Source organism: Micromonospora sp. NPDC049171 (assembly GCF_040648275.1).
GTDB lineage: Bacteria > Actinomycetota > Actinomycetes > Mycobacteriales > Micromonosporaceae > Micromonospora.
The window spans coordinates 1-43,214 of the sequence record NZ_JBEZDJ010000045.1; the positions used below are offsets into that span (position 1 = coordinate 1).

The window sequence follows — 43,214 nt, forward strand, 5'->3', positions numbered from 1 at the left end:
GGCCCGTCCGGGTCGAAGCGCCCGGCCCGGATGGCGCGCAGCAGGTAGGACTCCTCCAACTCGCCGACGTCGGGTGGGGGTGGGGGGGAATCGGGTCGCGCGGTGGTGGGGTTTGGGGTGATGATCTCGCGGTGCGGATGCATGCCGACCAGGTGGACGTGAGCGCGGACGTGGTTGCCGCGCTGGTGGCCGAGCAGTTTCCGCGTTGGCGCGGCCTGCCGATCCGGCCGCTTCCCTCGGCTGGCACGGTGAACGCCCTGTTCCGGCTCGGTACGGAGTTCGTGCTGCGGTTTCCGCTGCGGCCCTCCGCCGATCCTGACCTGGGCGCCGCGCTGCGGCGGGAGCAGGAGCACGCCGTACTGCTCGCCGCGCACCTGCCGGTCGCGGTGCCCGAGCCACTCGGCCTCGGTGCGCCGGGCGACGGGTACCCCGGGCCGTGGACGGCGTACCGGTTCATCCCCGGGGAGACGGCGCGGCCGGACCGGATCGGCAACGCCGACGTCTTCGCCCGTGACCTGGCCGCTGTCGTGGTCGCCCTGCACGGCATCGACAGCGGCGGACGATCGTGGTCCGGGGCTGGTCGGGGCGGGCCACTGGCCGACCAGGATGCCGGCGTACGGGCTGCCCTCGCCGTCAGCGGCGACCTCACCGACACCGCCGCGCTCGCCCGGGTGTGGGACCGGTGCCGGCAGGCGGGTCGGGCCGACCCGGCCGACGGGTGGATCCACGCCGATCTGATGCCGGGCAATCTGCTGGTCCGCGATGGTCGCCTGGTCGCGGTCATCGACCTGGAGTCGGTCAAGGTCGGCGACCCGGCGGTGGACCTGATGCCGGCGTGGAACATGTTCGACCCCGGGCCGCGGGAAACGTACCGGCGGGCGTTGGGCGTGGACGACGCCACCTGGGAGCGGGGGCGCGGTTGGGCGCTGGAACAGGCGATCAACGCACTGCCGTACTACGTGGAGACGAACCCGGTGATGGCCGGCATCGCCCAGCACACCCTGCTGGCCGTACTCGACTGAGTCGGGTCGCGTACCGTCGGCTCGTGGGTGAGGGCGACGGCCGTGAGTGGCGGGAGCGGCAGCGGCAGGCGGTGCGGGCGCACGCCGACGCGGACGCTCGGCGGCGGGCCGCCGAGCAGTCGCAGGCGGCGGAGTTGGTGGCCTGGTTCGTGGCGGAGGCGACCTTGCGAGGGCTGCCCACCACCCGGCTGGTGGCCCGGGGGTACGACGGGCGCGGGCGCTACCGGACGAGGCTGACCGGCTGGTACGTCGACCGGGCCGGGACCCGGGCGGTGGACGTGGACGGTCGGTTCCACCTGTTGACGGTGCCCGGGGGCGTGCGGGCCCGGCTGTTCGGGGTCGACCCGCAGCCCAGCCCGGCGCCGTTGGTGATCGGGGCGGGAGGCCGCGACGGCGAGTCGATCCCGTTGCGGACGCTGCTCACCCGGCTGCTGGACGGCGGGACCGGCGGGCCAGGTTCCACCACCAGACCTGCTGCACCACGAGGGTGAGCAGCCCGGCCAGAACGATCGCGCACAGGTTGATCACCAGTTGGAGCGCCGAGCCGCCCGCCTCGTCCCACACCCCGTAGGCGGCGGCCACCGCGACGTTCGCCGCGGCCGGCACCGTGGTCACCGAGATCAGCACCCCGACGAGGCTGCCGGACTTCTTGGACGTCAATGACAGCATGCCGGCCACACCGGCGAGCAGGCCGACCACCCAGGACAATGCGTCCGGCCGCCAGATGAAGTCGGTGAGCGGACGGTCGGCGAGCAGCATCTCCCGACTGACCAGGCCAGCGGCGGTCAGTGCCCAGGTGCTCAGCACGGTCGCCATCATGGCCGCCAGGAAGCCGACCGAGAGCGCCTGCACCGAGCGGCCGATCACCCCGAGCCGCCGGCGCAGCAGCGCCACGCAGAGCGCGGCCAGGGGGCCGAACTCCGGGCCGACCACCATCGCCCCGACGATGAGGATCGGCTGGTCCAGCAGCACGCCGATGCCAGCGATCATGGTGGCCACCACGATCAGTACGAGGTAGGTGCCGGACAGCTCGGTCTGCTCGCCGGTCTTCGCGGCGATCTCGTCCCAGACCACCGCGTCCGCGCCGCTGCCGGGGGCCCGCCGGGCGGCCCGGTCGGCCGCGCTCGAGAGGGTCAGCTCCACGTCGTCGGCCGCGATGCCACCGCTGGTGTCCACGCCGATCCGCTGCAAACCCTGCAACACCTTGTCGGCGCTTTCCCGCACCACGTCGCAGAGGATGAGGTCACCCTTCGGCTGCCGGGCGGCACCGGGCAGCACGGCCAGGTGCGTCACCCCCGCATCGGCGGCGAGCAGGTCGACGACCTCGGACGACCGGTCGGCCGGGGCAATCACCCTCAGGTGCAGCACTCGTTCTCCCTGGTGTGGACGTATCGCCAGCGCGGCCGGCAGCACTCTACCGGCCGAGTCTGTTGGCCAGCCGAACGCGAAGACCGATCGGGTGGATTCGCCGCGCAATCGGCAAAACCACTCACCGAATCCCATACCGGCTGATACAACCATTTGGGTCTTCCCTATCGTTCGATCGGAGGCGCCGTCCGTGGATCTGATCCACCACCGTCCGCCCGTGGCGCGCAGCGGCGGACCAGGCGTGGCCGACCCGGTCTTCCTCTCCCCACCCGACGTCGGCGAGTTGGAGGAGTCCTACCTGCTGCGCGCCATCCGGGCCGGGCGCTTCGACCCGGACGGGCCGGAGTTGGGCGCGTTCGAGCAGGAGCTCGCCGCGCGGGTCGGCGTGGGCCACGCGCTCGGGCTCTCCTCCGGCACCGCCGCTCTGCACCTGGCACTGCTCGCCGTCGGCGCGGGGCCGGAGACCGTGGTGGTGGTGCCCACGCTCACGTTCGCCGCCACCGCCAACGCGGTCACCTACACCGGTGCCGAACCGGTCTTCGTGGACTGTGACGCGTCCACCGGCAATCTCGACGTCGACCTGCTCTCCGACCTGCTCGGTCGTCTCGTCGACGCGGGCCGACGCGTCGCCGCCGTGTTGAGCGTGGACATCAACGGCCGGTGCGCCGACTACGACAGGCTGCTGCCGCTCTGCGCGGCCATCGGCGTCCCGGTGGTGGAGGACGCGGCGCAGGCCCTCGGCTCGACCTACCGGGGGCGATGTGCCGGCACGTTCGGCCGGGTCGGGATCTACTCGTTCAGCCACAACAAGGTGATGACCACCACGGGTGGCGGGATGCTGGTCTCCGACGACCCCGCGCTTGTCGCCCGGGCCCGCCACCTCGCCACCCAGGCCCGCGAGCCGGTGTCGCACTACGAGCACCGCGACGTGGGTTACAACTACCGGCTCAGCACGTTGCTCGCCGCGCTCGGCCGCGCCCAGCTCACCCGTCTGGACAGCATGATCGCCCGGCGGCGGGCCCTGCGCGACAGGTACGCGCGGCTCTTCGGCGGCGTCACCGGCACCCGGATCCTCGGCGCCGGTGACCCCGGCTCGAACTGCTGGCTGACCTCCGTGGTGGTCGAACCGGAGCGGACCGGCTGGCAGCCCGCCCACCTCGCCGAGCACCTGGCCCGCCACGGGGTGGAGTGCCGCCCGATGTGGAAACCGATGCACCGCCAACCGGTGTACGCCGACCGGGAGGTCGCCCGCACCGGTGTCGCCGACCGCCTCTTCGCCACCAGCCTGTCCCTGCCCAGCGGCTCCGCCCTCACCGACGACCAGGTGGAGCGCGTGTTCGCCGCGATCACCGACTTTCTGGACGGACACCGATGAACCGGCCCTACGACATCGTCAAACGAGTGCTGGACGTGGTCCTGGCCGCCACCGGCCTGCTGCTGGCGTCGCCGGTGCTCGCCGCGGTGGCGCTGGCCGTCCTGGTGACCATGGGTCGGCCCGTGCTGTTCCGGCAGGCCCGCCCGGGTCGGCACGGCCAGCTGTTCCACCTGGTGAAGTTCCGTTCGATGACCGTCGGCGGCGAGGATCAGGCGCCGGCCAACGACGCCGCCCGGCTCACCACCTTCGGCCGGTGGCTGCGGACGACAAGCCTCGACGAGCTGCCGCAGTTGTGGAACGTGCTGCGCGGCGAGATGAGCCTGGTCGGGCCGCGTCCCCTGCTGCCGGCGTACCTGAGCCGCTACAGCCCGGAGCAGCTCCGCCGGCACGACGTCCGCCCCGGCATCACCGGCCTCCAACAGGTGTACGGGCGCAACGCGCTGAGCTGGGACGACCGCTTCGCCCTCGACGTGCGCTACGTGCGGCAGCGCTCACTCGCCCTGGACCTGCGGATCCTGCTGCGCACGGTACGCACGGTCGTGCGCCGGGAGGGGATCACCGCGGCCGGTGCGGCCACCGCCCACGAGTTCCTCGGCCCGGCCGAGCCGGCCACCGTGCACGGGGTGCCCGGCCCGGCAAAGCCGGCCACCGTGCACGGGTTCCCCGGCCCGGCCGAACTGGCCGGCGCCGGCGGTCCTGGGCCGGCGGAGGGCCGCCGGTGAGCCTGGACATCGTCGTCGTCGGCTGCGGCGGGCACGGCCGGGAGGTGCTCGGCGTCGTCCGGGCCGTCAACGCCGCCGCCCGCGGCGGCCCGGTGTGGCGGGTACGCGGCTTCGTCGACGACGAGCCCAGCGAGGTCAACCTGAAGCGGGTGCAGCGGCTGGAGGTGCCCTACCTCGGCGGCACCGCCCGCCTGGGCAAGCAGCCCGCCGGCACCCACCTGGCGCTGGGCATCGGGGATCCGACCGCCCGGCGGTCGGTGGACCAGCGGCTGGCCGCGTACCGGCTGCCGGCGGCGGTGCTGGTGCACCCGGACGCCACCGTCGGCCCGGACACCGTCTACGGCGAGGGTCTGATCGTGTTTCCCGGCGCCCGGGTCACCACGAACGTCACACTCGGTCGGCACGTGCACCTCAACCAGAACAGCGCGGTGGCGCACGACTGCGAGGTGGGCGACCACGTGTCGGTCAACCCGTTGGCGGCGGTTTCTGGTGACTGCCACCTGGGCGACGGTGTGCTGATCGGGGCCGGTGCCGTGGTGTTGCAGACGCTGCGGGTCGGCACCGGCGCCACCGTCGGTGCCGGGGCCTGCGTGGTCCGCGACGTACCCGCCGGCACGGTGGTCAAGGGAGTCCCGGCCCGGTGAGCGTCGGCCCCCGCGCGAACCGTCCGCTCGGTGTCCGCCAGCTACGGATCGCGGTGGTGGTCAAGACCAACACCGGCGGACTGTGGCTGCTGCCGCAGGTGGAGGAGTTGCGGCACCGGGGGCACGAGGTGACGGTCGTGCTGCCGCGGGGCGCCGGCCGGCTCACCGACGAGTTGGCGCACCGCGGTGTCGAGGTGCTCAGCTCCCCGTACGACTTCACCATGGGCCGGTACGCGCCCATCGGGCTGCTGCTGTTGCGCGCGCTGCTGCGCCGGCTGCGCCCGGACGTGGTGCAGTACCACCTGATCGCGTCGGCGTACGCGGTGCGGCTGGCCACGCTGGGCCTGCCGGTGCGCCGGGTGCACATGGTGGCCAACCCGGCGTACCTGGAATCCCGGTTGGTCCGGTCGGTGGAGCGGTTGCTGTGGCGGCTGGACGACGTGCTGGTCTGCGGCTGCCGGTACGCCTCGGCCCGGTACGGCGAGTTGGGGTGTCCGCCGCACCGCCGCCCGGTCGCGGTGTACGGGGTGGACACCGACGCGTTCAGCCCGGACGCCACCGGCCCGGATCAGCGGGCCAAGCTGCGCGCCGAGTTGGGCATCGACCACGGCGTGTTCCTGGCGGTGATGGTCGCGCACGTCTACCCGCCCAAGTGGTTGATCCACTCGGGTCGGGGGGTGAAGGGGCACGAGGTGCTGCTGGCCGCGTGGCGGACATTTCGCCGTCGACACCCGGACGCGCACCTGCTGCTGGTCGGTGGCGGCTGGACGGCCGCCGGTGAGACCTACCGGCGGCAACTCGGCGAACGCTTCGGCATCGCCGGCGATCCGGGGATCACCTGGGTGGAGTCGATCCCGGACGTGCGGCCCTGTTACGCCGCGGCGGATGTCAGCGTCTCCCCGTCGCTCGGTGACGGCCCTGGTGCGGCGGTGCAGGCTGGCGCGATGGGTGTGCCGAGCATCGTCAGCGCCGCCGGTGGCCTGCCCGAGGCGGTGACCGATCGCTGCGGCTGGGTCGTTCCGCCTGGTGATCCGGCGGCGTTGGTGGAGGCGCTCGACTCGGCGTACCAGGGTTGGGTCGCCGGCACGCTCAGCCTGTGCGGCCGGTTGGCCCGCCGCCACGTCCTGACGTCCTTCGACGACCTGCGGGCGGCGGCCGAGGTGGCGGACATCGTGGAGGACGTGGCGGCCGGGCGGCGGTGAGCACGACAACGGGCGGCCGGTGGTCGGTCCCGCCGGACCACCGACCGCCCGCCGCGGTGTCTCAGTGCCGGATGCCGGCCCAGTCGTGGTGCCGACGCACGGTGGAGAGGATGAAGTCGACAACCCGCCGGGAGGTGTCCGGCACCTGGTAGTCGACCGGGCAGGGCACGCCCTGCGCGGCGACCTGCGCCACCGTCACCTCGACCGCCTCGACCACGCCCTGCGGGTCGAGACCGGTCATGATGATCCCGCCGGCGTCGAGCGCCTCGGGACGTTCGATGGACTCGCGCAGGGTGACCGCGGGGAAGCCGAGGATGGCGGCCTCCTCACTGATCGTCCCGCTGTCGGACAGGGTGCAGAACGCCTTGGTCTGCAGGTGCACGTAGTCGAGCAGACCGAACGGATCGTGGAAGGCGATGCCGTCCAGCGCGCTGGCGTCCGGGGCGAGTGCCTCCAGCCGTTTGCGGGTGCGCGGGTGGGTGGAGACCAGCACCGGGTAGCCCCATCGGTCGCGGACCGCGACCAGGCAGTCCAGCAGCCGCCGCAGCCGGTCGGGCCGGTCCACGTTCTCCTCCCGGTGCGCGCTGACCAGGAAGTACCTGCCGCGTTCCAGCTCCAGTTGGCTGAGGATGGTGGAGCTGGCGATCGGTGCCCGGTAGTGCTCCAGCACCTCCCGCATCGGCGAGCCGGTGTGCAGGATCCGGCGCGGGTGCAGGCCCTCGGCGAGCAGGTTGCGCCGGGCGTGTTCGGTGTAGACCAGGTTGAAGTCGGCCACGTGGTCGACGAGTCGCCGGTTCGTCTCCTCCGGCACGTTGAGGTCGAAGCAGCGGTTGCCGGCCTCCATGTGGTAGACCGGCACCCGCATCCGACGGGCCATCAGGGCCGCGATGCAGCTGTTGGTGTCGCCGAGCACGAGCAGCGCGTCGGGCCGCAGCTCGGTGATCGCCGCCTCCATGCCGACCAGCACTCCGCCGAGCACCCGGCCCAACGACGCGGTGTCGACGCGCAGGAACCGGTCCGGTTCGCGCAGCCGCAGCTCCTTGAAGAACACGTCGGAGAGGGTGCTGTCCCAGTTCTGCCCGGTGTGCACCAGCACGTGGTCGACGGTCTCGTCCAGCCGGCTGAGCACCCGGGACAGTCGGATGATCTCGGGACGGGTGCCGACGACTGTCATCACGCGGGTCATGTGGTCTCCCTCCGCAGGTCAGTCACCGGACGCCCGCCGGCACCCGGTGCTCGTCACCGACCGGCTCCGGCCACGTGTCGGGCCGTTCCGGGTCGAACAGCTCGTTGGTCCAGAAGAGGGTGAGCAGCTCGTCCGGGCCGGTGTTGGTGATGTTGTGCGCCCACATGGTCGGCATGTCGATGACCACGGGTTGCTCGCCGCTGACCGGGAACCGGAGAACGTCGGTGTCGCCGACCCGGCGCAGGCTGATCTCGGCGGTGCCGCGCAGCACCACGAACCGCTCCACCTTGGCCAGGTGGAAGTGCTCGCCCCGGGTGATCCCCGCTCGGGTGGTGGAGCAGAAGGTCTGCCCCGCTCCGCCGTGCGCCTTGACCGTCTCGACGAGTGCGCCCCGGGCGTCGGCCCGGGTGGGCAGGGCCAGCGGGTAGTGCGCCGGGAAGCAGTGCGACCGGTAGGTGTTGAACAGCCGTACGTCGTGCCGGTCGCGCAGCGGCGGGATCTCGCCGGTGCGGTAGGTGTCGGCGTACGAGGTGAGCTGGGCGGCGACCTCACGGACCCCGATCCGCAGCGCCGGCATGGCCGGGTCCCAGGAGCCGCCCGCGGTGACGCCGGCCAGCCGGGCGGCAGCGTCGGTGACGTGCACCAGGTCCAACTGTCGGTCGGCGTGCACCTCCGGCTGATGGCCGTCGGCGAGGACCCGGCAGAACGTGGCGACGGCCGAGTTGTACCAGGGTCGGCCGTGCTCGCCGTACAGGTTGGGCAGCAGCACGTCGTCCAGGGGCACACCGGTCTCGGCGAGGATGCCGGCGGCGGTGGCCTTGGCGTCGCCGTACGGGGTGCCGTTGCCGGCCTGCGTGGAGTTGGCGAAGACCACCCGGTCGGGCGGGTCCGGGCAGGCCCGCAGGCCGTTGGCGAGCTGGGCGGCGAGCTGGACGTTGCCAGCGGCCACCTCGGCGGGCTCACCCCGGTTGACCCCGGCCAGGTGCAGCACCCGGTCCGTCCCCGCGATCTTGCGGGCGACCACCGCCGGGTCGACCAGGTCGGTACGGGTCAACACGGTCGGCTCGGGCCAGCCGAGCGCGCGCAGCAGGACCCGCAGGTGCCAGCCGAGGAAACCGCCGGCGCCGGTGACGGCGAGGCTCAGCACGCCAGCACCGGGTCGCGCAGCGCCAGCTCCGCCCGGACCTCCGGCAGCGACCTCAGCAGGCGCACCACATCGGGTACGCCGAGTCGGGTGGCGTTCGCCGAGTTGAAGTCCTCCCCGGGCCGTTCGCCCAGCTCGCCCTCGGAGACGTAGAGCGCGTAGTTGAGGTCCCGTGCGTCCAACGGCACCCGGTAGAAGTCGCCGAAGTCGTCGGCCTGCGCCAACTCCTCCCGGCTCGCCAGGGTCTCGTGCGACTTCTCGCTGTGCCGTACGCCGATGATGTCCAGCTTGAACGGCACGTCGAAGAGCTGGCAGACCGCCTCGGCGAGATCGCTGATCGTGCAGGCGGCCGCCTTGCGGATGAACACGTCGCCGGGGCGGGCGTGGTGGAAGGCATGCTCGACCAGGTCGACCGAGTCGGCCAGCGACATCAGGAAGCGGGTCATGGCCGGGTCGGTGACGGTGGGCGCGCGGCCCGCCTTGATCTGCTCGATGAAGAGCGGGATCACCGAGCCACGCGAGTACATCACGTTGCCGTACCGGACACAGGACACGGTGGTGGCGCTGTTCGGGTTGTTGCGGGCGTACGCCTGGGCGACCTTCTCCATCAGCGCCTTGCTCATGCCCATCGCGTTCACTGGGTAGACGGCCTTGTCGGTGCTGAGCACGACGACCGAGCTGACGCCGTTCTGCGCGGCGGCCTCGACCACGTTGCCGCTGCCGAGGATGTTGGTGCGTACCGCCTCCAGGGGGAAGAACTCGCAGGACGGCACCTGCTTGAGCGCCGCCGCGTGGAAGACGAAGTCGACGCCCCGCGTGGCCCGCAGCACCGTGTCGATGTCCCGGACGTCACCGACGTGGTAGCGCACCCGCCCGTCACCGATTGATCGCCGCATGGCGTCCTGCTTGGCCTCGTCCCGGCTGAGGATCCGCACCTCGGCGACGTCCCGGTCGAGCAGTCGTCGGGCCATGGTCTGTCCAAAGGATCCGGTCCCGCCGGTGATCAGCACCCGGCGGCCCGCGGTCATCACGCTCATTGGTTCTCCCGTTCGTCACCCGACGGGCGGTTCTCACCCGTCGACCCGGCGCGGCACAGCGCTGCGCGCCGTGGCGGGGGCGCCGGTCTCCGGCGGTCAGGTGGAAGCCCCGCCGGATGCGGCACACGGGTCAACGAGGGGCCCCAGCAGCAGATACGTGCTTGAGCCGCAAACGGGCCAAACGAGCCATAGGGCACTCAGAAAACATGTCGGTCTATGCACGGATTTGGCCACTTCGTACTGTCGCACCTGGTAGAAACGGTTCGGTGCCCCCGCGCCGGGCGACGGCCGGTGACGGCGGACCACTCCCGGGCCAGTCAGGACACGAGCGATCACCGGACCGACCCCCCCCCCCCCCGAAGGGACTCCCATGCCGCGCGGCCACTCGTCCGGCCCGGTTCGTCGCGGGTCGGCCGTGGTCGCCGCGCCGCGCCGGAACGCCCGGACGCCGCGACGCGGTCTGGGCCGGGCCGACGCGGGGTGCACGCGGTGACCGACGCGCCACCGCGACACGGTCCGACCCACGCTGCGCGGCACCACCAGGCCGGCGGTGCCCGGTTGGCGCCCGCCCCGCTGACCCCTGTCGAACGGCGACCCGCGGCGCACACCGGCCCCGGCCCCGCGCCGGTCGCGCCCACCGGCAGCCTGCCCGCCGTGCTGGTCCTCTGCGTGGCCACCTACCTGGTGGCCCGGCCACCGTGGTGGTCGTTCAACTACGTGGCGATCCTCGCCGTGGTGGCCGTCGTGCTGACCGGCCGGCTGCCCCGGCTGCGGTCGGTCGACACCGTCGCGCTGCTCACCGCCGGTTGGGCCGCCGCCAGCCTGCTCTGGACGAGCCACCCCGACCTCACCGGGCCCGCCGCCTACCGGTACATCTCGGTCTGCGTGCTCTTCGTGGCCTGCCGGCACGTCGTACGGGGACGACGGGACCTGCTGCTGGTCGGCTGGACCTTCCTGCTCGGCTGCGTGGTGGTCGCCGTCGAGGTGGTCACCGGCGCCCGGTCCCAGGGGCAGGTGCTGCTCTTCGCCGAGCGCTACGGCATCGACGGCAGGGAGGTGAACGGCACGGCGTACACCCTGGCCGCCGGGGTGGTGCTGGCCCTGGTGCTCGCCGCCGCCGGCGCGCACCGGCCGGTGCTGCGCCTCGCGCCGCTGGCCCTGGCCGTGCCGCTCGGGTACGGCGTGCTGCTCACCGGCTCGCGCGGTGCGGCGATCGGCATCGTGTTCGGTCTGGTCGCCGCGCTGGCCACCCGCGTGGCGCCCCGACTGACCGGGATCACCGTCGCTGGGCTCGCCACCGCGCTCGTCGTCCTGGTGCCGTTCGGGCTGACACCGAAGGCCGAGCTGCTCTGGCTCGACGCGCTGTACGGGCGACCCACCGGCGACATCTCCGGACGCCTCTCGATCTGGCCGTACGCGCTGTCCACCTGGTCGGAGTCACCACTGAACGGATCCGGCGCGGGGGTGTTCATCAGCACCAACCCGTTCGACATCGGGCCGCACAACCTGCTGCTCACGGTCGGCAACGACCTGGGGCTGGTCGGTGTGCTGCTCTACTTCGGCGCGCTGGCCGCGGCGCTCGTCACCGCGGCCCGCACCGGTCGGGCCGGGCTGCTGCTGGCCTGCGCGTTCACCGGTGTCATGTTGCCGATCTGGCTGACCGGCCAGTGGGAGACGTCGCTCGCCTTCTGGTTGGTCCTGGCGCTGGTCACCGTGCTGCCGGGAATCTGGGGGCCGCCGCGTCCGCCCGTGGCACCGCGGCACTCGGCCGCCCGCCCGCCTCCCGCAGCACCTCGGCGAAGCGGGCCGCCACCTGATCCGTACGGTGGTGCCGCACCGCGTACGCCAGGCCACGCCGGCCGAGCCGAGCCCGAAGCCCGGCGTCGACGCAGAGCGGGGTGAGCGCGTCGACGAGGGCCCCGGGGTCGTCGCTGCCGACGACCGGGCCGGCGTCGGCCGCCGCCAGGTGCGCCATCGAGGCCAGTTCGGCCGGGCCGAACCCGAAAACGGGACGGCCGGACGCCAGGTACTGCGGGATCTTGGTGGACAGCGAGTAGCGGGTGTAGCGGCGGTGCTCGGCGGCGAACGACTCGACGTGCACCAACACGTCGGACCGGCGCAGCACACCGGCGACCTCGTCGCTGGTCAACGAGCGGCCCAGGTGCACCGCGGGCAGCCCGGTGAACGCGCCCGCGTACCGCGCGAGGTCGGTCGCCGGGGCGTGCACGGTCAGCCGGGCCGGCGTGCCCTGGGCCACCAGCCGGGCGACGGCCTCGCCGACCCGGCGCAGCGACCGCCACCGGTCCAGGTGCAGCCCACCCACGTAGACCAACTCGACCGGGGCCCCGGCCGGGCTCTCCGGCGCACACCTGTCGGGATCGGCGAAGTCCGCGGCGTCCACGCAGTTGCCGAAGGCGGCGAAGGGCAACCGGTAGCGGCGTTCGAACTCCCGGGCCATCGCCACGCTGATCCCCATTCCGTACGAGGAGTGCCGCAGGACGTCACGGAAGCCGGCACGGACGGCGAGCCGGGGCAGCCCCAGCACCTGACCGTCGGTGTAGAGGGTGGTGGGCCAGTCGTCCATGAAGTGCGGCACCAGGGGCACCCGGCACTCCTGCGCGGCGGCGACGGCGAGGCGCATCATCCGGATGCTGCCCAGCGTCGTGTAGATGACGTCCGGCCGCTGCGCGCGCAGCCACCGGCGGACGTCGTCGGGGATCCGGACCGGGCTGAGGTCGACGAAGGCGCGCAGTTGGGTGCGCAGCCGGGCACGCACCGGGCCGGGCCCCGGATCCCGCGCCGGACCGGCCGCGCTGCCCGAGCCGGCTGAGCCGGCCGCGCTGCCGGGGCCGGCCGAGCCCTTCACCAGGGCCCGGACGGGTCCGCGGACGCGTTCCCACTGCCGGAACAGGTGGTACTCCACCGGCGCGTTGCGCGGCGCGAACCGGGCGAACCTGCCCACGGCGTCCGGGCCCGGGGCGCGGTCCTCGGCGTAGAGCTGGGCGAGGCGGTCCCCCGGCCAGCCGGTGAACAGGTTCGACAGGGTGATGCCGGTGCCGGTGGAGCGGTCGAACACGGCCGCGCTCACCACCAGCACACGGGGATACTCGTCAGCGCGCACTGTCCTGCACCAATCTCTGCTCGGTGACCGGGCCGCGGTGCAGCCGCAGCGTCCGGCGATATCCGTACAGCGCCGCCGGCACGACGGTCAGCGCGTAACCGGCCGCGCCGACCCAGGGCACGGCGGCGACGGCGATCCGGTCGGCGGCGTACCACTTGCCGAGCACCGACACCACCAGGAACGCCCCCCAGCCGACCAACTGCGGGACGAGGACGCCACCGGCGTTCTGCACCATGAACCGGGGCGAGAGCGCCGACTGCAGCAGCCACCAGACGCCCAACCCGGCCAGCAGCCACCGGTCGCCGCCCATCGGCACCGGCAGCCAGGCCGCGAAGAGCCACTCACCGAAGGCGACGAGTACGGCGGCCGGCAGGCCGGCGGCGAGCACGGACACCACTGTCATCCGGCGGGTGGTCCGGCGTACCCAGTCCACCTGGCCCTGGGCCAACGCCTCGCCGTTGGCCGGCCAGAGTGGCACGTTGACCAGGACGACGAGCTGACCGAGTTGGGACAGCAGCTTGGCGGGCACCACGTAGCCGGCGACGGCGGACAGACCGAGCGCGTGCGCGATGATCAGCGTGTCGGCGTTGGTGGCGAACGAAATGACCACGGTCAGCAGGAAGAACAGCCCGCTGAGCCGGGTCAGTTCCACGGCGGCGTGGGCCTGCACGGCCCTCGGCGTGGGCCGAATCCCCGGCTCCTGCCGGCCGAAGAACCAGAGCGTGTTGAGCAGGTTGACAAGCAACGGCGCGGCGACCGACAGGGCGACCACCAGCAGCGGCGACCAGTCGGCCCAGACCACGCCGAGCACCGCGCCGAGCGCGGCCAGACTGCCCGCGGTCTGCCAGACGTTGCTCCGGCCGACCTGCTGGTAGGCGTACTGGACGCGGGCGATCAGGCTGAGCGGCACGTTGAGCACGAACGCGGTGAGACAGATCAACGCGATCATCCGGGTCTGCTCCGGGCCGACCTGACCTGTCACGTTGAACAGCGCCGACCAGGGCACGGCACCGGCGAAGATCCAGAGCAGGCCGGTGAGGGTGAGCGCGAGCCCCGACAGGGTCAGGTACGCGCTGGAGACGTAGCGCCGGGCCTGGACGGTGTCGCCGTGCGCGTAGCAGGGGGCGAGCTTCGTCATCAGCCCGCTGCCCAGCCCCAGGTCGGCGAAGGCCGCCATGCCGGCCAGCGCGGCCACCGCCATCCACAGTCCGTACAGGTCGTTGCCGAAGTAGGGCAACGTGACAGGCACCAGCACGATCGGCACAACGAGCCCCGCCAGCCGACTGAGCAGCGCGGTCGCGACCCCGGAGACGAGCCGGCGACCACGGTCGGGGCGGCGACGGTGCGCGCCCGGTGGGCGGGCGCGCCGGGCCCGCTCGACGACCCCGGACGACATCGACGCCCCTACTGGCTGGCGAGCACGTGATCGGCCATCCAGGACACCGTGCGCTCCAGGCCGGTACGCAGCGGCACCGGCCGCAGACCGGGAAACAGCTCCCGCAGGCGGGTGCAGTCGGCCTGCGAGTCCCGCACGTCGCCCGCGCGCGGCGCCTCGTGCACCACGGGCAGCGGCCGGCCCAGCACGTCCTCCAGCTCGGCGACCAGGTCGAGCAGGGAGATCCGCGCGCCGAAGGCCAGGTTCACCACGTCGGTGGTGGACACCCGACGGACGATGGCGTCGACGATCACCGAGGTGACGCTGCCGACGAAGGTGAAGTCGCGGGTCTGCCGACCGTCGCCGTGCACGCGCAGCGGCTCACCGGCGAGCGCGGCGGTGACGAAGCGGGGCAGCACCGCCGCGTACGGGTGGTGTGCCGCCTGTCGTGGGCCGTAGACGTTGAAGAAGCGGAACGGCAACACGCCCAGGTCGTAGCAGGCGGCGTAGGCCACCGCGTACGCCTCGGCGGCCAGCTTGGAGACCGCGTACGGGGAGACCGGGATCGGGCGCAGCCCTTCCTGGCGGGGCAGCACCGGGTTCGCGCCGTAGACCGACGACGAGGACGAGAGGATCACCTGCTGGACGTGGTGCCGGCGAGCGGCCTCCAGCACCATCAGCGTCCCGGTGGCGTTGGCGTGGTGGCTGGGCAGCGGCCGCTCGATGGAGCGCGGCACGGAGCCGAGCGCACCCAGGTGCACCACGCTGGCCGCGCCGGCGAACGTCTCGTCCAGCAGGTCCGGGTCGAGCACGGTGCCCCGGTGCAGCCGGACGGGCTGACCGTCCAGGTTGTCCAACCGGCCGGTGGAGAGGTCGTCGACGACCACGACCTCGGTCACCTGGGGTGCCTCGTCGAGGGCCCGTACCAGGTTGGCGCCGATGAACCCGGCACCACCGGTCACGACTACCTTCAACGCGTCCCCCGTTCGGCTCGGCCCCGGGTGGCCGGCGCTGCGGTGTCCGCCCGGTGGGCGCGTGGCAGCGGTCGCCGGCGGCCACTAGTGTGACAACGAGCGCTCTTCTCGCAAGTCACGCGAAACGGGCGCCACCCCGCGTGTCCTCCGTTCCCTTCCGTCAGTTGTCTGCCCTGGTGGGCGAGTTGACGTCGACGGGAGTGCCGGGCACATGCGAATCGGACTGATCAGTCAGTGGTACCCGCCGGAGAGCGCCTTCGTGCCGGGTCAACTGGCCACGGAGTTGGCCCGTCGCGGCCACGAGGTGCGGGTGCTGACCACGTTTCCGAGCCTGCCGCTCGGGCGGACCTACCCGGGTTGGCAGCAGCGCTGGAACCACCGGGCCACCGATCGCGGGGTGGCCGTTCGCCGGGTGCCCGCGTACCCGAGTCACGACCGTTCCGGCCTGCGCCGGGCGGCGAGCTATCTCTCCTTCGCCACCACCAGCACCCTGGCCGCCCCGCGTCACCTACGCGGTGTCGACGCGCTCTACGTCTACCACCCGCCGCCCACCGCGTACGCCGCCGCCGGTCTGCTGCGGATGCTGCGCGGCGTCCCGGCGGTGCTGCACGTGCAGGATCTGTGGCCGGAGTCGGTGACGGCGTCCGGGATGGCCCCGCCGGGGCTGGCGGGGCGGGCGATGGACCGGGTCCTGACCGCCACGATGCGGCGGATCTACCGCGCCTGCGCCGGCATCGCGGTGATCGCGCCGGCGATGGCCGAACAGGTGGTCGAGCGGGGTGTCGACCCGGGCGCGGTGCGTACCGTGTTCAACTGGACCGACGAGGCGCTGTTCCGGCCGGTGCCCGGCACCGACTCGGCCCGGGAGACGATCGGGCACCGGGGGCGGACCACCGTGATGTTCGCCGGCAACCTGGGCTTGTTGCAGGGCGTCGACGTCGCCATCCGAGCGGCCGCGGCGGCACCGGACGCGGTGGACCTGGTCTTCGTCGGCACCGGGCTGGGCGCGGAACAGGCCCGGCGGCTCGCCGACGAGTTGGGCGCGGCGAACGTGCGGTTCGTCGGTCGCCGTCCGGCCGCCGAGATGGCCGAGTTGTACGCCGCCGCCGACTACCAGTTGGTCATGCTGCGCGACCTGCCGTGGTTGCGCGGGACGGTGCCGTCGAAGTTGCAGGCCGCGCTGGCCTGTGGCAGTCCGGTGTTGATGTCGGCCGACGGCGACGCCGCCCGGTTGGTCAGCGCGGGCGGGGCCGGGCTGGTCTGCCCGCCGGACGACTGGCGGGCGTTGGCCGACCAGTTCGTCGCCGCCGCCCGGGTGCCGGCCGAGCAGCGGATCGAGATGGGCCGTCGGGGCCGCCAGCTCTATCAGGACCGGATGTCGTTGCGGGTCGGCGTCGACCAGATCGAGGACCTGCTCAGCAAGGCCGCCGCGAGCGGTCGGGGCTGAGCGCCGCGCTGGTCGGGCAGCCCGGCCAGGCCAGCGAGGAAGTCACGCACCCGGCGACCCTGCACGGCCGGGTTACGCGTCTCCCGCACGAAGCGGGCCCCACCCGCCCCGCGCGCCCGGGCCTCGTCCGCCGGCAGTTCCAACACCCGGCCGACGGCTGCGCGAAGCCCGTCGGCGGTGTCCGGCTCGGCGAAGGACAGCCACGGCGCGTACTCCGCCGGAATGCCGGGCAGGCGGGTGCTCACCACCGGCACCCCGGCGGCGAGGTACTCGATGATCTTCGACGGGAAGGACCAGCGGACGAAGTCCTGGTCCACCGGACGCGGGTTCACCAACACGGCCGCCCGGGCCAGCCGGGGCAACAGCTCCGACCGGGGCAGCAACGCGGGGGGCACGATGCGCCGGTCCACGGCGGCCTGGTCACGCAGCCAACCCGCCAGCTCGCCCCGGCCGTACACGCACAGCCGCAGGTCGTCCCCGGCCAGCCCGCGGAACGCCTCGACCAGCCGGTCCACGCCGTAGGCGCGGCTCAGGCCCCCCGCGTACACGATGTCCCTGGTCGCACCGCGCGGCACGGGCGGGCCCGGCGGCGGCACCACCCGGGCGCCCTCGCGCAGCTCCGGCGGCGGCACCACCCGGGCGCCCTCGCGCAGGTCCGGCGGGTCGGCGGCCCAGATGCCCTCCAGCACCAGCCGGGGCCGGCCGGGCGCGAAGTCCTCGGCGAGCGCGGGGGTCAGCGCGATCACCCCCGAGCAGCGGGCCAGGGCGGCCCGGACCAAGGCTACGTCGAGCCCGCGCAGCAGCCGGACCAGCCGGCCGTCGGTGGGCAGCGCGACACCCGGCGGGTCGGTGAGCACCGGCACCACCCGGACGCCCCGACGGCGGGCCCGCAGCACACCGAACCAGAGGAACGGCGAGTGCACGCCGTGCACCAGCAGCACGTCGGTGTCCCGCTCGCGCAGCGCCCGAGCGCCGGTGCGCCAGGCGGCCACGAACCGGGTGAGGTGCTTGAGGCCGAGCAGGTTCACGAACGCCAGCAGCTGACCGTCCACGTCGTCCTGCCGGAACCGCCCCGCCCGGAACCGGATCTGCCCGTTGCCGGGCCAGGTGGACACCGGCGCCGCGGAGAGCAGGTGCACCGGACAGTCGGCGGCCCGCAGGCTGCGCACCAGGCTCCAGGCGAAGGTGTGCGTCTGGGTGGGCATGATGGTGTCCCGGGCGATGATCTCGGCGAGCAGGTCGTCCGGGACCGTGAAGCCCAGCAGGGTGACGCGGGGGCTGCGGGGCCGCGTCACCGTCACTCCCCGAGGATCTGCTGGTAGACCCGGTCGAGGCGACCGAGCATGACGTCGAGGCTGTAGTCCTCGGCCACCACCTTGCGACCCAACTCCCCCACGTGACGCCGCTCGGCGGGGTCGTCGAGCAGCGGCGTCAACGCCGCGGCCAGGGCGTCCGGGTCGCCGGCCGGCACCAGCCGGCCGCCGCCGGAGCGCAGCACCTCGACGTTGCCACCCACCGCCGACGCGACCACCGGCAGCCCGTACGCCATCGCCTCCAGCAGCGCGTTGGAGAGGTTCTCGTGCAGGGTCGGGAAGACGAAGAGGTCCGCCGCGGCGAGCAGGTCCGGTACGTCGAGACGGTTGCCGAGCAGGCGTACCTCCACGTGGCCGGACTCGGCCAGCGCGGCGGCGATCCCGTCCCGGTCGAGCCCGTCACCGGCGACCAGCAACACCCGGCGGGTCGCCGACGGCGGCAGTCGGCGCGCCGCGTCGGCGAGGACTGCGTAACCCTTCTCCCAGGTCAGCCGGGACACCGCGATCATCGCCACGTCGTCGGGGCGCAGGCCCAGCTCGGCCCGGGCCCGGTCCCGCTCGGCGTGTGGACGGGCCGGCAGCGGCACCCCGTTGGGGACCACCCCGACGAACTTCCCGCCCAGGTCGGACAGGAAGTCCCGGCCGGCGGCGTACGCGCAGACGGTGCCGACGTGGGTGGCCAGCCGCAGCGTCGCGGGCTCGGCACCGTGCACGAGCAGTCGGCGCCGCCAGGCGCGACCCGGTTGGCGCAGGTCACGGACGGTGCCGTGCACGGTGACCAGGATCCGCGGGCAGCCGGCGAGGCGGGCGGCGAGGACGCCGTGGAAGCCCTCGTTCTGCAGGCCCCGCACGTGCACCAGATCCGGGCGGACTTGTCGCAGCAGCCGCACCCACTCCCGCAGCAGCGGCACGTTCAGGCTGCCGTTGCCGGCGTGTTGGTGCATCCGGACGAACTCGTACCGGTCGGCCAGGGGCGAGGCGAGCACCCGCCGCACGGCGGTCAGCGGGCCGTTGGCACCAGCGGTGCCCGCCGAGTGCTGCACCACCACCGGTCGGCTCACCGCGGGGCTCCGGCCGACGCCCGCCGGGTGTCGCGCACGGCTGCACGCTGCATGTCTCCTCATTCCGACGGCCGTCTAGACTAAGCAGTCATAATGGCACGAATCACCTAATTTCCCCGAGGGGTAGACCGTGGGCGAGCCCACCACCAGCCCGGACCTGATCTCCGCCCTGCGGCCCACCGCGACGCCAACGGTGCTGGCGCTGGCCGCGTACCGGTTTCCGCATGGTGACGCGATGTCCAACCGGCTTCTGCAACTGGCCCGGTCGGCCACCCCGCCGGGGGGAGTGACACTGGTGGTCAACGACTGGCCCGACGACGGGTCGCGTCCACCGAGCACGGTGGACCTACCCGCCGACGTCCGCCTGATCACGCTGCCCCGACGCCGCCTGGGTGGCGGGGTGCTGGGCCGCCTGTCGCACCGGCGCCTCCGGCCGCTGCGGGTGCTGGCCGCGCTGCGCCGCGCGGGCGTCCGTCCGGGCGAGTTGGCCGGCGTACACCTGCCGCTCGGGTTGTGGGACCTGGCGACCTGGGCGGTGCTGCGCGTGGCGGTGCGGTGCCCGGTGACGGTGGACGTGCTGGAGCAGCATGACCGGGCCCAGTTTCCCCGGGGCTGGCTGACGCCGTACTTCCTCCGACACCGCTGGGCGTCCTTCTGGGCCGGACGACTCGCCGACCAGCTCATCGTCATCTCCGAGCTGCTGGAGCGGCGCTTCGTGCGCCAGGGCCGGCGGACCCTGGTGGTGCCGCCGCAGGTCGACAGCGCCGACTACGCCGACCCCGCACCAGCCTCGCTCGGCGACGGCCTCCGACTGCTCTACGCCGGGTCGGCAGGCGTGAAGGACCAGTTGGCCGTGGTGCTGGAGGGCATCCGTCTGCTCCCGCCCGCCGATCGGGCCAGGGTGCACCTGGTGATCGCCGGGATCAGCCGGGAGCAGGCCAGCAGTCTCTCCGACCTCGGGGAGGCCGGGCCGACCGACCTCGACGACCAGGTGAGCTTCCTCGGCCGGGTGCCCCGCGAGCGGGTGCTCGCCGAGTTGCGCCGGGCGCACTTCTCCGTGCTGGTCCGCCCGCGGGCCGGGTACGCGCAGGCGGGCTTCCCCTCCAAGGTGCCGGAGAGCCTGGCCGCCGGTTGCCCGGTGCTGCTCAACCTCACCAGCGATCTGCGGCGCTACCTCGTGGACGGTCGGGAGGGCATCCTGCTCGACGGCTCGGCAGCCGAGGATGTCCGGCGCGGCATCGCGCGGGCGCTGCGTCTCGACGACGCGGCCTGGCGGGCGATGAGCCGCGCGGCCCGGGAGCGGGCCGACTGTTTCGACTATCGCGGCTGGACGCCGGTGGTCAGCGACTTCGTCACGGGAGTCGGGCGCGGCTCGGGCACCGGCAGCTCGGCGAGGCCGGCCAGCTCGGCGGCGGTCAGCCGCCGGTCGGCCGGGTAGAGCTGCCGCTCGTGGGCCCGGATGGTCTCCACCGGCCACCGCAGGCGGATCACCCGGGCCGGGTTGCCGGCGGTCACCGCGTACGGCGGCACCGACCGGGTGACCACCGCGCCGGCGCCGATCACCGCGCCCCGGCCGATCGTCACCCCGTGCAGGATCACCGCCCGGGTACCCACCCACACGTCGTCGCCGATGGTGACGCCCCGGTCGTGGGTGTCGTCGCCGGCCTCCTTGTCGACCGCGATCATCGGTACGCCGACCTGCTCGATGCGGTGGTTGCCACCCCGGATCGTCACCTCGGGGCCGAACATCACGTTGTCACCGATGCGGATCCGACTCCGGGCCGCCATCAGGATCGGCCGGTACCCGAGATCAACATTGTGGCCGACCTCGATCGACTCGCACGTGTAGACGCCGTCCGGATCGAACGTGAAGTTGTCTCCCCGGGCGGCGAACCGGCCGACGAGGGCAAGACCCCGGATCGCCCGACGGACCCGCGCCCCCGCGCACAGGAGACGGTCGAGTGACCCGAGCACCGGGCCGAGCAGTGTTCCAGGTTGGTCTAGGCGGACGCGCATCAGATGGCCGTCCCGACGCCGGCCCGCTCGGGCACCGTACGCATGTCGCCCCCGCATCTCCGCCGATCGTCCAGGTCGGTCCAGGGGCCGATGATAACCTCCACAATAGGTGTAAAGCGCTCGAAGTTCCCGTACGCGCCGAGCGTCCGAGATGACCAGAATCGTGACGTCGTGCGCATCTCTGGTGACCTGAGCAGCGGCACGAACCCCCGACCGAAGGGGCCGCCCCTCCCCTCGCCCGACCGGCCAGTTTTGGCCTCGCCCGACCGGCCGTCGCGACGCTCACGGCTCGTGCCGTGGGCCACCGCCGGCCAGAAGGCCGCCGAACTGGCCGTGTCCGACTGCGGGTTTTGGGGTTGATCGGGGGAATGCGGGTCGTGTGTCACCAATCAGGGTCGTCATCCGGTTTCTGCCCCGATGGGACGCTCGCCCGGCGTTGTCCCCGACGCCGTTGGAGGTGGGATCGTGCCGATACCCGGTGTTCTCGTGACCGGCGGTGCCCCGTGAGCGGCACCGTTTATCTGTCGCCACCCGACATCGGGCCGCTGGAGGAGTCGTACCTGATCGCCGCCCTGCGCTCGGGCTGGGTCGCACCGGTCGGCCCGGACCTGGACGCCTTCGAGCAGGACGTCGCCGCCCGGGTCGGCACCGCCGGAGCCGTGGCCGTCAACTCCGGGACCGCCGCCCTGCACCTGTCGCTGCTCGGTGTCGGGGTCGGACCCGGCGACGTGGTCATCGTGCCCACGCTCACCTTCGTCGCCACCGCGAACGCGGCCCGCTACATCGGGGCGCGGCCGGTCTTCGTCGACTGCGACCCCCGGACCGGCAACGTGGACGTCGCCCTCGTCGACGAGGTGCTGCGACGGCTGCGCGCACGCGGTGAGCGGGTCGGCGCGGTCGTCCCGGTGGACATGTTCGGCAGCTGCGCCGACTACCACGCCCTGCTCCCGGTCTGCGCCGACGCCGACGTCCCCCTGGTGGAGGACGCCGCGGAGGCCCTCGGCGCCGGCCACGGGGGGCGGCCCGCCGGTTCCTTCGGGCGCGTCGGCGTGCTCTCCTTCAACGGCAACAAGATCATGACCACCTCCGGCGGTGGGATGCTGGTGTCCGACGACACCGCTCTCCTCGGCCGGGCCCGTCACCTCGCGACGCAGGCCCGCGAGCCGGCGCGGCACTACGAGCACCGCGAGACGGGTTACAACTACCGGCTCAGCAACCTCCTCGCGGCACTCGGCCGAGCCCAGTTGCTCCGGCTGGACGCGATGATCGCCCGACGCCGCCACCTGCGCGACCACTACGCCAAGCTCTTCGCCCCGGTGCCGGGCGTCCGGCTGCTCGGCGCGGAGGACACCGAGTCCAACTGTTGGCTCACCGTCATCACCGTCGAACCGCAGCGGTGCGGCTGGGGGGTGGACGACCTGGCGGCCCACCTGGCCGAGCGGGACATCGAGACCCGGCCGGTGTGGAAACCGATGCATCTCCAGCCCATGCACGCCGGTGCGGAGAGCCTGCTCACCGGCGCGGCGGAGCGACTCTTCGCCAACGGGCTCACGCTGCCCAGCGGAAGCGCACTCACCGAGGCGCAGATCGCCCGGGTGTCCGTCGCGATCGAGGAGTTCCTGAGCCTCCGGACAGGAGCCTGCACGGTGTGACGACCGGGGTGCGGGAGATGGCCGTTCAGGTGGCGTCGCGGGGCGTACCGGCGCGCTGATCTTCACCGGGACGGGCACGACTTCCCGCCATCTGCCGGAAAACGCCCACAAAATACGAAACTGCCTGTAACAAGGACAAAGGGATTTTAGTCCCTTCTGTCGTACGCGGCGGAAGCGGTCGAAGACGGTTCAGGGAGCCAGCACATGCCGCAGGAGACTGAGCACACGGAGCGCGCGGACCGAACGACTCGGCGGGCCAGGGCCCGCCGCCGTACCGCGGGTTTCCTCGCAACCGACACCACCGCCTGGGTCAGCGGCTTCGCCGCGGCCGTGTGGACCCGGTTCGAGTTCGATCTCCCGGCGGGCCAACTGGGTCGGGCCGCGGCGATCGGTGTGCTCGCGGCGGTCGTGCACGTGGCGGTGGCGGCGGTCCGCCGGCTCTACTCCGGACGGCACCCGCTGGGCAGCCTCCAGGAGGTCCAGGGCGTCGCCGGCACCACCATCCTGACGGCGGCCATCGTGCTGCTCGGCCTGCTGTCCTCCGGTGACCGACCGGTGCCGGCGAGCACCCCGCTGGTCGGCGGCGCCCTCGCCCTGCTGCTGATGCTCGGCGCCCGGTTCGCGTACCGGCACCGCCGCGACCTCTCCATGCGTCCCGACGTCCGGTCCTCCACACCGGTCCTGCTGTTCGGGATGGGCAACGCCGGTCAGGAGCTGCTGCGGGCGATGCTGGGCGACCCGCGCGGCCGGTACCTGCCGGTGGGCGCCCTCGACGACGATCCGGACAAGCGCGACCTGCGCATCCGGGAGGTGCGCGTGCTCGGCGGGCGGCAGGACGTCGAGACCGCGGTGCGGCGTACCGGCGCGAAGGCGATCATCTTCTCGGTGGCCAACGCCGATGCGGCGCTGATCCGCCAGATCCGCGAGGCCACGCTCGCCACCGGCGCGTTGTTCAAGGTGCTGCCGCCCGTGCGGGACCTGGTCGACCACCGGATCACCGTCACCGACGTGCGGGACGTGCAGATCGGCGATCTGCTCGGCCGCCGCCAGGTGGTCGGTGACCTGCCGCTGAGTACGAACAGCCTGACCGGACGACGGGTCCTGGTCACCGGTGCCGGCGGGTCGATCGGCTCGGAACTCTGCCGTCAGGTGATGAAGGCCGACCCGGGCGAGCTGATGATGCTGGACCGGGACGAGTCGGCCCTGCACGGTCTACAGATGTCGCTCGCCGGGCGGGCCCTGCTGGATGGCCCCGAGCTGATCCTCGCCGACCTGCGCGACGACGAGGGCCTTCGGCGGATCATCCGGGAACGCCGCCCGGAGATCATCTTGCACGCGGCGGCACTCAAGCACCTGACCCTGTTGCAGCGCCACCCCGGCGAGGCGGTCAAGACGAACGTCTGGGGCACGCTGTCGGTGCTGGACGCCTGCCGGGACGTGGCCAAATTCGTCAACATCTCCACCGACAAGGCGGCCAACCCGATAAGCGTGCTCGGGTACTCCAAGCGGATCACCGAGCGCCTGACCGCGCACGCCGCGTCCCGGTTCCCGGGGACCTTCCTCAGCGTCCGGTTCGGCAACGTGCTCAGCAGCCGCGGGTCGGTGGTGACGGCGTTCCAGCGGCAGATCGAGGACAGCAGGCCGCTGACCGTCACCCACCCGGACGTCACCCGTTACCTGATGACCATCCAGGAGGCCGTCCACCTGGTGCTCCAGGCCGCCGAGATCGGCCGGGACGGGGAGGCGTTGGTGCTGGACATGGGCGAGCCGGTCCGCATCGCCGACCTGGCCCGGCAGATGGCCGAGCAGGCGTCCAGCACGATGCCGATCGTCTACACCGGCCTTCGTCCCGGGGAGAAGCTGCACGAGGACCTGTTCGGCACCGGTGAGGTGGACACCCGGCCGTTCCACCCGTTGGTGTCCCACGTGGCCGTGCCGGCGCTCGACCCGATGGAGGTGAGCGGGCTCGACCCGTACGACGACGCGGTGAAGCTCACCGAACACCTGGCGCTGCTCTGCGCCCAACCGATCGACCCGACGGTGGGCGGTCCGGTGGGCGTACCCCTGCAGTCGCGGTGACCGGCGCGGCGGGCGGTGACCGACGACCACACCCAAACCCCCGCACCGACAGTTATGACCGTGAGGAACCCCAACGCGAGGCCGCGTCGCGGCGACCGCGTCGCCAGGCGCGTCCCTCCGGCGTTCGCCGCCGATCGATAGGACCGACAGATGCGGACCCGGCACGGCAGGCCTCAGCGGTACGAGCCGCTGCACGCCGCCGCATCGCCCAGGCCGCGGCGGGCCGTCCAGACGATGGAACCACCCGCGCCGGTCGACCCCGCTCCCCCGGCCCCGCGCCGTGGTCGCCGGCTGCTGTCCTGGATCGCCACCGCGGCGCTGAGTCGGGCGGTCAGCGCTCTCGTCCCACTCGTCCTGCTTCCCGTGACCCTGTCGTATCTGGGCACCGACCTGTACGGGCTCTGGGCCGCGGTGCTCGCCGTCACCGGGATGGTCGCCTTCGCGGACCTGGGCGTCGGCCTCGGGCTGATGACCAGACTCGCGCCGTGCCGGGTGGACGGCGACTCGGACACCGCCCGGCGGTACGTCTCCAGCGCCTACGCCGCGGTCTGCGGGGTGGCGCTCCCGACGTGTGGCCTGCTGTGGCTGGTCGGTGGGTTCGTCCCGTGGCCGTTGCTCTTCAACGCGACAGGCACGGCGGCGCGGGACGCCCACCTCGTCGCCCTGGTGTGCCTGACCGCGTTCCTGCTCAATATTCCCCTGTCGCTCGTCGCCCGCGTCCAGTACGCGTATCAGCAGGTGGCGGCCAGCAATGTCTGGCAGGCGACGTCGAGCGCGCTCTCGCTGCCCCTCGCACTCGGCGCGGTGTACGCGAAGCTGCCGCCGATAGCGGTCATCGCCAGCATCGCCATCGCGCCGTTACTGGTGAACATCGTCAACACCGTGTGGACCTTCGGCTGGCGGCTGCCGCACCTGGCGCCCCGCCTGAGACTCGTCGACGGTCGGGGGGTCCGGGAGCTGTTCGGCCTGGGCGGCCTCTTCTTCCTGGTCACGCTGATAATGGTGCTGGCGGACAACGCCGACCCGTTGCTCATCGCGCACGTGCTGGGTCTCGCCAGCGTCACCGCGTACGCGGTGCCGGCCAGACTGTTCAACCAGCTCGGCGCACTGGTGACGCTCGTCAACCAGCCACTGTGGCCGCTGCACGGTGAGGCCCTGGCACGCGGTGACCTGGCCTGGATACGCCGAACCGTGCGGCGGATGACGATGGTGTCGACACTCATCGCCGTGCTGCCGTCGATCTTCCTGGTGGCGTACGGCGAGCAGTTCTTCGCGGCCTGGTTGCCGATCTCGATAGGCAACCGGTCCCTCCTGCTGGGCCTCGCCTGCTGGTGGGTCGTGCTGGCCGCGATCTCGCCGCGGTTCATGGTGCAGAACGCGGCCGGAATCGTCCGCCCGCAACTGTGCGGCTATCTCCTCTACCTACCACTGTCCATTGTCGGAAAACTGCTCGGCCTGCACTGGTGGGGGGTGGCCGCGACACCGTTCGTCGCCGTCGTCATCTACACCGTGACGGTCGTCCCGGCGGCCCTCTACGGCTACCGGCGGGCACTGCGAATACGGACCACCTGAGAGAGGCGGATACACAGATGGTGTTCGACGAGGAATTTCCGCGGGTGCTGGTGGTGAGCCACACGCCCTTCAGCCGGGTCAGCGGGACCGCCCTGACCCTGTCGAACCTCTTCTCCGGCTGGCCCAGGGACCGTCTCGCGCAGGTGCACACCGGCAACATCACCCCATCGACGGAGGTGTGCGAACACTTCTTCCACTTTCCGCCGCGAGACCACTACCTGCCCATCCAGTACTACGCCATGCGGATGTCGGGCTGGAACGGCCGCACGCCGCTGCAACAGAGCCGACCGATCGCCGCCGTACACGCCGCGGCGGAGACCCGTCCCACCATGGCCAAGATCTACGCACAACTGCGGGCGAGCGCCGATCTCAGCCCGATCCGGGTTCCCCCGGCGCTCATCGAGTGGATGCGCGACTTCCAGCCCGACGTCGTCTACTCGATGCTCGGCAGCGTGCGGCTGACGAGGATCACGGCGCTCGCCGCGCGCACCTGCGACGTTCCGGTGGTGCCGCACTTCACCGACGACTGGCCGGCGACCCTGTACGACAACGGTGAGCTCTTCGGTCGGGCCGACCGGTCCGTGCAGGAGACGATCGCGAGACTTCTCCGCCTGGCCCCGCTCGGCATGGTCATCAGTCAGCCGATGGCCCAGGAGTACGCGCGGCGTTACCGCATTCCGTTCAGCGCGTTCGCGAACTGCGTCGACGAGACCTTCTTCGCCCCACCCCGCGACGCGACGCGGCAGCAGGGGACGACGGAGCTGGTCTACGTCGGCGCCCTGCACCTCAACCGCTGGGAGTCGCTGCGCGACATCGGCGCCGCACTGGACGACCTGGCCGAGGCCGGTCTGCCCGTCCGGCTGACCATCCACGCACCGGAGAAGGACCTCAGCCAGTACGCGAGACACTTCGCCCCCCTGCCACGGGTGCGGCTCGGGCCGTCGCTGGCCAGCGACGAGGTGCCCGCCGCCCTGCGCCGCGCCGACGTCCTCGTCCACATCGAGTCCTTCGACGAGGAGATCCGCCGCTACACCCGCTACTCGGTCTCGACGAAGATCCCCCAGTACCTCGCCTCGGGCCGTCCGATCCTCGGCTACGGGCCCCCCGAGGTGGCGTCGATGCACCACATCCAGGAGGCCGACGCGGGCGTGATCGTCGGTACGAACGACACCGGGGCGCTGGTCCGCGGCCTGACCGACCTCTGCCGGGACGCGGCCCTGCGGGAGCGGCTCGCCCGCAACGGCACTGCCTTCGCCCGGCAGGAGCACGCCAAGGAGAACGTGGCCGCGCGGTTCGCCGCCACGCTCGGCGCGGCGGCGCGCACCGGGTCCGTCACCGCCGACGCCGCCCGCGGGCAACTGACCTAAGGAGGTGCTGCGATGAGACGTACCGGATGGGTCGCCTGTGTGGGTCCGTTCCTCTTTCCGTGGGGGGAGGCGGGGTCCCGCCGGGTCTACGGCCTGGTGGCGTCGTTGGCCGCCGCCGGCTACGACGTGGTGGTCGCCAGCGGCGGGCCGGAGCCACGCACCGTCACGCCGTTGCCGGGCGTCGACGGGCCGGGTTCGGTCTCCCACCTCGGTCTGGCGGAGCGGCCGTCGCCGGAGGCCGGGCCGATCGGCAGCTCCGTTCAGACGCTCGTGCGCTGGGGTCAGCGGACGGTCCGCTGGCTCGACGCCCAGCCGACCAGGCCCTCGCACGTCCTGGTGCACGGCGGTCAGGCCCAGTACATGTTCCACCTGCAACGCTGGTGTCGTCGGCACCGGGTGCCGCTGATCGTCGACGTCGTCGACTGGTTCAACGGACGCCACGTGCGGGGTGGCTACCTCGGCCCACTGCACGCCAGCATGAAGCTGGCCCTGCGCCACTACTACCCACGGTGCGACGGCATCATCGCGATCAGCTCCCACCTGGAGGCCCACTACCGCCGCGGCGGCAAGCCCCTCCTGCGGGTGCCACCCACTCTCGACGTCAAGAGCCTGACGCTGGACGCCCGGCAGACCGCGGGCGACTCGCCGCTGCTCACGCTCGCCTACGCGGGGAATCCGCACGGAAACCGGAAGGATCTCCTGGGTACCGTCATCGAGGCGGTGGGCAACGTCCAGCGCGACGGCGCGAGCGTCGAGTTACGCGTCTACGGCCCGACGCTGGACGAGGTGCGCGGGCTCTTCGACGCTCGGCCGTTGCCCGACGGTGTGCGGTGCCTGGGTCGCCTGCCGCAGGTCGAGGTGTCCAACGCCCTGCAGGGCGCGGATTTCACAGTCCTGGTCCGCAGGCCGGAGCGGGCGGCGGAGGCGGGCTTCTCGACGAAGTTCTGCGAGAGTCTCGCCAGCGGCACACCGGTGATCGCCAACCTCACCAGCGACATGGGCAGATACCTGCGCCCCAACCTGGAGGGCCTGGTCTGCCGGGACCACACGGTGGCCGAGGTCACCGAGGCGTTCCGCGCGGCGACGCGGCTGAGTTCCGCGCAGCGCAGCGTCATGCGCCAGGCCGCGCGCAGCCAGGCGCTCGAATCGTTCGACTACCGGGCGTACGCGGAGCCTCTCGGCAGGTTCTTCCGGCAGTGGGGCTGACGGCCCGCCAGTGCGGCACCGCCGGACCGGCCGGACCGGCCTAGCTGGTGGCGGCCCGCGCGACGGGGGTCGGGCCCGCGGCGGGTTGCCGGCGTTCGCTGAAGAGCGACTGCATGACGTGCAGTGCCAGTAGCGTGGCCATCCCGACTATCGATTCCGGTGCCATCCCGAGCTGGTTGTTCGCCGGCACGTAGATGACGAGAATGCAGAGCTGCGCGAAGATCAACGTCGGGACCACCCGTCGGGAGGACACCGCCGCGCGCCACGAGCCGGCGAAGAGCCACCCGACCAGGCCCATGAACAACGCCGCGCCCGGGAAGGTCAGGTCCGAGGCGAGCCAGGGATAGATGGTGGCCCAGTACATGCGCGCCGGCCACCCCTTCTCGTGCTCGGTCCGGTCGGGGTAGGTCGGGTGCTCGGTCAGGTCCACGTCGAGGGTGTGGTCGGCGAAGATCGCCGCGGACGGCGCGCTGCCGAGACCACGGGACCACTCGAAGGGCACCTGGAGGTTGTAGGACAACCCGAGGTAGCCGTGCGTCGGGTAGCCGATCATGGCGGCGATGCCCTCGGCCATCGGCTTACCCACGACCCGTTCCACGGACGGATTCACGTGCACCACGTCGCCAGTGGTGCCGAACTCGGCCGCCCGCGTCGCGTGATTGTGGATCATGTAGGTGGCCAGGAGCACGAACGCCCCGACGACCAGCAGGAGCGCCCGGCGTCGCCGGGAGTAGACCCGCGGCCGGTGCCGGACCGACGCCCACGCGACCAACATCCCCGCCGCGAGCATGATGACGACGTCGCCGAGCCCCTTCATCGTGCCGATGAAGAGGTAGAATGCGATGTGCGTCGCCGTGGCGACCACTCCGGCGAGTTGCAGCCAGCCGGGGAGACCGCGCCAGTGCACCACCAACAGCGGCACGAGGGTCACGCTGAGGACGCCGAGCGGGAACAGCAGCGTCATCCACGGGCTCGTGCTGCCGAACCCCTGCTGGTAGACGTCGAACTTGTTCACGTAGCCGGCGGCGGGCGCCTGGATGTTGGCCCACACACTGCCGGGGCCGGTGGCACCGAACTGGGTCAGCCGCGTCAGGTTCACCACGACGTAGTAGACGGCGCTGGCCAGGACCAGTTGGCGTACCAGCCGGACGCGGGCGACGGAGTGGGTGGCGGCCGCCACCGCGGGCGGACGGCGGGACATCTGCGCCACGTACCCACCGGCGAACAGGGCTGTCGCCACGAGCACGAAGGCGCAGAGCTGGTCGGGGTTTCCGACATCGCGGGCCAGCCTGGTCAACCAGAACGCCCCGAACGTGCCGAGCATCCACGCCAGCGCCAGCGCCAGCGGCAGCCAGGTGGTCGTTCGACCTGCCGGTGCCGCGCGGTTCGCCGCCACCGGCGGGTCTACGCGGTGCCCGGGTCGCGGCGCGGTGGCCGGCATCTGGAGGTCGCCGACGGGCGAGCGGTGCCGGCCGTGACTGATCCGGTCGACGGCGGTCACCGGAGACCACTCCGTGCCGGACGGCCGGCCCTGGGCGGTCGCGAGTCGACCCGGACCGGGTTCCGAGATTGCACTCGCCGACCCTCCACACTGTTGGGCGCCCGTCGACCGCCGCGGGACGACTGTCGCGCCCCGGCATGTTCCGGCACTCCGCGACGGTGCGGGTCGATCGGCTGGCTGTCAGTAGTCACTGAACGAGCCAACGACCGGGTAGTCACAGCGGTGATGGCCCCGATCACCTGGGAACGGCTCCGCCGAGAAGGGGCGCGCCGGCGCGGGCACCGACCGGTCCCGGCGGAGGGGTCGCCAGCCGGCCCGGGTCAGCCGCCATCCGACGGCCGACGGCCTGGACCGGCAGCATCGACAGCAGGGCGAGCGCCAGCCACGACCCCCGCTCGAACTCCCACACTCCGGTCAGCCAGAGCGGGAACCCGCCCACCAGGAAGAGCCCGGCGACCCGGAGTCCGACCGGGCACCGGGCCGCCCGCCGGACGAGCACCACCCCGAACAGGGCGACGACGCCCAACAGCCCGACCAGGCCCAGGTCCACGGCGACGGCGAGGACGGCGTTGTGCGGGCGGATGCCCAACGGGTTCCAGAGTTCGAAGGTTCCCGCCCCGCCGCCCACCCACAGGACGTCCCACCAGTAGGAGGACGCGTACCGCCACAACTCGATCCGACTCAGCACGTCGCCGGTCGCCGCCGAGCCGATGAGGTCGTCGGCCCACACCAGGGCGCTCTGCCCCAGACCGAGCGGCACCGTCAGCAGCAGCGTCGGCACCGCGGCGGCCGCCGTCAGCCACATCGTGCGGGGGCTGAGTTCGCTGAGCAGCGCGTACACCACCACGAGCAGCAGGGCGACCAGGGCGCCCTTGGTCCGGTTCAGGAAGACCCCGGACGCCAGCACCGGCAACGCGGCGGTCAGTCCGATGGTGACGAGCCGCCGCTGACCGCGGATCTTCAACAGGCCCAGCGCCAGCACGAACGCGGTGACGCTGGAGTAGGCCGTGAAGTTGATGTTGGTGCCCTCGATGCCGAAGCGCACCGCCATGTCCATCGCGCTGGCCTGCCCGCCGACCCCGCGCGCCTCGATGACCAGACGCCACACCGCCAGCGCGCACCCGACGATGTACGCGCCCCCGACGGCGAGCAGGTGCCTCGGCGTCGTGGCGACGTGGCGGACCGCGACGAAGAGCAGACAGGCCGAGGTGTACGCGAGGGCCACGCTGTGCGTCTGCGCGACGTCACTGGACCAGAGGACGGTCAGCTGCGCCCAACTGGCGACCGCGACCGCCAGCACGTCGGGCAGTCGGGGGCGGGGAAGACGACAGCTGAGCAGGATCGCCGCGACGGACGCCTGCAGGACGATCAACCAGGCGTTCGCCGACGACGCCTGGAAGGCCGCGACACACAGCAGCCCGACGGCGAGCGTCGTCGCCCTCGTCCGCCAGCCACCCCGACCGGTCCCGGCCGGGGCGACCGTGCCCCCACCGGTGGGGGCGAATCCGACACCGGCCCGAGCCGGCACCGGCGTACGGGATCCGAGCCGCACCCGGGTTTGCGATGTCACGACCACTCCTCCTCGTCCCCACACCGGTGGCGTCGTCACTGAAGCGGCACCGGCGACGTTGGACACCCGACAGACCGACGACCCGTCCCGACCGACACGCGTCAACCACATGACCTGAAAAAACAACCTCAAGAACGTGCCTAATGCCCGATTTGATGGCAATTGCAGCTTGCTATAGACGCCGTCCAGCCCGGGACGAAACGACGGAATCTCCGTGCCAACGCCCAAGGGGAAGGTGAAGGTGAAACCCGATCTCCGCGCGATCGCCGTGGACATGCGCGCTCTGGGCCTGTCGGCGCCACTGCGCGCGGCCTACGAGGCATCCAAGCGCAGCGGATTCCACGCCGTCCTGTTCCACGGGCGGGCGCACCGCCACCATCCGGCCGCGTTGGTGCCGCTGACGAGCGTGCTGCCGATCGGCGACGGCGCGCGGCAGCGGTGCCTGGACGACGCCGGCCACGTGCTGAACGACGGGCTCCGGGTCTTCGGTGCCCGCGTGGCGACGGGCGTGTCCGCACCGTGGAGCACCGACCCGCTGACCGGGCGGCAGTGGCCGGCGGGCGACCCGTGGTGGCGCATCGACATCCGTTCCGAGGCTCGGCTGTCGGACGTGAAGCACACCTGGGAGGCGGCACGCCACCGGGACCTGGTCGTCCTGGCCCGCGCGGCCCGTCTCGACCCGGCCGGCCCGTGGCAGGACGGCCTCGACGAGCTACTGCGGGCCTGGTGTGCGCAGTCCCCGCCGGAGCGGGGCGTCAACTGGTACTCCAGCCTGGAGCTCGCGCTGCGCGCGATCGCCTGGAACCAGATCCTCGCGTTGGTCGGTGACCGACTACCCCGCGACGTCGTGACCGGCATGGAGCGACTGCTGCTGTCCAGCGCCCGGCACCTGATGGTCGAGCTGCCGTACACGTTGAGCAGCATGCGCAACAACCACCTGCTCGGCGACGCGCTCGGGCTGCTGCTGCTCGCCCGGATGTTTCCCACCGCCCGGCGCGCGCGCCTGTGGGCGCGTACCGGCGAGCGGATGTTCGCGGCTCAGCAACGCCGACACTTCGGGCCCGACGGTCGCATGATCGAGGACTCGGTGTCGTACCACCGTTTCGTCCTCGAGATGCTCGTCGTGCGGGTGCTGCTCGGCGGCGCGCCGTCCCGCGTCCACCGTGACCTGCACGCCGCCAGCCTGCACCTGGCCCGACTCGGCGTGTTCGACGGCGATGTCCCGCAGTACGGCGACTGGGACGAGGGGCGGGTGCTCGCGTCCTCTGGCGACCCACTCGACGTGGCCGGCTCCGCCGCGCTCGGGCTCGCGTTGTGCGGTGAGCGGCTGCCGGCGCGGTGGTACGCCGACTTCGACGAACTGGCGTGGTACGCGCCCGCGCCCGGCCCCGAGGCCACGTCGGAGGAGTTCGTCGCGCGGATGCGTACCCGGTCGACCGCGACGACCTCGGGCGGCATCGCGCGTGTCGAGCGGGGGCCGTGGCGCGTGTGGTTCAAGGTGGACGGCGGTCCCTCGCACGGCCACGCCGACCTGACCTCGGTCTGGGTCAAGCACGGCGACCGGTGGCTGATCGCCGACCCGGGCACCGGCACCTACAACGGCCCGCTGGAGGTACGCAACGGGTTGCGCACCTCGGCCGCCCATCCGGTGCGCCGCCCGGACGGGCAGGACCAGCTCGTCCCGCACCGGGCGTTCCGCTGGCTGAACTCCGGCCGTGGCCACCTCGGGGCACCGCTCGTCCTGCCCGATCGCACGATCGTCTTCGGGTGGCACGACGCGTACGCGCGCGGCGAGCACCCGGTGCGCGTCGGCCGCGCGGTGGTGGTGGCCGAGCAGTACGTGGCGATCGTCGAGTTCGCCGACCCGTCGGCGACCGCCCGGTCCTGGTCGCTCACCGTTCCACTGCACCCCGACGTCGTCGTGGACGACGACACGCTCATCGCCGGCGAGACCAAGCTGGACCTCGTCGGACTGGCCGGACACGAGGCGGTGCGCGGACGGTCGGCGCCCTTCGCGGGCTGGCACAGCCGGACGTACGGACGCTGGGAGCCGGCGACGTGGCTCACGGCCGAGAGCCGGGCCGACACCACGGTGTGGGGGCTCGGCGCGATACCCGGCCCGCCGGACCCGAGCGCCCTCGACGGTCTCCGGTTTCAGGTGACCTGGACCGACGCGGGCGCCCGGCTCACCGTCACCCACCTCGGATCAGGGGAAACCCACCACGTGCGAGCACCGCGATGACGACACGCAGAGTCCTCGTCCTCAACCACTTCGCCGTGCCCCCGGGCCAACCCGGCGGCACCCGGCACACCGAGTTGTTCACTCGGCTGCCCGGCTGGACGCACGTGATCATCGCGGGTCGCCGCAACATGATCACCGGCCGGCCGCAACGGCCACAGCCGGGGTTCCACCTGGTCGCCGTGACCCCGTACCGGGGCAACGGCCTGGGCCGGGTGGTCAACTGGGCCAGCTACGCGGTGACGGCCACGGTCGCCGGCCTGCGGCAACCCCGACCCGACGTGGTCTACGCCTCCTCGCCGCACCTCCTGGCCGGCCTCTCCGGCTGTGTCGTGGCGACACTGCGGCGTACGCCGTTCGTCCTGGAGGTCCGGGACCTGTGGCCGCGGGTGCTCGTCGAGATGGGCACGCTGTCGGAGACGTCGGTGGCGTACCGGGCGTTGGCGCGCCTCGAACGGTTCCTGTACCAGCGCGCCGACCGCGTGGTGATCATGGCGCCCGGCGTACGGGCGGCGATCGAGGGCACCGGCGTGGCGCCGGAGAAGATCGCCTTCATCCCGAACGCGGCGGACCCGGAGGACTTCGTACCCAGCGGGGACCGCGCCGAGCTGCGGCGACGGTACGGGTTCACCCGCCGGACCGCCGTCTACGCGGGAGCACACGGCCCGGCCAACGGGCTCGATCTGCTGCTGGCCGCCGCCGAGGCGGTGCCCGAGATCGACGTCGTGCTGGTGGGTGCCGGGGTGGAGAAGTCGCGCCTTCAGGCGTTGGCCCTCGGCAGGCCCAACGTCCGTTTCCTCGACCCGGTGCCGAAGTCGGAGATCCCCGACCTGCTGCACGCCGCGGACGTCGGTGTGCACGTGCTCGCCGACGTCGAGTTGTTCCGTGCCGGGGTGAGCCCCAACAAGGTGTTCGACTACATGGCCGCCGGGCTGCCGATCGTCACCAACAGCCCGGGGACCGTCGGCGATCTCGTGCTGGGTGCCGACGCCGGGTACGTGACGCCGCCGGGCCACCTCGCCCACGGCCTCGCCCAGATCACCCAGGCGAGCCCGGACGAGCTGACCAAGATGGGCGCGGCGGGGCGGAGCTGGATTCGGGCGAACCAGTCGCGTACCGCGATGTCCCACGCCCTCGGGCGACTACTCGCGCCGCTCGTCGACGGCCACGCCCCGCGCTGACCCAGGTGCGCCGGCGGGCGCGGCGCGGACGCCGGCACGCGGCACCGCGCGGTGACCCGGTCGGGCGCGGCCGGGTCACGAGGTGGAGCCGGCCCGCACGCTCTCCACGTCGACCTGGGTGGGCAGCCGCGACGGGTGTTCCTGGATGCCGGTCAGGGCGGCGATCGCGGACAGCGCGGCCCTCGTCGTGCCGAACGACGCGTCGAGTTCCCGTTCGGCGGGCGCGTTCCCGGCGAGCACCGCGCGGGTGTGGGCGAGCAGGTCCTGGTGCCCCTTGCCGCCGGACACCCGCTTCACCTCCCGGCCGTCGATCTCCAGCCGCCGGAAGTCGTCGATCACCACGGTGTGCCCGCGCCCGAGAACCTCCAGGCGCTCCTTCGGCGTCCGCCGGTGCCCCCGGGTGGAGTACGTGATCGTCGCCGTGGACCCGTCCGGGTAGCCGAGCAGGACACTCACGTCCTCCTCCAGGCCCGGTTCGCCGCGACCACTGCCGTACGCGTGCACGACCCGCGGCTGCTCGCCCACCAGCCACGACGCCAGGTCCATGAAGTGGCACACCTCGCCGCGGATGCGGCCGCCCTGGCGTCGGTCGTGGTACCAGTGCGCGGCGGGCAACTGCCCGGCGTTGATCCGGTAGGCGACGGTGATCGGCCCGGACCCGGCGGCCAGGGCCCGCTTCGCGTGCACCACCATCGGCGCGTGCCGGCGGTTGAAGCCGACGAACAGGTGCCCGGAGTTGCGGTCGTAGGCGGCTCTGACCTCGTCGAGTTCGTCCTGGGTCAGCGCGAGCGGCTTCTCCACGAAGACGTGTTTGCCGGCGTCGAGCGCCTGCACCACCAGGCGGGCGTGCGAGTCGTGGCGGCTGAGGACGAACACCACGTCGACGTCGTCGCGGACCAGCAGATCCTCGACTGTCGGTGCCACGACGGCGATGCCGTTGCGCTCGGCCGCGTGCCGCGCGGACAGGCCCCGGGCCGACGTGATGGCGACGAGGTCGTCTCCCCAACCGGCCGCCTTGAGCGCGGGCAGGAACGTCGCCTTGGCGTAGGTGCCGGCTCCGATGAGACCGGCCCGCGGCGACGGCGAGGTCCGGCGCGGGCGGATCGTGATCGTCTGCCGGGACGGCTGCGCGGGAGCCGCGTAGCTGAGCTGCACCGCGAGCGAACGCGGGTCCGAGGCCAGCACGTCGTAGGCCGCCGTCGCGCGCTCCACCTCGAAGACGTGCGTCACCAGGTCGTCGACCGCGACCCGGCCACCGGCCACCAGGTCGAGATAGGCCTCGATGTTGCGCCGTGCCGTCCAGCGCACGTGCCCGATCGGATAGTCGATGCCCCACTCCTCGTAGGACCGGTCGTGCCGGCCGGGCCCGTAGCTGCGCGCGAACCGGAGATCGAGCTCGCGCTCGTAGAAGCGTCGACGGTCGAGGTCCAGGCCGACGTCACCGACCACGACCAGTCGGGCCCGGTCACGGGCGATCTCGGTGCTGCGCGCGACCGGCTCCGACGAGGGCGTCGCCGCCGTGATCAGGACCGCGTCGACACCTCGGCCACGGGTCAGTTCCATGATCTGGTCGGTGGTCGTCGCACCCGCCTCGACCAGGCCGACCGCACCGCACTCGCCGGCCAACTGAGCGGTCCAGTCGCGCAGGTCGATGCCGATGACGCGCAGCCCCGAGGCGAGCGCCAGTCGTACCGTCAGTTGCCCGACCAGGCCGAGACCGACGACCGCGACCGCACCACCGAGGCCCACCTCGGCCTGCCGCAGGCCCTGCATGGCGATGGCCGCCACCGCGCCGAAGGCGGCAGCCTCGTCGGACACCGACTCCGGGACGGGCACGGCGAGCAGACCCGGCACCGACTGGTACTCGGCGTGCCCCACCGAGGCGGTGGCCACCCGCATCCCGGGTCGGATGCCGTCGGTGGCGGTGCCGGCGGTGACGACGACACCCGCGGCGCTGTAGCCGAGCGGCATGTCCTCGTCGAGCCGGCTGCGCACCGCGGCGAGCGTCGAGCGGACTCCCCCGGTGCGTGCCCGGTTGACGACCTGGCGGACCAGATCCGGCCGGGCCCGGGCCTTGCGCAGCAGGCTCGCCGAGGCCAGCTCGCGCACGGCGCGCTCGGTGCCCGCGGAGAGCAGGGACCTGCGCGTGGCGACGAGCACCTCGGTGGGGCCGGGCTCTGGCTGGGGAACCTCGACGACGCGCAACTCTCCGCCGGACACCGATTGGACGATCTGCTTCACGCGGGTCTGCCTGCCTTCGGGAAGTAAGAACATCGTCTGCGGCGGTCACCGCTCAGGCAACGCACACCGCGACGCATCCGTCATTCGGCATTCTATGCCGATTAGATGCTTTAAACTGGATAACTTGTACTATTGGCGCGCCGTCGCTGATTCGCCCCGAAATCACGAGGAGATCCATGCCAGCCGACGCCGTTCTGCACGTCGCGGGTGCCCGTCCCAACTTCCCCAAGGCAGCGCCGGTGATCCGTGCCCTGCAGCGGCACGGCGTGCCGCAGCGCCTCGTCCACACCGGACAGCACTACGACGAGCGGATGTCCGAGGTCTTCTTCCGGCAACTGGGCCTCCCCGAGCCGGACGTCAACCTCGGGGTGGGTTCGGGCAGCCACGCGAGCCAGACCGCGCGCGTCATGACCGGCCTGGAAGAGCTGATGGTCGCCGACCGCCCGGCGCTCACCGTCGTCTACGGCGACGTCAACTCCGCGCTCGCCGCGGCCCTCGTCGCGTCGAAGCTGGGCATCCCGGTCGCGCACGTGGAGGCCGGCCTGCGCAGCTTCGACAGGTCCATGCCCGAAGAGATCAACCGCATCGTCGTCGACCACGTGTCCGACCTGCTGTTCGCCACCAGTCCCGACGCCGTGTCGCACCTGGAGACCGAGGGCGTCGCGACCGAGAAGATCCACCTGGTCGGCAACCCGATGATCGACACCCTGCTGGCCAATCTCGACCGCTTCGACGTCGCCGGCATCCGTACGGCGCTCTCGCTCCCCGACCGCTACGTGGTGGCGACACTGCACCGACCGGGCAACGTCGACGACGCGGCAGACGCGGTCAGTCTGGTGAAGGCGATGCACGCGGTCGCCGACCAACTCCCCGTCATCCTGCCGCTGCACCCGCGCGGCCGACGTCACCTCGAGAACGCGGGCCTGCTCTCACATCGCGCGCTGCGCGTCGTCGACCCGCTGGGCTACCTCGAGTTCGTCAGCCTCGTCCGTGGGGCGGCAGTCGTCGTCACCGACTCCGGCGGGGTGCAGGAGGAGACGACGATGCTCGGCGTGCCCTGCCTGACGCTGCGACCCAACACCGAGCGGCCGATCACGATCACGCACGGCACCAACCGCCTCGTCACCCCGTCCACACTCGCCGAGACCGTGGCGAGCACGGTGGCCGCGCAACGACTCGCCAACTGGCCCACACCGCCGATGTGGGACGGCGCGGCGGGTGCGCGCATCGCGGACGTCATCTCGACGACGCTCCGGTAGCCAGTACCACTCGATCACTGGCGGCACCCACACCAACACGGTCAGCCACCTCGCGCCCATCGAACTATTGACATCGTTTACGCCACACCGAAGGCTCGCGCCTACAGGTCCTTCACCCAAGGAGGCGCGATGAGACCGAGACGACTGGCGATCGCCAGCGTGGTCACCCTGCTCGGCGCATTGGCACTGACCGCACCCGCCAGCGCGCGGCCGTCGTCCGATCCGGACGCCCGGGACGGCCTTGAGGTGTACGTCGGCACCGTCGACGCGAAACAGCGGGATCAACTGCGCGCGGCGGGGGTCGACCTCGGCCACGACGCGAAGACCGACTCGGCCGGCCGCACGACTGTCGAGACGGTGCTCAGCCGCCGGCAGGCCAAACGGCTGACCGACAAGGGCGTTCCCCTGTCGGTGAAGAGGGTTCGCGGCAAGGACGCGTCGCAGGCGCTGCGGGAGCAGGCCGCGGCCGGCTGGACGGCGTTCCGCCCCTACGGGGAGCCCGGTGGCCTCCGGGACGAGCTGAACGCCACCGCCGCCCGGTTCCCCAGACTGACCAAGGTGGAGACGCTCGGCCGCAGCCAGCAGGGCCAGCCGATCCTCGCCCTCAAGGTCACCAAGAACGCGCGGACCGTCGCGGACGGCAAGCGACCGGCGGTGCTCTACGCCGGTGCGCAGCACGCCCGCGAGTGGATCACGCCGGAGATGACCCGCCGGCTGATGCACCACGTGCTGGACAGCTACGGCACCGACCGGGAGATCACCCGCCTGTTGGACACCACCGAGCTGTGGTTCCTGCCGGTCGCCAACCCGGACGGCTACGACCACACCTTCACCCCCGGCAACCGGCTGTGGCGCAAGAACCTGCGGGACAACAACGGCGACGGGCAGATCACCTCGGTCGACGGCGTCGACCTCAACCGCAACTTCAGCTACAAGTGGGGGTACGACAACGAGGGCTCGTCGCCGGTGCCGAACAGCGAGACCTACCGGGGCCCGAGCCCCAACTCGGAGCCGGAGACCAAGGCCCTGGACCGGCTGTTCAAGCGGGTCGGGTTCGAGTTCTTCGTCAACTACCACTCGGCGGCCCAGTTACTGCTCTACGGCGTCGGCTGGCAGGTGAGCACACCCACCCCGGACGACGTGATCTACGAGGCGATGGCCGGTGACGACGCGCACCCGGCGGTGCCCGGCTACGACCCGGACATCTCCGCCGAGCTGTACACCACGAACGGCGACACCGACAGCCACGCCACCGTCAAGTACGGCACGCTGGGCTTCACCCCGGAGATGTCCACCTGCGAGGCCGCGTCGGCGGTCGACCCCGACGACCAGTGGCGCCCGGAAGACTGCGTCAGCGAGTTCATCTTCCCCGACGACGAGGCCCTCATCGCCGGTGAGGTGCGCAAGAACCTGCCGTTCGCGTTGGCCGTGGCCCGGTCCGCGGCGGACCCGGACGACCCGGTGTCGGTGGTCGGCCGGAGCACCCCGGACTTCGTGGTGGACGCGTTCGACACCTCGTACGGGCGCACCCAGCAGGTCGCCTCGATCACCCGGCGGGCGTTGAAGAACGTCCGAATGCACTACACGGTCAACGGCGGGCGACCGAAGACGGTCGCGGTCCGCGAGTGGCGCGGCGGCGAGCGGTACGGCGACACGCACGACGACTACTACGCCGAGCTGCGCGGCACGGTCACCGGCGCCAAACCGGGTGACCGGGTGGAAGTCTGGTTCACCGGCAACAAACCCCGGGCCGGAGTGGCCGCCAGTGCGCACTTCACCTACCGGGTGCACGGCGACATCGGCGGTGACGTGCTGGTCCTCGCCATGGAGGACGTCACCGGCCTCAGCCCGACGCAGACTGGCACCACCGCGAAGTACGCCGACGAGGTCGCGGCGTCGCTGAGCGCCGCCGGGCGCAGCAGCGACGTGTACGACTTCGACACGATGGGACGCAAGGCGCCACACCCGCTGGGCGTGCTGTCGCACTACAAGGCGGTGGTGTGGGAAACCGGTGACGACGTCATCCTGCGGGCTCCCGGCCAGGTGCCCGGCACCACGGCCAAGGCGGCGCTCAACACCGAGCTGGCCGTCCGGGACTACCTCAACGAGGGCGGCAAACTGCTGATCAGCGGCCAGTACGCGCTGTACGCGCAGGGCGCCAACGGCTCGTACGTCTATCACCCGGACGCGCCGCCCGAGTGCACCGACGCCGAGTCCGACGACTGCCTGCCGTTGTTGAACGACTTCCAGCAGTACTGGCTGGGCGCGTACACCTACGTCAGCGACGGCGGCACCTCCCCGGAGGGGGGACCGTACCCGGTCGCCGGCATCGACGGGGCGTTCGCCGGCTTCAGCGGGCAGCTCAACGCGCCCGGGTCGGCGCAGAACCAGGAGCACGGCGCGTCGTTCCTGACCACGTCGGGCTTCCTGCCGCCGGACGAGTTCCCCCAGTTCGCCAGCTCCGCGCCGGTGGGCTGGACCCGGCCGGGCGCCGCGCCGTTCGATCCGCGTACCGGTGAGTGGTACCTGCACAGCGGGCAGAGCGACGAGTCGTACAAGCGGCTCACCCGCACGGTGGACCTGACCGGGGCGAGCAGTGCCGAGTTGCGCTTCTTCACCTCGTACGACATCGAGCAGGACTGGGACTTCCTCTTCGTCGAGGCCCACGAGGTGGGCAGCGACAACTGGACGACCCTGCCGGACGCCAACGGCAAGACCAGCACGGCCACCGGGGAGAGCTGCCTCAGCAACTGGGGCGAGCTGCACCCGTTCCTCACCCACTACCAGGGTGCGGACTGCTCGTCCACCGGGACCACCGGCAGCTGGAACGCGGCGTCCGGTGCCTCCGGCGGCTGGAAGGAGTGGGTGGCGGACCTGTCCGGTTACGCCGGCAAGCAGGTCGAGGTGTCGATCACGTACGCCTCGGACTGGGCCACGCAGGGTCTCGGCGTCTTCGTGGACGACGCCCGGGTGCTCGTCGGCGGGGCGACCGTGGCGGAGACCTCGTTCGAGTCGGCCGACCTGAGCGGCTGGACGGTGGCCGGACCACCGGCCGGGTCCGGTGGCAACGCCACCGACTGGTCGCGCAGCCAGCGGGCGTTCGAGGAGGGCTCGGTGGTGGTCACCGGCGACACGGTCTACCTGGGCTTCGGGTTGGAGGGTCTGCCCCCGGCGGCCCGCGACGACCTGGTCGCCCGCTCGCTGAGACACCTCACCGGTCGACCCCGACCCTGACGGCGGCGAGGTGCGCCGGCGGCCTCCGGACCGTCGGCGCACCTTCGGTGTACGCCGGGTACGGCCATCGCGAATGTGGTGAGCTGTACGAGTGTCGGGGCTGGGACTTGTGCTGCACCCCACCCGGGATGTCACCGAGGTGGTCGGGATCATCGAACGGTGGGCCACGCGCCACCACAAGACGCTGATGGTGCGCGAGGAGGACCAGCACCGGGTACCGTCCTGCGTCGAACCGGTGCCGGCCGACGAGGTCGCCATCCGCGCCAACGCGCTGATCAGCATCGGCGGCGACGGCACCATGCTGGGCGCGCTGCGCTCCGCCATCCGCGACCCGAAGCCGGTGCTTGGCGTACACCTGGGTCATCTGGGGTTTCTCGTCGAGATCGAGCCGCCGGAGCTGCCCGACGCGCTGAGTCGGCTGCTGTCGAAGGACTTCACCGTCGAGTCGCACGCCTGCCTCGCGTGTGACGTGTGCGGTGACGACGTCGTGGCGTTCAACGACATCGCGCTGGTCCGCCAGCCGGGCTCCGGCTTCGTCAGCGTCACCCTCGGCATCGACGGCCAGCAGTACGGCTACTACCGCAGCGACGCCGTGGTGGTCAGCACCCCGATCGGCTCGACGGCGTACAGCTACGCGGCCGGTGGCCCACTGATCTCCCCCGCCGCGGACTCGGTGGTGATCACGCCGTCGGCGCCGATGGCCGGCATCTCCCGGTCGGTGGTGCTCTCGCCGGACGAGAAGATCCGGTTGGAACTCCGGCCCGACTCGTCGCCGGTCGTGGTGGAGATGGACGGGTTGGTGTTCCGCGACGCGGCCACGGAGGGGACCGTGGACATCACGTACCGCCGCAACGCCGGCCTGGTGGTCCGCTTCGACCCGCTGCGCTACCAGGAACGCAACCAGTTGAAGATGACACTGCTCGACCTGCCGTTCCTGCCGGAGCAACTCCGCGAGCTACTCCCCGAAGAACTCCGACGAAGAGCCCAACAACAAATCCCCCCACCCTGCTAACCCGCCCCAACCCCCCTCCCCCTCCCCCCCACCCCCACCCACCCCACCCCCACCCCCCCCCCGGGGGGATAGGAGATAAAAGAGGAGCCCCCCG

Annotated in this window: 30 protein-coding genes and 2 pseudogenes; 19 read left to right on the forward strand and 13 right to left on the reverse strand. The window is 72.2% G+C overall.

Going from position 1 to position 43,214, the window contains the following annotated elements:
* The first annotated feature begins 137 nt into the window (after positions 1-137).
* Together AB0B14_RS35110 and AB0B14_RS35115 are read left to right on the forward strand one after the other, a co-directional pair.
* Complete coding sequence (locus AB0B14_RS35110) at positions 138-1,022, forward strand: aminoglycoside phosphotransferase family protein (protein WP_357077712.1); 885 nt, start codon at positions 138-140, stop codon at positions 1,020-1,022.
* A gap of 23 nt (positions 1,023-1,045) precedes the next feature.
* Positions 1,046-1,513 (forward strand): hypothetical protein, encoded by a 468-nt coding sequence (locus tag AB0B14_RS35115; protein ID WP_357077588.1) that lies wholly within the window; start codon positions 1,046-1,048, stop codon positions 1,511-1,513.
* On the opposite strand, the gene AB0B14_RS35120 is transcribed toward AB0B14_RS35115, so the two are convergent.
* Positions 1,443-2,390, reverse strand: coding sequence for a DUF389 domain-containing protein (locus AB0B14_RS35120; protein WP_357526391.1), 948 nt, complete (start codon positions 2,388-2,390; stop codon positions 1,443-1,445). The two genes, AB0B14_RS35115 and AB0B14_RS35120, sit on opposite strands and share 71 nt — an antisense overlap.
* Positions 2,391-2,580: 190 nt before the next feature.
* Here AB0B14_RS35120 and AB0B14_RS35125 point away from each other — a divergent pair, with 190 nt between their 5' ends.
* Genes AB0B14_RS35125 through AB0B14_RS35140 form a run of 4 tightly spaced genes read left to right on the forward strand, consistent with a single transcriptional unit; the run spans position 2,581 to position 6,333 of the window.
* Positions 2,581-3,765, forward strand: a complete 1,185-nt coding sequence (locus AB0B14_RS35125) for a DegT/DnrJ/EryC1/StrS family aminotransferase (protein WP_357526393.1) — start codon at positions 2,581-2,583, stop codon at positions 3,763-3,765.
* Entirely contained in the window at positions 3,762-4,487 is a 726-nt protein-coding gene (locus AB0B14_RS35130; protein ID WP_357526396.1) for a sugar transferase, read from the forward strand. The genes AB0B14_RS35125 and AB0B14_RS35130 overlap by 4 nt, the downstream gene beginning before the upstream one ends.
* A complete protein-coding gene (locus AB0B14_RS35135; protein WP_357526398.1) occupies positions 4,484-5,131 on the forward strand; it encodes an acetyltransferase in 648 nt (215 codons plus the stop codon). Before AB0B14_RS35130 ends, AB0B14_RS35135 begins: the two co-directional genes overlap by 4 nt.
* On the forward strand, positions 5,128-6,333 hold the full coding sequence (locus tag AB0B14_RS35140) for a glycosyltransferase family 4 protein (protein ID WP_357526400.1): 1,206 nt from the start codon (positions 5,128-5,130) through the stop codon (positions 6,331-6,333). Before AB0B14_RS35135 ends, AB0B14_RS35140 begins: the two co-directional genes overlap by 4 nt.
* A 61-nt stretch (positions 6,334-6,394) precedes the next feature.
* On the opposite strand, the gene wecB (AB0B14_RS35145) is transcribed toward AB0B14_RS35140, so the two are convergent.
* Genes wecB (AB0B14_RS35145) through AB0B14_RS35155 form a run of 3 tightly spaced genes read right to left on the reverse strand, consistent with a single transcriptional unit; the run spans position 6,395 to position 9,700 of the window.
* A complete protein-coding gene (wecB, locus tag AB0B14_RS35145; RefSeq protein WP_357077569.1) occupies positions 6,395-7,519 on the reverse strand; it encodes a UDP-N-acetylglucosamine 2-epimerase (non-hydrolyzing) in 1,125 nt (374 codons plus the stop codon).
* Between the two features lie 22 nt (positions 7,520-7,541).
* Positions 7,542-8,666, reverse strand: a complete 1,125-nt coding sequence (locus tag AB0B14_RS35150; RefSeq protein WP_357077566.1) for an NAD-dependent epimerase/dehydratase family protein — start codon at positions 8,664-8,666, stop codon at positions 7,542-7,544.
* Positions 8,660-9,700, reverse strand: a complete 1,041-nt coding sequence (locus tag AB0B14_RS35155) for a polysaccharide biosynthesis protein (protein WP_357526402.1) — start codon at positions 9,698-9,700, stop codon at positions 8,660-8,662. The genes AB0B14_RS35150 and AB0B14_RS35155 overlap by 7 nt, the downstream gene beginning before the upstream one ends.
* Before the next feature lie 216 nt (positions 9,701-9,916).
* Here AB0B14_RS35155 and AB0B14_RS35160 point away from each other — a divergent pair.
* Positions 9,917-11,248 (forward strand): annotated as a pseudogene (locus tag AB0B14_RS35160) (O-antigen ligase family protein); the annotation flags it as partial.
* Positions 11,249-11,408: 160 nt separating this feature from the next.
* Here AB0B14_RS35160 and AB0B14_RS35165 read toward each other — a convergent pair.
* From AB0B14_RS35165 to AB0B14_RS35175, 3 genes are read right to left on the reverse strand one after another with little or no spacing between them, the layout of a single operon-like run.
* Positions 11,409-12,821: a glycosyl transferase family 1 gene (locus AB0B14_RS35165; RefSeq protein ID WP_357526404.1), complete on the reverse strand. Its 1,413-nt coding sequence runs from the start codon at positions 12,819-12,821 to the stop codon at positions 11,409-11,411.
* Complete coding sequence (locus tag AB0B14_RS35170; protein WP_357526406.1) at positions 12,811-14,217, reverse strand: lipopolysaccharide biosynthesis protein; 1,407 nt, start codon at positions 14,215-14,217, stop codon at positions 12,811-12,813. The genes AB0B14_RS35165 and AB0B14_RS35170 overlap by 11 nt, the downstream gene beginning before the upstream one ends.
* 8 nt (positions 14,218-14,225) lie before the next feature.
* The gene (locus AB0B14_RS35175; protein WP_357077553.1) at positions 14,226-15,170 is read right to left on the reverse strand and encodes an NAD-dependent epimerase/dehydratase family protein; all 945 of its coding nucleotides are present in this window, start codon (positions 15,168-15,170) and stop codon (positions 14,226-14,228) included.
* Between the two features lie 211 nt (positions 15,171-15,381).
* On the opposite strand from AB0B14_RS35175, the gene AB0B14_RS35180 reads away from it, so the two are divergent.
* Positions 15,382-16,617, forward strand: coding sequence for a glycosyltransferase family 4 protein (locus tag AB0B14_RS35180; RefSeq protein WP_357526408.1), 1,236 nt, complete (start codon positions 15,382-15,384; stop codon positions 16,615-16,617).
* Here the strand turns inward: AB0B14_RS35180 and AB0B14_RS35185 are convergent.
* Entirely contained in the window at positions 16,536-17,912 is a 1,377-nt protein-coding gene (locus AB0B14_RS35185) for a glycosyltransferase (RefSeq protein ID WP_357526410.1), read from the reverse strand. The two genes, AB0B14_RS35180 and AB0B14_RS35185, sit on opposite strands and share 82 nt — an antisense overlap.
* 2 nt (positions 17,913-17,914) lie before the next feature.
* Positions 17,915-18,991 (reverse strand): glycosyltransferase, encoded by a 1,077-nt coding sequence (locus AB0B14_RS35190; RefSeq protein WP_357526412.1) that lies wholly within the window; start codon positions 18,989-18,991, stop codon positions 17,915-17,917.
* Between the two features lie 235 nt (positions 18,992-19,226).
* On the opposite strand from AB0B14_RS35190, the pseudogene AB0B14_RS35195 reads away from it, so the two are divergent.
* A pseudogene (locus tag AB0B14_RS35195) lies at positions 19,227-20,285 on the forward strand (glycosyltransferase); the annotation flags it as partial.
* 23 nt (positions 20,286-20,308) lie between these two features.
* On the opposite strand, the gene AB0B14_RS35200 reads toward AB0B14_RS35195, so the two are convergent.
* Entirely contained in the window at positions 20,309-21,007 is a 699-nt protein-coding gene (locus AB0B14_RS35200; RefSeq protein ID WP_357077541.1) for an acyltransferase, read from the reverse strand.
* A gap of 503 nt (positions 21,008-21,510) precedes the next feature.
* Here AB0B14_RS35200 and AB0B14_RS35205 point away from each other — a divergent pair.
* The 5 genes from AB0B14_RS35205 to AB0B14_RS35225 all read left to right on the forward strand — a co-directional run bounded on the left by AB0B14_RS35205 (position 21,511) and on the right by AB0B14_RS35225 (position 28,883).
* Positions 21,511-22,659 (forward strand): aminotransferase class I/II-fold pyridoxal phosphate-dependent enzyme, encoded by a 1,149-nt coding sequence (locus AB0B14_RS35205; protein ID WP_357526414.1) that lies wholly within the window; start codon positions 21,511-21,513, stop codon positions 22,657-22,659.
* Between the two features lie 204 nt (positions 22,660-22,863).
* Positions 22,864-24,738, forward strand: a complete 1,875-nt coding sequence (locus AB0B14_RS35210) for a polysaccharide biosynthesis protein (RefSeq protein WP_357526416.1) — start codon at positions 22,864-22,866, stop codon at positions 24,736-24,738.
* A 234-nt stretch (positions 24,739-24,972) separates the two neighbouring features.
* Positions 24,973-26,310 (forward strand): oligosaccharide flippase family protein, encoded by a 1,338-nt coding sequence (locus AB0B14_RS35215; protein WP_357526418.1) that lies wholly within the window; start codon positions 24,973-24,975, stop codon positions 26,308-26,310.
* A 17-nt stretch (positions 26,311-26,327) separates the two neighbouring features.
* Positions 26,328-27,677 (forward strand): glycosyl transferase family 1, encoded by a 1,350-nt coding sequence (locus AB0B14_RS35220; RefSeq protein ID WP_357526420.1) that lies wholly within the window; start codon positions 26,328-26,330, stop codon positions 27,675-27,677.
* 12 nt (positions 27,678-27,689) lie between these two features.
* Positions 27,690-28,883, forward strand: coding sequence for a glycosyltransferase (locus tag AB0B14_RS35225; RefSeq protein WP_357526422.1), 1,194 nt, complete (start codon positions 27,690-27,692; stop codon positions 28,881-28,883).
* Positions 28,884-28,923: 40 nt separating this feature from the next.
* Here the strand turns inward: AB0B14_RS35225 and AB0B14_RS35230 are convergent, their stop codons facing one another.
* Together AB0B14_RS35230 and AB0B14_RS35235 are read right to left on the reverse strand one after the other, a co-directional pair.
* Complete coding sequence (locus AB0B14_RS35230; protein WP_357526424.1) at positions 28,924-30,384, reverse strand: hypothetical protein; 1,461 nt, start codon at positions 30,382-30,384, stop codon at positions 28,924-28,926.
* Between the two features lie 235 nt (positions 30,385-30,619).
* Positions 30,620-31,954: an O-antigen ligase family protein gene (locus AB0B14_RS35235; protein WP_357526426.1), complete on the reverse strand. Its 1,335-nt coding sequence runs from the start codon at positions 31,952-31,954 to the stop codon at positions 30,620-30,622.
* 241 nt (positions 31,955-32,195) lie between these two features.
* Here AB0B14_RS35235 and AB0B14_RS35240 point away from each other — a divergent pair, with 241 nt between their 5' ends.
* Complete coding sequence (locus AB0B14_RS35240) at positions 32,196-34,196, forward strand: heparinase II/III family protein (protein WP_357526428.1); 2,001 nt, start codon at positions 32,196-32,198, stop codon at positions 34,194-34,196.
* Positions 34,193-35,374: a glycosyltransferase family 4 protein gene (locus AB0B14_RS35245; RefSeq protein ID WP_357077514.1), complete on the forward strand. Its 1,182-nt coding sequence runs from the start codon at positions 34,193-34,195 to the stop codon at positions 35,372-35,374. Before AB0B14_RS35240 ends, AB0B14_RS35245 begins: the two co-directional genes overlap by 4 nt.
* Before the next feature lie 75 nt (positions 35,375-35,449).
* On the opposite strand, the gene AB0B14_RS35250 is transcribed toward AB0B14_RS35245, so the two are convergent.
* The gene (locus AB0B14_RS35250) at positions 35,450-37,615 is read right to left on the reverse strand and encodes a bi-domain-containing oxidoreductase (RefSeq protein WP_357077511.1); all 2,166 of its coding nucleotides are present in this window, start codon (positions 37,613-37,615) and stop codon (positions 35,450-35,452) included.
* A gap of 176 nt (positions 37,616-37,791) precedes the next feature.
* On the opposite strand from AB0B14_RS35250, the gene wecB (AB0B14_RS35255) reads away from it, so the two are divergent.
* From wecB (AB0B14_RS35255) to AB0B14_RS35265, 3 genes are all read left to right on the forward strand, one after another.
* Positions 37,792-38,874: a UDP-N-acetylglucosamine 2-epimerase (non-hydrolyzing) gene (gene wecB, locus AB0B14_RS35255; RefSeq protein ID WP_357526430.1), complete on the forward strand. Its 1,083-nt coding sequence runs from the start codon at positions 37,792-37,794 to the stop codon at positions 38,872-38,874.
* Positions 38,875-39,003: 129 nt separating this feature from the next.
* Positions 39,004-42,108, forward strand: coding sequence for a M14 family zinc carboxypeptidase (locus tag AB0B14_RS35260; RefSeq protein WP_357526432.1), 3,105 nt, complete (start codon positions 39,004-39,006; stop codon positions 42,106-42,108).
* Positions 42,109-42,199: 91 nt separating this feature from the next.
* The gene (locus AB0B14_RS35265) at positions 42,200-43,120 is read left to right on the forward strand and encodes an NAD(+)/NADH kinase (protein ID WP_357077502.1); all 921 of its coding nucleotides are present in this window, start codon (positions 42,200-42,202) and stop codon (positions 43,118-43,120) included.
* The last annotated feature ends 94 nt before the right edge of the window (positions 43,121-43,214 follow it).

What these genes read in the sequence shown, in the direction of transcription:
- AB0B14_RS35260 (WP_357526432.1), top strand. Translation starts at nt 39,004, where the DNA reads ATGAGACCGAGACGACTGGCGATCGCCAGCGTGGTCACCCTGCTCGGC.
- AB0B14_RS35225 (WP_357526422.1), top strand. Translation starts at nt 27,690, where the DNA reads ATGAGACGTACCGGATGGGTCGCCTGTGTGGGTCCGTTCCTCTTTCCG.
- AB0B14_RS35245 (WP_357077514.1), top strand. Translation starts at nt 34,193, where the DNA reads ATGACGACACGCAGAGTCCTCGTCCTCAACCACTTCGCCGTGCCCCCG.
- AB0B14_RS35155 (WP_357526402.1), bottom strand. Translation starts at nt 9,700, where the DNA reads ATGAGCGTGATGACCGCGGGCCGCCGGGTGCTGATCACCGGCGGGACC.
- AB0B14_RS35170 (WP_357526406.1), bottom strand. Translation starts at nt 14,217, where the DNA reads ATGTCGTCCGGGGTCGTCGAGCGGGCCCGGCGCGCCCGCCCACCGGGC.
- AB0B14_RS35130 (WP_357526396.1), top strand. Translation starts at nt 3,762, where the DNA reads ATGAACCGGCCCTACGACATCGTCAAACGAGTGCTGGACGTGGTCCTG.
- AB0B14_RS35110 (WP_357077712.1), top strand. Translation starts at nt 138, where the DNA reads ATGCATGCCGACCAGGTGGACGTGAGCGCGGACGTGGTTGCCGCGCTG.
- AB0B14_RS35210 (WP_357526416.1), top strand. Translation starts at nt 22,864, where the DNA reads ATGCCGCAGGAGACTGAGCACACGGAGCGCGCGGACCGAACGACTCGG.
- AB0B14_RS35220 (WP_357526420.1), top strand. Translation starts at nt 26,328, where the DNA reads ATGGTGTTCGACGAGGAATTTCCGCGGGTGCTGGTGGTGAGCCACACG.
- AB0B14_RS35180 (WP_357526408.1), top strand. Translation starts at nt 15,382, where the DNA reads ATGCGAATCGGACTGATCAGTCAGTGGTACCCGCCGGAGAGCGCCTTC.
- AB0B14_RS35200 (WP_357077541.1), bottom strand. Translation starts at nt 21,007, where the DNA reads ATGCGCGTCCGCCTAGACCAACCTGGAACACTGCTCGGCCCGGTGCTC.
- wecB (WP_357526430.1), top strand. Translation starts at nt 37,792, where the DNA reads ATGCCAGCCGACGCCGTTCTGCACGTCGCGGGTGCCCGTCCCAACTTC.
- wecB (WP_357077569.1), bottom strand. Translation starts at nt 7,519, where the DNA reads ATGACCCGCGTGATGACAGTCGTCGGCACCCGTCCCGAGATCATCCGA.
- AB0B14_RS35215 (WP_357526418.1), top strand. Translation starts at nt 24,973, where the DNA reads ATGGAACCACCCGCGCCGGTCGACCCCGCTCCCCCGGCCCCGCGCCGT.